Origin of the sequence: Drancourtella sp. An57 (assembly GCF_002161525.1) — a bacterium.
Lineage (GTDB): Bacteria > Bacillota > Clostridia > Lachnospirales > Lachnospiraceae > Sellimonas > Sellimonas catena.
Window position 1 is genome coordinate 57672 of record NZ_NFHY01000011.1, and the last position, 56924, is coordinate 114595.

Below are 56924 nucleotides of genomic sequence, written 5' to 3' on the forward strand. Positions count from 1 at the left end.
ATTGCCGTTGCAGGAACACCGCTTTTTGAAGACTGCCGTCCCCGCTCTCTTTCGGAGCTTCTTGATCAGAAGCTGATTGTCCGGGAGCCCGGATCCGGTACAAGGGAGATCCTTGAAAAACATCTGGAAGCCCGTAATCTTTCCATTCACGATTTTTCCGGTGTTTCCGAAATCGGGAATATTCCGGCATTGAAAGCGGTTGTCTCAGCCGGTCTTGGCATTACATTTTTGTACCGTTCCGCTGCTGAAGAAGAGCTGAAAAACGGCATACTGTTTGACGTCACGCCGGAAAATTTCTCTATCACGCATGATTTTACTCTCATATGGCAAAAGGGAAGTATGTTTGCTTCCCGCTACCGTACTATTTTTGAAGAATGGAAGAAAAAGTTATGAAACTGTCAGTTACACGTCAAAGCATAGCACGCTGTCTGAAAATCATTCTGGGCAATTTTCTGATTACCGGAGCATATGCCTTTATTACCGTACCAAACGAGATCGTAAACGGGGGCGTTACAAGTTTTTCCATGATTCTTGGCAATCTGCTTTCCATTGATCTGACTTACCTTGTAGATTTCTTTACGATCCTGCTTTTGATCTTATGCTATATCTTTCTTGGAAAGAAATTTTTCACAGGAACCGTATTCAGCTGTTTCTGTTATCTCATCCTGTTTTCCGTCCTGCACGGTCTGGGATATGCAATCCTAGTTCATCCGGTCATCGGCATGGTTCTGGCCGGATTCCTTGTCGGCACCGGATATTATTTCTGCATCAGTTCCGAATCCACTGCTGTAGGCTTTGATGTCATTGCATTGATTCTGAACAAAAAAAATCCGAAAATCAATATCGCACTTACCATGTATCTCATCAATACGTGCGTACTGCTTTTCGGACTTCTCTCTTATGGAATTACATCCGTTCTGACCGGGATCGGCTTTACTGCTCTTCAGTCGCTGACGCTGAATTGCCTTTTGAAAAGGAAAGAGTAATCGCGGTTCCTTTTCCAACCTCACTGTCAGTCCGGATTTGAATGTTATGGATGACCGCTCCATGCTTGACGATGGACAGGCCAAGTCCTGTACCTCCCGTCTCCTTGGAGTGGCTCTTATCCACACGGTAGAAGCGTTCGAAGATCCGTTCCTGTTCTTCTTTCGGAATTCCGATTCCGGTATCTTTCACAATAATCTTCGGGCCGCTTAATGTATTGCCGACCCAGACATGTACATGTCCGCCCGGCTTATTATATTTGACTGCATTTTCACACAGATTCCAGACCATCTCATCCAGAACCCGGTAAACTCCTTCATATTCCACTTTCTCCCCGCTCAGTTCCATCGAAACATGATGACGGTTGGCCATATTTTCCAGACGGATCAGAACGTCCTCGCAGATACTGTAGAGATCCACTTTTTCTTTTCCCAGTCCCACACCGCCTTCATCCAGTTTGGAAAGCTTGATGATATCCTCCACAAGCACAATCAGACGGCTTGCCTCTTTATAAATGCGTTCGGCAAATCCCGGCACATCCTCCTGCTTTACAAGCCCGCTTTTCATAATCTCCGCATAACCAGATATGGATGTCAGCGGAGTTTTCAGCTCATGGGAAACATTGGCCGAAAACTCTTTACGCATCTGCTCATTTTTCTCTTTTTCTTTCTTCTGGTTTTCCATGCTGAGCAGAAGCGGCGTCAGCTCTTCGTATACATCGTTATCGATCGGATGTTCCAGATCCAGCTCATTAATCGGCTGAACGAGCCGGTTTGCCACCCACTTGGAAAGTCTCCACGCAACAATCACAAGGATCAGACCGATGCCGAACATGTAAGGAAGAATCCTTACTGCCGTACTGCTTACGCCGTCCATGGACTTCGCGACACGAAGAACCGTCCCGTCATCGAGAAGCGTGGCATAATAAAACAGCTCCTGCCCTACCGTCTCTGAGACCCGTTTGTCCTGTCCTGTTCCATTCTCAAGTGCTTCCATGACTTCTTTTCGCCGGGCATGATTCTCGTCCTTGCTGTCAATTCCGTGGGAATCATACAGTACTTTCCCGTTCTGGTCGATCTGTGTTACCCTCGTGTCGCTATTGACATCATCCATTTCCTGCAGATAATCACTTCCCAGCAGATTGATGGCTTCCTTGATGTAGGAAGCCTCCTGCCTTGCGTCCTGCTGCATGATCCGGTATGTCTGGTTGTAGACAATCCCGATAATAAATGCATATGATGTCAGGAGCGTAAGAACAATGACAAACACCATATTTCTCTGGATCTTGTTTCTCATACTTCCTCCTGGTCCTCCGTGATCCGGTAACCGACACCGCGTACAGTCTCGATTTCCTCTCCCGCTTTTCCAAGCTTCTGGCGCAGCGTCCGGATATGTACGTCAACTGTACGTGTCTCGCCGTCGAAATCATATCCCCAGATTTCCTCAAGAAGCCGGTCCCGTGTAAGGACAATTCCTTTATTGTGCATCAGTCTCTTGAGCATCTCGTATTCTTTCAGCGTCAGGCTGACATGTGCTCCGTCTACAAGGACCTCATGCTTCTTTTCATTCAGTACAATCGGGCCTGCCTTGAGTACTTCGATCTCTTCTTTTTTCTTCGTGCGCCGCAGGACCGCCTTGATTCTGGAAACAAGTTCCATCATTCCAAACGGTTTTGTCACATAATCATCCGCACCGGCGTCAAGCCCTGAAACCTTGTCGTACTCTGTTCCTTTCGCCGTCACCATGATGACCGGAATGTCTTTCGTCTTTTTATTGTTTTTCAGCTTTTTGAGAATGGCCATGCCATCCTCTCCCGGCAGCATAATATCAAGTAAAATAAGCTCTGGCAGCCGTTCTGCCAAAGCTTTAAAAAACACTTCGCCGTCTTCAAATCCTTCCGCTTCCATGCCTGTACTTGATAATGTGTATACTACCAGTTCTCTAATATTCCTGTCGTCTTCTACACAAAAAATCATTTCGTTTCTCCTGAATTTCTGTTTTCATGAACTTCTGTGGCAATGCGGTGATTTCCGGTGATGGAAAACTCTACCCATTCTGCAATATTGGTTGCATGGTCTCCGATTCTTTCCAGATATTTTGCAACCATGATAAGATCTACTGCTGCTTCGCCTCCATCGCCGCCTTCTTTGGCAATATAATCGATGATTTCCTGTCTGATCTTGTCAAAAAGTCTGTCTACTTCATCATCCGCGGTCATAACCTTTTTGGCCAGCATCATATTCTGTTCTACGTATGCACGAACACTTTCTCTGACCATTTTAGCCGCTGCCTGTGCCATCACGCCAATGTCTTTATTGTTTTTTTCCACTTTCAGATCTGTGGAAAGCAGAATCTCTGCGATATCGGAAGCCTGATCTCCGATACGTTCCATATCCGTAATCATCTTCAGAGCCGCTGAAATCTGGCGTAGATCCTTCGCCACCGGCTGCTGCTGAAGGAGCAGTCTCAGACAAAGTCTCTCAATGTCTTTTTCCGCCTGGTCGATCTCCTCGTCAGCCTGAATGACTTCTCTTGCCTGCTCTTCTTTTCCTTCCAGAATCGCTTCTGTCGCTTTTGTGATTGCGACCTCGCAGAGCTCGCCCATTGTTGTGAGCTGCTCTTTTAATGAGTCAAGCTGCATATCGAATTTGTTTCTCATATTTAGCCGAACCTCCCTGTGATATAATCTTCTGTTCTCTTATCTGATGGTATAGAGAATAATTTTTCCGTATTATTGTACTCAATCATTTCTCCAAGCAGGAAAAATGCTGTATTATCGGAAATTCGTACTGCCTGCTGCATATTATGTGTTACCATAACAATAGTATAATCTTTTTTCAGATCTGCTGCAAGGTCTTCAATCTTGGAAGTAGAAATCGGGTCCAGCGCGGAGGTCGGTTCATCCATCAGAAGCACTTCCGGTTCTACTGCCAGCGCTCTTGCGATGCAAAGCCTCTGCTGCTGTCCTCCGGACATGCCAAGGGCGCTCTTTTTCAGTCTGTCTTTTACTTCATCCCAGATTGCCGCGTTTCTTAAAGAACGCTCTACAATCTCATCGAGTTTTGCTTTGGAACGGATTCCGTGTGTACGCGGTCCGTAAGCCACATTGTCATAGATGCTCATCGGGAACGGGTTCGGTTTCTGGAATACCATTCCAACACGTTTCCGAAGTGTGTTTACATCCATTGATTTTGCATAAATATCATCTCCGTCCAGAAGGATTTTACCATCAATCCGGCATCCTTCCACCAGATCGTTCATTCTGTTCAGTGACTTCAGGAGTGTAGATTTTCCACATCCGCTAGGTCCGATGAACGCTGTAATCTTATTCGGCTCGATCTCCAGGTTGACATTTTTCAGTGCCTGGAAAGAGCCGTAAAACAAATCCATATCTTTAATATCTATTTTGCCCATTACCGTGTCCCCTTTGTAAGTTTTCTGGCCGCAAATGCAGATAATGCATTCATTGCTACTACCACTACCAATAAGATAACTGCCGTCGCGTATGCCTGATCCATGTAAAGACCTTCACTTGACAGGTTGTACATGTGAACAGCCAGCGTACGTCCGGAAGACATCGGTGTTGCCGCAATATCCGGTACCGTTCCTGCCGTGTACATGAGCGCCGCAGTTTCTCCCATAATTCTTCCGATTGCCAGGATCACTCCTGCCATGATTCCAGGAACCGCTGCCGGAAGTACAATCCTGAAAATTGTCCGGAGCTTTCCTGCACCAAGTCCAAAGCTTCCTTCCCTGTATGTATCAGGTACTGCTTTTAATGCTTCTTCTGTCGTTCTCATAATCAAAGGCAGGATCATGATAGACATGGTAAATGCACCTGCCAGGATGGAATATCCCCATCCGAGAGCCGTAACGAAAAACAGCATACCGAAAAGTCCATATACGATGGATGGAATTCCCTGTAATGTCTCGGTTGTCAGACGGATGATTCCGACAAACCTGTTTCCTTTTTTCGCATATTCCACCAGGAAAATCGCGGAAAAGATTCCAAACGGAATCGCGATCACCAGTGACAGCAACGTCATGATGACAGTATTGATCAGGGCCGGCATCAAAGATGCATTTTCCGTATTATATTCCAGTGAAAATAAAGAAGGTTTGATATTCGGAACTCCGTTGATCAGAATATACGCAAGGAGGAACAGAAGTACCGCAAATGTAATTGCGGCTGCCGCATAAATCAGTACCCTTAAAATGATACTTTCTATTTTTCTGCCTTTAGTCATGTTCGCTCCTCCTGTTCAATAATGATACACACGCATTGATAATAAGAATGAATACAAACAGCACAACTGCTGTCGCAATCAGCGCTTCTCTGTGAAGATCTGCTGCATATCCCATCTCCATTACGATGTTTGTTGTCATCGTACGCACACCTTCCAGAATACCCTGCGGCATTCTCGGCTGGTTTCCTGCTACCATGATAACCGCCATCGTCTCACCGATCGCACGTCCGATACCGAGGACAATACCGGCGATCACACCGGATTTGGCAGCCGGGATTACGATACGGAAGATCGTTCTCTCCTTTGTTGCTCCAAGCGCGAGAGATCCCTCATAATACTGATCCGGCACACTTCTCATCGCGGATTCTGTAACCCCGATGATGGTCGGCAGAATCATAATTCCAAGAATAATGGATGCTGTCAGCATCGTCTGTCCGTTTCCGCCTATTCCCTGTGCTGCAGTATAATTTCTGATCATCGGTACGATCACAACCAGACCGAAGAAACCGTATACAACAGACGGAATTCCTGCCAGAAGCTCTGTCGCTGATTTTAAAAACGGATAAATCTTTTTCGGACAGTAATGTGCCATAAATACGGATGTAAAAATACCAATCGGCACACCAATCACGATGGCTCCCGCTGTTACATAAATACTTCCCATGATCATCGGAAGAATGCCGTAAATATTATTGCTCGGTCTCCACTCTTCCCCAAGCAGGAAGTCAAAGATTCCGATCTCTGACATGGCCGGGATACCATTTGCGAACAAGAAAATACAAATCAGTGCTACCGCTAAAACGGAAGCACAGGCAGCAAGGAAGAATACTCCCTGCATGCCTTTTTCCTTCCAATCTTTCATAATTACTCTGTTACCTCATCCCAAGAAGTGATTTCACCTGTGAAAATCTGTTTTACCTGATCTGTTGTAAGCTCATCTACGCTGTTGTCGTTGCTTACGATGACTGCGATACCATCTGTTGCGATAACTGTTGCTGTTACACCCTGAGATGTTTCAGAATCTTTCAGTTCACGGGATGCCATACCGATATCGCTGATTCCTTCTACCGCATTGGATACACCTGTTGTAGAGTCACTTGTCTGAAGTTCAACTTTAACATCTGCATTCAGTTCCTGATATGCTTCAGAAAGTTTTTCCATTACCGGAGATACGGAAGAAGATCCGGATACTGTAACTGTTCCGCTTAATCCGGAAGCTGCATACTCTGTTGTTGTATCTACCGGAATATATCCTTCATCAGCAACTACTTCCTGTCCCTGTGTGCTCATGATGAAGTTGATGAAATCCTGTGCTACATCGCTGAGTCCATCTTTTGTTACGATGTTGAACGGACGGGACACTTTGTAAGTACCGCTTTCGATGTTCTCTGCTGTTGCTTCTGCTCCATCGATCTTCACTGCTTTTACATCATCGCTCAGAGATCCGAGTGAAACATATCCGATTGCGTTTGGATCCTGTGCTACTGTGGAAAGCATAACAGATGTATTGTTTGTAACGGTTGCATCTGTTGTTGTATTATCAACTTTTTCTCCGTCTACTTCTTCTTCTACACCGAAGAGTTCTACGAAAGCTCCTCTTGTTCCGGAACCGTCCTCACGGGAAATAACGTTGATGCTTCCGCCTGAAGAAGATCCGCCGTCTCCGCCGTCGCTGCTTCCTCCGTCATTGCTGCTTCCGCATGCTGCAAGAGACATCATCATAACTGCTGCTCCAATAATTGCTGTAACTTTTCTGAATTTCATATTTTTTCTCTCCCTGATTTCATATTTTACATTTTTTCTTGTTTCCTTGTCGACAGTGCCTATCATAAAGCACGAATGTTAAATCTGTTAAAAATAAACGGTTAAATCTATGTAAAATATCTTCTCCCTTTCTTGATTTTTCATTCCAGAAACGGAAAATTAGTTTTTTATATGAAGAAATTGTAAAATCACTTTTCTTCCATCCGAGAATTTTACATGAATTTTATTGTTATATTTCAAACAATACTTGCCACTCCGATTACAGAATGATAGAATGAGTGCAAAATGTACTGAACCATTTCTTTATTATAGAAGGAATGTGGATTTTATATCAGTAGGAAGGGGAAAAGAAATGTCAGTAAAATCAGATCAGAAAAAACAGATCACAGGCCTGCTTTACTCCGTATGCGGCGGGGTGCTTTTCGCAGCCGGTGTCAATCTGTTTATTACACCGCTTGACTTGTACAACGGCGGTTTCATGGGAATTGCTCAGTTGATTCGTACCTTTTTAACTTCGGCTCTGCATCTTTCTTTCGGCCAGACCGATATCGCAGGTATCATTTATTTTATCGTAAACCTGCCTCTTCTGTATCTGGCGTGGAGCAAAATGGGACGCGGATTCTTTTTCCGTACCGTTGTCACCGTCATTGTAGAAACCGCAGCCCTTACTTTTATCCCGGTTCCGGAACGCTCTCTCATCGATGACCGTCTGACTTCCTGTGTCATCGGAGGTCTGGTGGCCGGATTTGGAACCGGGCTGGTACTGCGCGGCGGCAGTTCCGGCGGCGGCCAGGACATCCTTGGCCTTTATTTTACAAAGAAGTTTCGCAATTTCAGTGTCGGCAAGATGGCAACTATTATCAATGTCTTTGTGTACGGGATCTGTCTTCTGATGTTCAATCTGGAAACCGTGATCTATTCCCTGATCTACGGAGTCATTTCTTCCGTAGCATGTGACCGGATCCATATCCAGAACATCAATATGAGCGTCATGATCTTCACGAAAAAGCTTGGGATTTCCAAGGCGATCATGGAAGAGACGGGCCGCGGCGTCACCAACTGGGAGGGGGCCGGTGCCTACACGAACGAAACATCCTATATTCTCTTCGTCATGATTTCCAAATACGAAGTGAACCAGATCCGCCGGATTGTCCAGGGCATTGACCCGAACGCCTTTATGATCTTTACCGAAGGCTGTTCGGTGGAAGGAAACTTCGAAAAACGGTTATAAAAGGACACAAAAAACGAGCTCCGAAAAATTATTAACATTTTTCAGAGCTCTTTTTCTTTCTATCTTACGCCGGACATTCCTCCGCAAACAGCTTTTCTATTTCGTGATGAAGCCAGGATCTTTTCTGAATCTCTATGCCGCCGATCTCAATGGATCCATCGCTTCTCTGTACCGCTTTCCCGACTTCAGGAATCCAGCATGAGAGCACTCCTGTCCTTTCAATTCGGACTCTTCTTTTTCGTCCTTTTGTATCCAGGGCTTCCTGAACCAGTTCTTTAATCTGCTCTTTATTATAGTAGGAATCGTTCACGATAACGCCGTCCCCTGTCACAATAATCATATCTATCTCATCCGGATCGCGTCCGTTCGGATCCTGCTCAAAATGTTTGTGCAGTCTATCCAGTAATGCTCCAATCCCAAAACCGGCCTTCGTTCCCAGAGTTCTTTTCATAAATATCCCTCCTTCGTTCTGGTATGAGGTAATTTTAGCACTGTCCTCATATTTCTTCAACGAAAGATATTCTTTAGAAACTGAAGATATTCTGAAGGTCCGAAAGCCGGCATTCATTCTTTTTTAATATTTCCTTTTACAGAAGACTTTGCAGATCAGTATATTCCATCTGGAAGCTTTCTGCCACATTTTTACAAGTCAGTTTTCCATCATAGGTATTGACGCCGGAGATCATGACAGGATTCTTCCTGCACGCTTCTTCCAGTCCGTGCTCCGCAATGGCAAGTCCATAGCGCAGTGTTGCATTGGTCAGAGCGATGGTAGATGTTCTCGGTACCGCTCCCGGCATATTTCCGACACAGTAATGGATGATTCCGTCCACTTCATAGATCGGATCGTCATGGTATGTAACCTTCGTCGTTTCGCAGCATCCGCCCTGGTCTACCGCAACGTCCACAATCACGCTGCCCGGCTTCATCTCTTTTAAATAAGCTTTCTTCATCAGCTTCGGCGCCGCTTTCCCCGGGATCAGTACGCTTCCGATCACGAGATCCGCTTCCTTGACTGCATTTTCAATATTGGTGTCCGTGCTTACCAGTGTCTGGATCCTTGCGCCGAAAATATCATCCAGGTACGCAAGTCTTGGAAGGCTGATATCAAGAATCGTCACATTGGCGCCCATTCCGACCGCAATCTTGCAGGCGTTGGTTCCCACGGATCCGCCTCCGATAATGACGATATTGGCCTTTGGTGTTCCAGGAACACCGGATAAAAGAACTCCGGATCCTCCGAATGTCTTTTCCAGGTACTTTGCTCCCTCCTGGATGCTGAGTCTTCCGGCAATCTGGCTCATCGGCGCCAGAAGCGGAATACTTCCGTCCCGTTCGATCAGTGTCTCATAGGCAAATCCTTTCATGCCGGATGCAAGCATCGCATCAGTCAGTGGTTTGTCTGCCGCCAGATGGAGATAGGTGAATAAAACGAGATCTTTTCTGAAATAGCCGTACTCTTCCGGAAGAGGCTCTTTGACCTTAACCATCATATCCACGCCGTCCCATACTTCTTTTGCTGTATCTACAAGCTTTGCTCCGGCTTTTTCATATTCCGCATCCGTAAAACCGGATCCAAGTCCTGCTCCTTTTTCAATCCATACTTCATGTCCTGCGTTTACATAGCTTTTTGCATTGTCCGGAATAAGTCCTACACGGTACTCTCTGTTCTTGATTTCCTTCACACATCCGATTTTCATCGTTTGCCCTCCTTCATTTCATTTTGTAGAATCGCCTAATTTTTCGATTCTCTTTGTATCGTTTTCTACATTTCTCTAAATTCATGATACAACATCGGAATTGCATTTGCAATAATTGTTAATTTTTAAATTATTGCATATTTCTCCCTCATGCTTGCCTTTTGCAGATATTTGTGATTAAATCAAGCTATATCAAACAGAAAAGAGGATCTCTATGAAAGCAATCCAGAATTTCATTCAAAACCAAAAATTAACGCGGGTGCAGTCGGCCCTCGCATCATTCGTATTAGACCATGCAGTAGAGGTCTGTTTTATGAGTTCCACCAAGCTGGCGGAAAAACTTGGCATCAGTGAGCCTTCTGTGATCCGGTTCTGCCGGGCTCTTGGCTTTTCCGGCTACACCGATTTTCAAAACGCGCTGCGGAAAGAATACCACGGTGATCTCTTCCGGATCTCGGACCGGCTCCCTGTCCCTTCCGACCGTGCCGCCGCCCTTTCCCGGCTTGATCTTCCGTCCGATATTCTTGCAAATGAATATCAGAATACATTAGGCAATCTGGAGCAGGCCCTTGCCTCCAACCGTCCGGAGACGCTGGATGCAGCTGCGGATCTGATTCTTGCTTCCGGCCGGAAATACATTGTTGCTTCCCGCGGGAATGCCTGTCTTGGTGTCTATCTGAATCTGTATCTTCACCACATGACCGATCACGTCATCCATACCGCCTCCGCATCGGTCAGTCCTTTTGACCTGATGGCGGACATTTCGTCCGACGACTGCGTGATCGTTTTCAGTTTCCCGCGCTACTCCTCCATAGACGAACTGGCCCTGAAACTTGCTAAATCCGCAGGCGCAAAAGTGATTCTCTTTACCGACAAGCCAAGCGCCCTGTTAAGTGAATATGCCGACATTCTGTTTACCATTCCGGTCAACAGCACTTCTTTCTTTAATTCTCTAAGTGCCGCCCAGTTTCTGACAGAGGTGCTTTTAAATACCATCAGCAGGAAATGCAAAGGCCGATCCATCGAGCGCAAGCTCAAAAAGATCGACCTCTATCTGGACGAGTTCGGTACTTACTGAAACGTCCGTTCCTGTTCGGTTTATTCTATCTTCATCTTTGCCAGAGCTTCCGCAAACGCGTTGTTCAGCGGCTGCTCTGCTTCTTTTTGCTGCTGTTTCATGTAACGTCTGACATCCTGTCTGCTGACATCTTTTCCTTCCCGCTTTCTTCTTGCCTCAAAGGCCGCCATCTTTTCTTTATGGCCGCAGGCACAGACAAAAGTCTGGTCCTCTCCTTTTCCGACAAGCTCCATCCGTTTATGGCAGACCGGACATCTGGCATTGGTTGTCCGCGAAACCGTCTCACGATATCCGCACTCCCTGTCCTGGCAGACGAGCAGTTTACTGTTCTTTCCATTGACTGCCAGCATCCGTTTTCCGCACCGCGGACATTTCCGGTTTGTCAGATTGTCATGCCGGAAGGTCGCTTCGCTTGTACGGATGTCCTGCATCACATTGTTGGTATACTGCTCAATCTCTTTCATGAACGTCTTCTCTTTTTGCCTGCCGTCCGAAATTTTCTGCAGTTCCTTCTCCCATCTGGCTGTCAGCTCCGGCTTTTTCAGATCTGACGGAACAAGTTCCAGAAGCTGACGGCCCTTGGAGGTAATCAGAAGATCGTTCCCTTTTTTCTCCATATAAAAAGTATTGAACAGCTTTTCAATGATATCCGCCCTTGTGGCAACGGTTCCAAGCCCGCCTTTTTCCATGGAGGTAAGAAGAGTTGCCTCGGTATAGTGTGCCGGAGGTTTTGTCTTTCCTTCCGTCACTTCCAGCTTTTTGACAGGCAGGCTCTGCCCTTTCTTCAGTTCCGGCAGAATCTGATTTTTCAGACTGTCATCTTCGTCTTCTTCTTCGATATCACTGTCATATACGGCTCTCCATCCGGCTTCCCGGATCGTCTCGCCTTTTGCCGCAAAGTGTTCTCCTTTGACCGATGCCTTGACGCTGATCTGCTCAAATTCAGCCGGCGGATAGAGCACCGCCAGAAATCTGCGTACGACAAGATCATAGATCTTACGCTCCTCCGAAGTCATATGAGTCAGATCCACGTACTGTTCTGTCGGGATAATCGCGTGATGGTCACTGACTTTGCTGTCATCCACAAACCGCTTGTCCGCTGTAAACTGCTTTCCATGAAGAGCACGTGCCAGCGCCCGGTACGGCCCGGTCTGGCATGCCTCGATCCGTTCTTTTAAGGTCGGTACGATGTCTGAACTCAGATATCTGGAGTCTGTCCGCGGATAGGTCAGCACTTTGTGATGTTCATATAATCTCTGCATAATATTGAGAGTCTCTTTGGCAGAATATCCGAAACGACGGTTCGCCTCTCTTTGAAGCTCCGTCAGATCATAAAGTCCCGGTGCATACGTCTTTCTGGATTTTTTCTCCACGCTGTCCAGCACCAGCCGTTCTCCCCGGATCTCTTCGGAAATCCGACGGATCCGCTCCGGATCAAAGGATCTCGTACTGCCGGACTTTCCATCCTGCCAGGTAAAGCAGATCCCGTCCGCATAAACTTTCAGTCCATAATACGGCTTCGGCCGGAAAGAACGAATCTCATCCTCCCTGTTTGCGATCAGCGCAAGGGTCGGTGTCTGCACCCGCCCGCAGGTCAGCTTTGCGTTATATTTGCATGTCAGCGCCCGGGTCGCATTGATTCCTACAAGCCAGTCCGCCTTTGCGCGGGACCGGGCAGCATCATAGAGATTCTGATAGTCTCTTCCGTCACGGAGACGTCCAAATCCTTCCCGGATGGCCCGGTCCGTCACGGAGGAAATCCAGAGCCGCTTCACCGGTTTCTGATTTCCTGCCTTTTCAAGAATCCATCTTGCCACCAGCTCTCCTTCCCTTCCTGCGTCCGTGGCAATAATGATCTCTCCGACATCCTTTCTGTGTATCTGGCTCTTTACCGCATTGTACTGCTTTGCTGTCTGGCGGATCACGGAAAGCTTCCATGTCTTCGGCATCATCGGAAGCACATCCATCTTCCACTCTTTCCATTCCGGCTTATATTCTTCCGGATCAGCAAGTGTCACAAGATGGCCAAGCCCCCAGGTGACAATATACCGTTCTCCCTCGATGGTTCCCTGTCCGTTTTTCTTACATTTCAGTACCCTGGCAATGTCTCTTGCCACAGATGGCTTTTCTGCAATTACTAATGATTTCATAGTGTTCCTCTATTCATTCAAAATCGGATTCCCGTCCCGATCCGTTAAAAGTTCAAGCTGCCTGCTTTCCTCTTCCGCCTGCTCGAGACATTTCAGAATCGCTTCATTCAGCGAGAGCATTTTATCGTCCAGTTCTGATACCATTTTTGCACATTCTTTCAGCTCTCTGCTGATATACTCCGGCGCATTTCCTTCAAACTTATAGTAAATTTTGTGCTCCAGACTGGCCCAGAAGTCCATGGCAATCGTCCGGATCTGGATCTCTACCTTCGTGTCTACCACACTGTCCGTCAGGAAAATCGGAACCGAGATCAGCATATGATAACTTTTGTATCCGCTTTCCTTCGGATGCTTGATATAATCCTTGATGGAAAGCACTTTCAGATCACTCTGATTGCCGATCATCTCAGCCAGACGATAGATGTCCGAAGTGAACGAGCAGATCAGTCTGACTCCTGCAATGTCATTGATATACTTTACCATATTTTCAATGGAACTTTCATGTCCCTGTCTCTTCAGCTTCTTGACGATGCTCTCCGGTGTCTTGATTCTCTTTTTGATATGTTCAATCGGATTGTACCGATGTACATGCTGGAACTCATCATTTAAAATTTCCAGCTTTGTGCCTACTTCTTTTAATGCCGCGTTATATAGAAACATCATGGTTTTCCAGCTGTCTACATCTTCATAGTTTTTTACATTCATCCTTTTCCACCTTTCACGAAAAAGACTGCATTTTTATGCTTACCGCATTTACGCGCCATTTTATAGTATAACATATTTTTATATGTTTGTCATTTATTTCACATTTTCTATATTATTTTCTCTACTATATTAAAATCTGGCACATCTTCATTGTGCATAATGCCGATTCATGGCTTTCGGGTGTAACACCTGCGCAGCAGGCCGGATCAACCCGGACCGGCAGCTCCGGCACATACGCTTTTGCCAGGAGGGCATTGGACACAACACAGATATCTGTGCAAAGACCGATCATCTCCACGGCATCAAATCCACCGTCCCGGATATACTCTGCAAGCGGAACGCTTCCGAATGTCGTCTTGTCAAAGACACTGCGGCCTTCCGAATACGGACGGATCTCCGGAATCAGCTCCCATCCTTTGTTTCCTTTGATACAGTGTTCCACCGGCAGGAGACGTCCCTCCTGAGTTTCCGGATACTGCTCTGTATGTGTATCTCTTGTAAAGACAATCTCCTGCCCTTTCTTTACATATTCCTCAATCTTGTTTTTGACATTGTCCACAATCCCGCAGGCCTCTTTCGTCCCAAGGCTTCCCGTCACAAAGTCATTCTGCATATCAATCACGACCAGAAGTTCTTTCATTTTCTTCCTCCTCCCTGCATGTTTTCTGTATTGTAACACGATTTCCAAAGTGCGTAAAGGAACCCTGGACAGACTTTACATTTCTTTAATAGAATGGTATGATGATCAAACAGAGAAAGGAGTTTTCAGGATGTTTCGATTGTGGGCAAAGACATGGAAGAACAACCGCATGCTGTCAGATACGGTGATCTGTGACGACTCATCCGACACAAGAACACATAAAGTATTCCGGGCTTTGGAAGAGATCTGTTATCAGTTTGATTTAAGCCAGCCGATCTGGCTTGACAGCAATATCAATGAGTTCCGGCGTCATGCCAAAGCGCGGTTTTACCAGGACAGTTTTATTGACAGTATTGACTTTGACTTTCTGGAAATCCAGGTCATCGAAGAAGATTAAGAGCGGCTGCATTATGTAAAACGGAGGGCTTCCCTCCGTTATTTTTTCATTTTCGGTTCAAAAATCCAGGATGCAAGATATCCGAAGACCAGTGCCGCCGAGATTCCTGCCGCGCTTGCGGTAAATCCTCCTTCAAAGATCCCGATGAATCCGTCTTTCAGGACGGCCTCTTTGACTCCCTGAAACAGAGTGTTTCCAAATCCAAGAAGCGGAACGCTTGCCCCGCAGCCGACCATTTCGATCAGGGGATCATATACGCCCAGAAATCCCAGCACAGTTCCGGATGTTACAAGAAGCACCATGACTCTTCCCGGCATCAGTTTTGTCCTGTCCAGAAGGATCTGTACAAGCGCGCAGATCAGGCCTCCTGCCCAGAACGCGTTAAAATATTCCATCGTTTCTCCTCCTTTGTCAACATGCACGTTCCAGCACAATGCCATGGGCAATGCCCGGAATGCTCTCGCCTTCATTGAAGCTGACCGTTGACATCAATGCACCGGTCGGGACAAAGAGTACTTTCTTCCACTCACCTTTTATGATTTTCGGAAGAACATAAGATCCCAGTGTCACTGCCGCGCACCCGCAGCCGCTGCCTCCGGCATGGGTATCCTGTGTCTTCTGATCGAAAATTTTCATCCCGCAGTCCATGTGTCTTTCCTCAATGTCCACTCCGTTTTTCTTCAGAAGTTCCAACAGGATCGTGCTTCCAATATATCCGAGATCTCCGGTGACGATCTGATCATACTCTTCCATCTCCCTGCCAAAATCTTTTCTGTTTGCCAGAATGGTGTCACATGCCGCCGGAGCCATGCATCCTCCCATATTCTGGGAATCTTTCAGCCCGTAGTCTACGATTTTCCCAACTGTCACTCCGGATATCCGCACCTTCGATTTTTCCTTTCCGATGACAAAGGCTCCGCTTCCGGTTACCGTCCACTGTGCCGAGAGGGGCCTCTGGGAAGCGTATCCAAGCGGAAACCGGAATTCCTTTTCCGCGCTTCCAAAGTGGCTGGATGTGACCGCAAGAACGTAGTCCGCATATCCGGCTGCCACGCTCATCGCCCCAAGGGCAATGGCCTCCCCTGATGTGGAACATGCTCCAAACAGTCCGAATAAAGGAATCTGGAGGCTTTCAATTCCAAGGGAGGTGGCCGTTCCCTGCCTTAACAGGTCGCCGCCGAACAGAAAGCGGATCTTCTCCTGCGGAATCTGCGCCTTTTGTATGGCACGCAGACAGGCCCGTTTCTGCATTTCGCTTTCTGCCTCCTCCCATGTTTCTTTCCCGAAAAGATTTTCCTTGTCTTCTCCATGCTCGTCGAACAGTTTTCCAAGCGGCCCCTGGCTTTCTTTCTGCCCGACAATCGTTCCCGCGCTCAGCAAGAAGGGCGCCTCTGTAAAGCCAAGACTCTGCGCTCCTTTTGCCATTCCGCTTTTCATCTGCAATCCCACCTTTCTCTACCAGCTGATTCCCGCTTTCAGCAGGAAATAGTAAATCAGTCCAAACAGCCAGCTCGTGACGATTCCGTACAAAATGACCGGTCCGGCAATAGTAAAAATCTTACATCCGATTCCGAACACCTGGCCTTCTTTTTTATATTCGATTGCAGGCGCCGCCACAGAATTGGCAAATCCGGTGATCGGGACAAGCGCTCCCGCCCCGCCCCATTTCGCGATTTTTGGATACAGTCCCAGTCCTGTCAAAACGACACTTAACAGAACAAGAATCATGGATGTATAACAGCTTGTCATCTCCTTGTCCATGCCGGTGCCGGACACATAATTGGAAATGATCTGGCCAATCGTACAGATCGTTCCTCCTGTGATAAATGCGCGGAACATGTTTTTCCAGACATTATGCACCGGTGTCTTCTGCTTTACATATTCTTCGTAGCTTTTCTGCTTTTTCGCCTGTTGTCTGTTAATCGGTTCTTTCAAACAGATCCCTCCTTACACGCCCCATCTTCCCAGAAAATAAACAAGCGCTCCCGCTGTTTTCCCAAGAGACAGGCCGATGATAATATATGGTATGGTTTTAATGATTTTCAGCCTCCGGATAAAGATCGGAAATACATTGAGAATATCTGCAAGCGCCATGGCCCAGCAGCCCACAAAGATTCCGGAAAACAGACCGAACAGCGCCAGAAGGAAGCTGCCTGCCGGTATCTTTATCTGATAGATAAAGAACAGATTGAACAGAATTCCGCCGAGGGCAATAGCATTTTCATACATCAAAATGTGTTTCCCGGTATGGGTCCTGTCCGCAAACACTGAAATCAGCCCAAGCCCGATAAGAAAAGAAAACATTCCCCCTGCAATGACCGCGCCGGATGAAAATCCGATGATTCCAAGAACGATCTGCTCAGCCCACATCTTTTTCTTCCTTCTTCCGTGAGTATTCATCGATCAGTGTCATCTCGATTTCCTCCTCGTACGTCCGCATTTCCACTTCCATCGGCGTCGGATCCACAGTAAAACGTCTTTTCCCAAAGTGGTTGAAAAACAGCAGAATTCCCACGCTCATCCCGATACAGTATGTCAGTTCCAGAATTCCAAAGCCGTCCGACCGGTTTCCTGTCACAAGGAAATAAATCTGATTAAACAGTTTTGGTACATCCACGTCATTGTTAAACGACATGATGGAAAACCCGGCACCGATAAAGGTTACAAGAAGTACAAACACACTTTTCAGAAACGGAATCACTTTCCCGTTCTTTTTCTGATCTTCGATGGTAATAATCAGATCTGTCTCGCCCATATTTTCCACGGTGAGATTCGGATAAATCTCATGGATTCTGGAGATGACTTCCAGAATGGATACGACATACCGTTTCTTTAAAGAGCCTCGGAGAAGTTTCACTGTCTTTAACCGGCTGACAACAGTCTGATCGGTACATTCCATCGAAAGCACATCCCCAAGAAGCACTTCTGTTTTTGCCAGTTCCTTATTTTTCTCCCCTTTGATATAGAGTGTATGTCCGGATGTTCCCATCGTTTCCTCCTTCTTCCATGCTGACACTGACAAGCGTTCCGTTTTCTTCCGATACGGGCCGTTGCTGTGACATTACATAATACAGAATTCCCAGGATAACAGCTGATGTGACAACGCAGATCAGGCATATCCGGATTCTTCTTTTTGCCTGTTCCATTCTCCTTCACCTTTCCTTTCTTTCAAAGGTAGTATGTCTGTTCTGGCTTTTTTTATACCGGATATGCCTGATTCTTTTTTACGCCGGCGGACTGCCGTATTCTTTCATCCGTTTCAGTATCTTCTTTTCCAGCCGCGAGACCTGCACCTGCGACATGCCAAGCATTTTCCCGGTCTCGGACTGGGTTTTGTTTTCAAAATATCTGAGATAAATCAGCTGCCGTTCCTCTTTTCCCAGCTTTTCCAGAAGGGAATATAGAAACATCTGGTCAATAATCTTTTCTTCTGTTTTTTCCTCCTTTTCCAGTTTTTCCAGAAGCTCCACCTCGCTTCCGTCTTTCTTGTAGACCGGCCGGTGCAAAGACTCCACTTCGGCAGATGCTTCCATAGCCTCTACCAGTTCTTCCTTTCCGATTCCGGAAATCTCCGACAGTTCCCGGATTGTCGGTTCCCGGTTGTACTTTTTCGTAAATTCTTCTTTCGCCTGACATGCTTTACAGGAAATTTCCTTGAGAGAGCGGCTGACTTTGAGCATTCCGTCATCCCGGAGAAACCGTCTGATTTCCCCGGATATCATTGGTACCGCGTAGGTCGAAAAACGAACGTCGTATGTCAGATCAAACTTGTCAATCGCCTTTAACAGACCGATACTCCCGATCTGGAACAGGTCCTCTGCCTCGGTTCCCCGTCCACTGTATCTTCGAACAATGCACCAGACAAGCCCGACGTTTTCTTCTACAAGAAGTGCTCTTGCATCCGCGTCACCCTGATGTGCCTTTTCAATCAGCTCTGCGGTATGATCCATCCGTCACGTCCTTTGCCGATGATTTTCTTCATACGGACGGTTGTCCCGCATCCGGGACTTGATTCCACCGTCAGCTCATCCATAAAGGCCTCCATAAAGGCAAATCCCATCCCGGAACGGTCCAGTTCCGGCCGTGTCGTAAACATCGGCTGCATTGCTTCTTCAATATTTTCAATTCCTTTTCCTTCGTCCCGTACTTCGATTTCCAGCGCATGTCCTGCTGTCACACATCGGATGTAGATTTTATGTATTTCCTGATTGTAGCCATGAATCACCGCATTGGTGACCGCCTCGGAGACAGCGGTCTTGACATCCGCCACTTCCTCCAGTGTCGGATTGAGCTGTGTCATGAACGATGCCACTGCCACCCTGGCAAACCCTTCGTTTTCCGAGCAGCTGTCAAATATAATCTCCATTTCATTCGTATCCTGTTTCATTGTCTTTCCTCCTCGTAAATTCGAATAATCTTTGCAGCTCCTGACATTTTCAGGATCTTTTTCATCCGGTCATTCAGATTCGCCGCCCAGACTTCTCCTCCGGTCAGGCTCAGTTTTCTGTATCTTCCCATCATCACCCCGATTCCGGAGCTGTCCATAAAGCTTGTCTCCCCAAAATCAAAAATCACATATTTCACATGATTTCTTTCAATCTGCCGGTCTGCCTCCCTGCGGATTTCTTCCGTCTGATGATGGTCCAGCTCCTTTGGCAGAAAGATTGTCAGACAGTTTTCTTCTATCTGATATTTCATGCGGTCTCTCCCCTTTCCGTTGTTTCCTTTCCGGTTTTTCACGACACCGCCTTCCCGGGATGTCCGCCGGAACAAAAAGAGGATGATGCACACTGTGCACCATCCTCTTTTGTAGTATCGGATCTTTTATCCGGCTGTTATTCTCCTGTATTTCCCGAACCGGCTGCATTCAGGCTCTCAAGAGCCGACTGCGCCTCCTCCGCCAGAGATGTACCGGAGAACTGCTCCGTTACTTTCTGATAATAGTTCTTTGCATTTTCCATGTCGCCTGTCTCCTCATAAGCCTGAGCAAGAAGATACATGGCGTTTCCATCGTCATAAGTCTCGTCCATCCTGACAACTTTCGACAGATTCTCGATTGCCGCCTCGTAGTTTTCCACATCCGAGTTGGCCACTCCCCGGTTGTACTGTCTCCGGCAGGCTGACGGGTAAATGCTCTCTGTCAGTTCTGTAAACTGTTCTTTTCCCAGATCTCCAAGAGAATCCTGATTGATGGCCAGAAGCTCATCCGCCAGGTTTTCATTCGACTCCGAGCCGTTGCGGTATTTGGTCTGAATATCCATCAGAGACTCGTAGCTGCTCTTTGTGGACTCCGCGGTCTCTTTTGCCGTCTGTGCCTCATCACTCTGGGTCCGGTAGCTTTCCAGCTCCTTTTCCAGGGCGCTGATCTCAGACTCCTGGGAAGCGATCTGGTCGCTTGCCTCCACAATGCTTTCATTCATCTGTCTTGCCTGGGACTCATTGACCGCCGGCATAATCAGAAACCACATCACTGCCGCTCCGACCACAAGGCCGATGACAATATTGGCAATCGTAAACGCCATTCCTTTTTCCCGTTCTTTTGTTTCCACCGGCTGGATGATTGTTTCATTGCCGAGTTTATAGCTTACGGTCTGCTGTTCCTTCACATCCTTCTGTCCGGACGTACGTTTTCTGTGCATCCGGTTCAGCTCGTAAATATAGTTCAGCGTGATCGGATCTGTCGTATCCAGTTTCTGTGCTTTTCTGAGCACCTGTCTTGCCTTAGCATACTGCTCCGTGTGCAGATACAACAGTGCCAGAAGCTGATATGCTTTCAGAAAATCAGGGTGTTCGGTTACGATCTTTTTCAGCTGGATGACAGCCAGATCTTCCCCTCCCTGTCTGCAGTACTGCAGGCACTGGTTGTACTTCTTCGCAGTCTGATCGACTGCTTCCAGATCCCCCCTGGAAGATTTGAATTCATCGATATAGTCGGATGCGATATTGTCAGCAGGAACCAGCTTCAGGCTCACTGTCCAGACAACAAGCGCACGCGTCACATCTCCTCTGCCATAATAGACAAGTCCCAGAAGATTCCTTGCATCCTTATTATATTTATCAAATTGAATACTTTTTTTCAGTGAGTTTTCTGCTCCTGTCAGGTCCCGTATTTTCGCTTTTCTCAATCCATCATTATACCAGTACAGGGACCGGTACCTCAGTTCTCCTCTGATATCCATTTATATCTCCCCGTTCTGTTATCTCGTTGTTTCCAAGATATCTTTTAAAAGATCCGACAGATCCGTCAGATCCTCACTCAAGGCCTCTTCTTCGATCTCGTCTACTTCCAGGCTTGGCTGAAATTTCTTCAGTTCTTCTTCAAAATTTAACATCTGGCTGCCTCCCTTAGTAATGTTTCCATTTCTCCTACAAGGTACAGGGAACCAAAACAGTATACCTGATCCTGTTCCCGTTTGCAGGCAGTGACATAGCTGCACGCCTCTTTTACCGTATCTTTGACTACCACGCGGCTGTCCGTCCATTGAGCAAAATCCTTCTGAAGCTCTCCGGGATTTACTCCCCGCTCATCCGGAATCTTTGTTACAACAATCAAATCTGCCGGAATTTCACGGCAGACAAAACGGATCATTTCATGATAGTCCTTTTCCTTCACCGCGGAAAACAATACGATCAGCTTTCCATCCGGACTGCGAAATTTCTCCTGCATCCGGATACTTTTCGCAAGCGCTCTGACAGCCGGCATATTGTGTGCACCGTCCAGTACGATCCCCGGAAGCGCTTCCTCCATCCTTCCCTTCCAGGACGTCGTCTCCAGAATCTTCCTCCACGATGCCGTCGGCTCTTTGACCAGACGCTTCATTGCCTCCAGCGCGAGCACTGCATTCATCGGCTGATACGATGCTGTCGTCGGCAGTTTCCACATTGCAGTATCATCATACCGATTTGACGTTGAAAATTCAAGATCCTTTCCCGTAATTTTCATGATTTTGAACGCATTTTCCGAGATTTCTCTACATTCCGCGCCGGCATTTTCCGCCGTTTTTTTCAGGACACCAAGTGCCTTTTCATCTGTCGCGTCGCAGATCAGCGGCACACCCGGTTTGATGATTCCCGCTTTTTCCGCAGCAATCTTTTCGATCGTATCTCCCAGAATCTCCGTATGATCCATTCCGATGGACGTGATCACGGTCAGGACCGGATGTTCAATGCTGTTTGTCGCATCCAGTCTTCCTCCGAGACCGGTCTCCAGAATGATATATTCCGCCTCTTCTTCGTCAAAGAATTTCATCGCCATTCCGAATAAAAACTCAAAATAAGTCGGGTGGCCAAGTCCTTCTTTTTCCATCTCTCCGGCGGCTTTTCGAACTTCCTCAAATATCCGGACAAATTGTTCTTCGGATATCATTTCTTCGCCGATACGGATCCGCTCCCGGATCGTAACAAGATGAGGGGAAGTAAACAGTCCCGTCTTCTTCCCCTCTCCGGTCAGAAGCGCCTGCAGATATCTGCACACGCTTCCTTTCCCGTTGGTCCCTGCCACATGGATGATCTTTTTCTCGCGCTGGGGCATACCCAGATACGATAAAAATACTCTCGTATGGTCCAGGGAATGTTTTTTTGCAAACATCTGAAGCCTGTCAATATAGTTTACCGCTTCTTCATAATTCATCATATTATTCCTCATCACTTGTGCCTTCAAACGCTTCTACCCAGTTCTTTGCCGGCTCATCCTGTTCCTCTTCCGGAGCCAAGGTGAGCGTTCCGTTCTGGTAGACATATTTCTGAGAGGTGGCAAATACCGTACTGCTGGATCCCATCTGGATCACAGTGATAATATCTCCGTCCTCCAAAGCACAGTCATTTAACACCACATGGGTATTATTGAGGAACTTACTGTCCTGCTGTTCCCCGTTGACAAAGATCTTGCTGTTCCGCGTCATATTTTCTCCGTACAGACTGTAGGAATTTTCCTCTCCAGGCTGCGGCACAATATTATTCAACGTCACATCCTTGACACCCATTCTCATATGTCCTTCCGTAATCGGCGGGTCGCCATCGTACACATACTGTTCTCCGTAGAGAATGTCATACTGCAGAAGTTCCAGATCTTTCAGATAATCTTCTGTCTGCCTTCTCTGCTGATGATAGTTGAACACCGTTCCCGAATGGATTCCCAGACGTTCAAACACATCTGCCATAATCTGGTAGGACGGTATGTTTCTGTCCTCTTTCTCAAGTCCGATGTTGTCCCAGATCACGTAATTGGTATTATAGAGATACCTGCTCTTCAGATCCTTCGCTTCCAGTCCCATGGTCGGAAGATGGTCCCCGTAAAATACGATGACGCTCGGCTCATCTCTTTTTTCCACCTCTTCCACAAGGTGCCGGGCGAACTGATCCATCTCGTAGATCTGGTTTACATAGTATTCCCATGCATTCTGCTTCTCCTGGTCTTCCATTCCGGATACCGTAATTTCCGGATTCTCAATCACTTTCTCTGTCGGATAATCCCCGTGTCCCTGCACACTGATAGTAAAGACAAAATCCTGCTGTTCATCCGAATCCAGTGCGTCCATGATGTGTTCCACAAGAATATCATCCTTTGACCAGTTATTCGGTGTAGTCTGAAGGATATTCATAAATTCCTTGCTCGTAAACGTATCAAATCCGGTATTATTGTACACCCGCGCACGGCTGTAGAAATTTCCTCCGTTATTGTGTATTCCGTGAGTTCCGTATCCGAGGGCAGAAAGCGCTGTTGCCGCACTTTCGCAGACTTCCGTCTTTAATTTTGTCTTAAATGGATACTCGCCCGGTCCGAAATACCGCATGTTCATTCCGGTCAATACCTCAAACTCTGTATTTGCAGTTCCCGCACCGACAGACGGTACCTTGAAGTATCCGGTCGAATACTCATTAAACAATGACCTCAGGAACGGAATCGGGTCCTTGGAGAGCTGGTAGAATTCCACCTCCGTCGGATCAAAGAAGGATTCCAGCTGCACAAAAATAATATTTGGCATCTCGCCTTCTTTCAGACTTGTTTCACTCTTTGTCAAAGTTCCGTCCTTGTTAATCTCATCGATCGTCTCTTCACTGTATCCGTTCGGTTTATCAATTCCCGTGTTGAACAGACTGGCAGAAAAGCAGTACGGAAGTCCATAATCTTCATATGCAAAAGCAATATTTCCAAAATAAGTCGATACCACACGATGGTCAACCGCAAGATTTGTCAAAACCACATATGCTCCGCAGCAGATCCCGACACCGGCCAGCGCGAGCCACCTGTGCATCTTCCCCTGATACTGTCCGCCCCGGCGCCACATAGCGATCACCCATATGATCACCGCAACAACACCGACTGCCATAATGATCAGCTCATAGACAGCAAAATAATTGGTAAACAGGGACAGTCCTTCGGTCAGTGCCTTCAGGTCCTGTGCATTAAACGGCGTGACCCTCTTTAAAAGCATCGCTCCGTTTACAACTCCAAGCATCAGCCAGAATACACTGATCAAAATCCGAACAAACACCCTCCGCCGGAACAGATACACAATCGAAAAGGTCACAAAAATCATAAACGCATTGTAAAGAAATACAAGCGGCGTTTCCACCATATAATTCCATGCTGCAAAAACAGAATGGCGTGAAATACTTTCGATGATCAGGTTGATGACCATTGCCCAAACCGCGTGAAGCGGAAGGGAAAAAATATTCATCCACTTGTACACCGGCGCCATCTTTCTGGAAAAAGCGCTGTTTTTGCGTTCTTCCAGAATCCGCTGCCGGCGTTCTTTTCTTTTTTTCAAATGATTCTTGATATCCTCTCTGCTCAGGTGACGCAGTCTCTCTATTTTCCCTTTGATATCCGGTTTCTTAAAATGGATTTTCTTCATGATTTCCCCTTGTCTGCTATTTCATGATCGATGCAAGACGTTCCTGAACCTGTTCCATCATCTGTGTATATTTTTCCAGCTTGGCCCGCTCTTCATTGACCTTTGCCTCCGGCGCCTTACTCATGAATTTCTCATTGTTCAGCATGCCGTTTACACGGGCAAGTTCTTTTTTCAGCTTTTCTTCTTCTTTTAAGAGACGTTCCTTCTCCTGTTCAAAATCAATCAGATCCTCAAGCGGCATATACACTGCTCCATCCGGAACTACAATAGAAACCGCATCCTCAGAGATTCCCTCTTTCGTTCCCTGAATGATGAGATCGCTTGCATTCATCAATGGTTTCACTGATTCTTTTAATGTTTCAAACCCCTCACAAAGTGTCTCATTCTCACAAACAATAAATACTTTTGCCTTCCGGCTGTTTGGCACGTTCATCTCAGCACGTGCATTTCTTACACCCCTTACAATATCCTTGACATGATCAACGATATTTTCTTCCTCCGGGAAGTTCAGTGCTTCATCATATTCCGGCCAGTCAGACATCATCAGAGATTCTTCTGACGGAACAAGGGCGCTGTAGATTTCCTCTGTCACAAACGGCATATACGGATGCAGAAGTTTAAGCGCGTCCGCAAGAACCGTTTTCAAGGTCCAAAGCGCTGCATTGGCTGCCTTATAATTTTCATCGGAATGGTAAATACGGTATTTTGCCATCTCGATGTACCAGTCACAGAATTCATCCCAGATAAAGTCGTATACTTTCTGTACTGCAATTCCCAGTTCAAATTTATCCATGTTTTCCGTCACATCTTTGATCAGACGATTTGCTCTGGAAAGGATCCACCTGTCAGCTGCTGTCAGATCCTGGGCATCCGGACGGCTGATCACTTTATCTTCCATATTCATCAGGATAAACCTGGAAGCGTTCCATACTTTGTTTGCAAAGTTACGGTTTGCTTCTACTTTTTCTTTATAGAAACGCATATCGTTTCCAGGCGCGTTTCCTGTCACCACCGTAAGACGGAGCGCATCAGCACCGTACTCGTCGATGATTTCCAGCGGATCGATCCCGTTTCCAAGCGACTTGCTCATCTTTCTTCCCTGGTCATCCCGGATCAGACCGTGGAAGAATACCGTGTGGAACGGGCATTTTCCGGTCTGCTCAAATCCTGAGAATACCATACGGATTACCCAGAAGAAGATGATGTCATATCCGGTTACAAGGACATCTGTCGGATAGAAGTAATCCAGCTCCTCTGTCTGATCCGGCCATCCAAGTGTGGAGAACGGCCACAGTGCGGAGGAGAACCAGGTATCCAGTGTATCCTCATCCTGTGTAAAGTGCGTGCATCCGCATTTCGGGCATACGGCCGGAGCTCCGCCTCTTTGTACAATCATTTCGCCGCATTCGTCGCAGTAGTATGCCGGAATCCGGTGTCCCCACCAGATCTGTCTGGAAATACACCAGTCACGGATATTGTTCAGCCACTGCAGGTATATTTTGTTCATACGTTCCGGAATCAGCTTTAACTCTCCTGTTTCCAGTGCTTTGATGGCCGGCTTTGCAAGCTCTTCCATCTTGACAAACCACTGCTGCTTGATTAACGGCTCGACCGTCTGCTTACATCTCTCGTGTACACCTACATTATGTGCATAATCTTCCACTTTTACCAGATATCCCTGGTCTTTCAGATCCTGCACGATCGCTTCTCTTGCTTCGTAGCGTCCCATACCTGCGTACTTGCCGCCGTTTTCATTGATCGTCGCATCATCATTCATGATGTTGATCTCTTCCAGACCGTGTCTCTTTCCGATCTCGAAGTCGTTCGGGTCATGTGCCGGAGTCACTTTCATTGCACCGGTTCCGAATTCCTTGTCTACATAGGCATCCGCAATGATCGGGATTTCCTTATTTACAAGCGGCAGAAGCGCTTTCTTTCCAATAATATCGGTATAACGTTCATCTTCCGGATTTACTACAATCGCAGTATCTCCAAGCATCGTCTCCGGACGTGTCGTCGCGATCACAAGGCTTCTGTCCGTGCCTACGATCGGATAACGGATGTGCCAGAAATGTCCGGCCTGTTCCTCATGCTCTACTTCCGCATCGGAAAGGGATGTCTGGCATACCGGACACCAGTTGATGATCCGGGAACCTTTGTAGATATATCCTTTTTCATAAAGGCGTACGAACACTTCCTCTACAGCCCTGCTGCATCCTTCGTCCATCGTGAACCGCTCTCTGTCCCAGTCACAGGATACGCCAAGTTTCTTTAACTGGGATTCAATCGTCCCTGCATACTCCTCTTTCCACTCCCAGACACGGTCCAGAAAGCCTTCTCTTCCAAGCTCCCTCTTGTCGATGCCTTCTTCTTTTAACTGATTCGTCACCTTAACTTCGGTGGAGATCGCCGCATGGTCCGTACCCGGAATCCAGAGGGCATTGTATCCCTGCATTCTCTTATAACGGATCAGGATATCCTGAAGCGTATTGTCCAGGGCATGTCCCATGTGCAGCTTTCCTGTGATATTCGGCGGCGGCATCACCGTCGTAAACGGCTTTCTGCTCCTGTCTACTTCTGCGTGAAAATACTTGTTCTCACACCATTTTTCATAAAGCTTCGGTTCAATCTCCTTCGGATTGTACGTTTTGTCCAACTGTCTGCTCATCATTACCTCCTCATTTCAAGCGTTCCTGTGAATAACAAAACGCCCTTTACATATGTAAAGGGCGTCAAAACGCGGTACCACCTTTTTTATACACCTGTCCTCTCTGACAGATGTATATCTCTTCGTTCTATAACGGGAACTACTCCGGGATCTCCTACTGTCCTTTCTCTCAATCGGACACATTCAGACATCCGGCTCCAAAGCTACCTTCCACAACTCCTTCTTGTAATCACCTTCCAGCCAGCGGGTAATTCTCTCTGTCAAGGGCAGGTGTGTACTCCTCTTTATCAACACCTTTAAATATGAAACTATGATAATCATAGTCATCAGCCCCCGGTTTGTCAAGGAGTTCATGGAATTTTCATGGAATCTTAAGGTTCTAGGCCTCTCCCTTCAGAAACTCTTTCAATTCTTCGACCGAGTCAAAAATCATATCCGCTCCGGCCGCCTCCAGCTCCTTCCGGCTTCCGAATCCGTAGAGGACTCCGGCTGAGGCAAGTCCGAATGTCCTGGCGCCAAGTATGTCATGTTCCCTGTCCCCCACCATGATAACCGATGGATCTCCCGTTTTTTTTCCGCAAGTTTCCAGCGCATAGGCAATGACATCTTCTTTTGTCAGCCTGCTCTCATCCATGGTCGCCCCGCAGATGTAAGTGAAGTATAACTCAATCCCGGCATCTCTGGCAATGATTCCGGCATAATGTTCCGGCTTGGAGGTGGCCATGACAATGCGGAAGCCTGCTTCTTTGAGCTCCCGCAGCATGGTTTCCACCCCGTCGTACAGACGGTACTCATACACACCTTTTGTTCCGAAATTTTCCCTGTAATATTCCACCGCTTTTCTTGCCTCTGTTTCACTCAGCCCGGTGTATTTCTGGAACGAAGTGAGAAGCGGAGGCCCGATAAACGGAAGCAGTTCCTTTCGTTCCTTTTCAATTCCAAATTTTTTCAGAGCGTAGACTACTGAATTGATTATTCCCGGCTCCGAATCGATGAGCGTTCCGTCCAGATCCAGAAAGACGGTGTCAAATCCTGGTATTCCCATGTTCTTCCTCCTGTTTTCGTTTCAGTGCATTAAGCATTTCCTTGTCCTGAGCGCTGACCCGTCTCGACTCTCTGCATTTCTGGATCGCCTTGTTGTGGGTCCAGATATCCAGCTTCTTTTCTTTCAGAAGTCCAAGTACTTTTTCCGGGTACTTCACATATGCGGTTGCCACGCCCCAGGCGATCCCCATCCGGACATAATAGTCTTCTGACCTGATATCCGCATACCGGCGCAGTACTTCATCTATATACCGGTCATTCAGGAAATGGTCCATCAGTGCGATTACACCAAACCGGAGCTCAAATTCCCGGCTGCTGTTCAGCCATTTTTCCAGATAGGAAAACCAGAATTCCGGATCCTTTTCCATCCATTTATACGTGGAAGTGCTGCAATCACAGTCCGCCCAGGACAGAACTCCCGGTACCCAGATATCGAGCATGGCCGCATGTTCTTCTCTGGATGCTTTTCTGTATCCGGAAGCCATCCCAAAGAGCATGTGCTCTTCCTGATAGACGCAGCTCCCATGATCCCGGAGCATTTCATCAAGCCATCCGCCCTCCGGCTCTTTTGCCGCTTCTTTTGCAAGTTCCCGAAGCTTCGGTATCCGGATGCCAAGCGTCGGCATGGACGGTGCATTTAAAATCCGGTCGTTGAATTCCTTATAGGCTTCATCGGACAGCGTCTTCAATCTGTCCCGCATTAGTTCCCGTTTTCCCATACTCTTTTACTTATCCTCTCTGAATCCCGCGAACAGGATATCGTGATTAATCATTCTGTAGAATCGTTTTTTGATTTCCTCATAATCTTTTGCCGGCCGCGCCATCAGCCACATGAGTTTTGTAATCGTAGCCTCCAGTGTCATGTCATAGGCTTCCAGAAGATCAAAATCCTGCTTTACCTTTTTTCCGACCTCGTAGACTGTCATATTGCTTCCTTCACTTACAACCTGTGTCGTCATGACAATCAGTTTTCCTTCTTTTTTCCACTTCTTCATTCCCTCATAGACTTCCGCAGTAATGCTGTCCGGAAGTCCGCCTACGCCAAAGCTCTCGATCACGACACAGTCATACTGTTCCAGAATCTGAGTCAGCACGCCGCTTCGCATGCCCGGAACCAGTTTCAGCACATAAACACTATCTTTCATGTCATGGTAAAACCGTACTTCTCCCTTATGCCGTACCGGCGGGATGTACCGGATCACCTGACCGTCCTGAATCACAGCCGGGTACGGGAAATTAATGCTGGAAAATGCATTGTAGCTTTTTGCCCGCTCCTTTTTCGCCCTTGTTCCGATAATGACTTTGCCGTCAAACACGATGCTGACATCTTCGGAATCGTCATCCGCCGCGTAGATAAAGCTGTCCAGCAGATTGGTCTTTGCATCCGTCACGTCCATATTGATCGGCTTCTGTGCTCCGGTCACGACAATCGGCTTTGGGGAGTTCTGAATCATATAGGAAAGCGCCGCCGCTGTGTAGGCAAGGGTGTCGGTTCCATGGCAGATCACAAACCCGTCATAGGCATCGTAGTGCTTCTCCACCGCTTCCACCATCAGCTTCCAGTGCTCCGGTGTTACATTGGTACTGTCGATATTGCACACCTGCAGCGTCTCCACCCCACATACATGTTTCACCTGAGGAATGCAGGCCAGAATGTCATTCGGCGTCAGGCCCGGGGCCAGTCCGTTTTCCGTCTGCTTTGAGGCAATCGTCCCTCCGGTTCCAATCATCAATATTTTCTTCATTTGGTTTTCCTCTCTTTACATACTTCGTTCCATCAGTGAAAAGCCCCACCGGATGTCCGGATGGGGATTATTCTATGATTTTAGTATAAGGAAATTCCGGCCGGAAATCAACCGGCTTATAGGATTTTGCATCCTTTTATGATAAAATGTAGATATTCGGCCACAAGGCCTGATTGCAATAAAGCTTTTACAAATGGGGGATTACAAATGAGACAAAAGATTGATTTACTGAACGGACCGGTTTTCCCGTCACTGACCAGACTTGCTCTCCCGATTATGGCGACATCTCTTGTCCAGATGGCATACAATCTCACCGATATGATCTGGATCGGAAGAATCAGCAGTGACGCGGTCGCATCTGTCGGGGCTGCCGGCATGTACATGTGGTTTGCGAATGGAATCACTGTACTTGCAAAAATGGGCGGACAGGTCAAGGTCGGACATTCTCTTGGCGCCGGCGAACGGACCGAGGCATGCGGCTATGCCCGGAATGCGATCCAGCTTTCCCTGATTCTCGGACTTGCCTACGGCATCATCTGCCTTCTTTTTCAAAAGCCGCTGATCGGATTTTTCCGGCTGAATTCTCCGGCAGTCATTCAGAATGCAGAAATTTATCTTGCCATCACCTGCGGGCTTGTCGTTTTTTCCTTTTTAAATCAGGTTTTTACAGGAATTCTGACTGCCATGGGCAACAGCCGTACTTCCTTTCTCGCAACCGCTGCCGGTCTTATCATCAACATCGTTCTGGATCCGGTTCTGATCTTCGGCATCGGTCCGTTTCCGAAACTTGATGTGGCAGGTGCTGCAATTGCCACAGTATTTGCCCAGGCTGTGGTCACCGTCGTTTTCCTGCTTTCCGTCCGTAAAGAGCCGGATATTTTTATGAATCTTCACTTTTTTACAAAGCCTCAGCTTTCTGTGCTAAAAGAGCTGATCCGTATCGGACTGCCTTCTTCTGTCCAGAGCATGATTTTCACCGGCATTTCCATGGTAATCGCCCGGATTGTTGCCGGATTCGGAGATTCAGCCGTGGCTGTCCAGAAAGTCGGCTCTCAGATCGAGTCTATTTCCTGGATGACGTCGGATGGATTCGCCGCCGCGGTCAATTCTTTTATCGCCCAGAATTTCGGCGCAGGCAATGCTGCAAGGGCAAAGAAAGGCTACCGTTGCTCTATGGTGGTCGTCCTGCTGTGGGGTGTCTTCTGTACGATCGTCCTGATCGTCTTTCCGGCGCCGATTTTCCGGATTTTCATTCCGGAGGCGGACGTCCTCCCGATGGGAGTGGCTTACCTGCAGATCCTCGGGGTCTCACAGCTGTTCATGTGTATGGAAATCACGACCGCCGGAGCATTTTCCGGGCTTGGGCGGACACTTCCTCCGTCTGTCGTCAGCATCACGCTTACGACAGCAAGAATTCCTCTTGCCCTGCTTTTGATCTCTACGCCGCTCGGACTGAACGGAATCTGGTGGAGTATTACGATTTCCAGTATTTTCAAAGGGCTTGTCCTTACGGCAGCCTTTAAAAAGATGGCATTTCGGCCTGCAGCGCAGTAACATAACATATTCAGGGAAGAAAACAGCAGGTGCGGAAGTGAATGTCCTGCCTGGGCATCATACCACTTCTTCACCTGCTGTTTTTTGATCTATCACATTTTCTGTCAGTTCTCGCCAAAATGGCGGTCCACCAGATGGCAGTACTCTTCATACGCCGGCACTCTGGCAAATCTCTCCCGCAGTGCCTCCTGAATTCCCCTGTAATACCAGCCAATTGTTTTTTTATCCTTCATACGGAAACGGTTCCACAAGTCTTCGCCGACCACCGGATAGTCACGGTCAATATCCCGCATATTGGAAAGCTTGTCCGCAAGCCCGATCATCTGCACCTCAAAAGACGCCGTCCGGATCCGCTCGATGGTCGAACCTTTCCTCTCCATCCATGATTTGGATTTGTCCTCGCTCTCCTGGGCAACCAGCGATGCAACACGCTCCGAAAAATTCTCCGCAAGGACCTCCCGCGTCACCCCCTTGCAGTCCTCGATCGTATCGTGCAGAATCGCCGCGCTGATCACCTCTTCATCGGTTGTCATCGTCGAGACGATATCTCCCACTTCAATCGGATGAACGATATAAGGACGCCTGGTCCCTTTTCGAAACTGTCCTTCGTGTGCCTTTGTCGCAAATTCGATTGCCCGGTCTATCATCATATTTGATTTCCTTTCCATCTGTTTGCATTTACACTTTAAGGTTACCACTTTGAAAAATAAAATCAAGTTTTTTCTTTCATACATGTCACTTCTGACGTATACTGGATGATGTCAACATATATGTAATGTCAACATATATGCAAAAAATGTTCAAAAAGGGGATATCTAAGATGAAACAAAAATCAGGTGTACTGATTACCGGAGCTTCCAGAGGCATCGGACGGGCATGCGCCCTTCTCCTTGCCGGACACGGTTTTCATATTTTCTTAAACAGCGCACATCATATAGAAGCACTGGAGGAAGTCCGCCGGGAAATTCTCTCGATTCCAGGCGGCTCCTGCGAACTCTGCCCGGGGGATGTCGGCAACCCTGACCAGGTCCGTAAAATCTTCGCAACGATTGCCAGTTCCGAACATACAGACGGAGGACTCGACATCCTGATCAACAATGCAGGCATTTCCCACATCGGCCTTCTGAGCGACATGACCGATGAGGAGTGGAGCCGCCTGATCGCCACCAACCTCTCCTCCGCCTTTTACTGCTGCCGGGAAGCCATCCCTCATATGGTGTCCAAAAAATCCGGAAAAATACTCAACGTCTCCTCCATGTGGGGACGAAGCGGCGCATCCTGCGAAGCAGCCTACTCCGCATCCAAAGCCGGCATCCAGGGACTGACCCAGGCCCTCGCCAAAGAACTCGCTCCAAGCAATATCCAGGTCAACGCCATCGCTTTCGGCGTCATTGACACCGACATGAACCGGATGCTCGATGCCGAAGAACGACGCGCCCTCGCAGAGGAGATCCCGGCCGGCTACTTCGCCTCACCCGAAGAAGCAGCCCGGATGATCTGGAACACCCTCAACGCACCCGCCTACATGACCGGACAGATCATCGGGTTCGACGGCGGATTCCTGTAACCCGGACAACGGTGTGTAACACACAAACACTAAAAAAATTCCATTACGCCCAGGCGTAACAGAATCTCAACATTTACAATATTCACTTCATATTTGTCACACTTTTTCCATTGGGGACGTGTTCCGATGCATCGGAACACGTCCCCAAAAATAAAATCTATTGTTTTATGCACCATGTGAATCCGTATTCGGGCAGTGTAATTGTGCCGTTTTCCAGGATTTCGCCTGTGAAGAGTTCGTGGTAGATCCCTTCTTCCGGAAGTGTTAACTGTTTTTTACAATTGTTAAAGTTGAAAAGGCCTGTGAGACTTTTTCCGTTGTGTTTCCGGATGATTCCGAGGACTTCCTGGTCTCCGGTGTCCCAGGTGGTGACTTCTGCTTCCGGTCCGAGGATATCTTCCTGTGCTCTTATTTTTTCCATGTAGGAGAGGGTCTGGAAGATTTGTCCTTCTACGGTGTTCTGGTCATCCCTGTTTTGGGCGAGATCCCATTTGAAGGTGCCTCTGTGGATATACCGGGAGTCCGTTTTTTTCTCTTCGTCTTCTTTATAGGTGTAGTCGTTGACCTGCCCGATTTCGTCTCCGCTGTAGATCATCGGGATGCCGGCCTGCATGAACATGTAGGCGTGGAGCATGAGATCTTTGCGGACGGCTTTTTCCATTTTTTCTTTATCCTGTTCAAACCCGGCGCTTTCGATGCCGCACATGGATGCGGTTGTTCCGCAGAATCTGGCGTCTTTTGTCACGGGGTCATCGTTGTAGAGTTCTCCTCTGCTTTCGCTTCCCGGATACTTTCCGGTGAAGTAATCGTTCAGGTACTGTTTGTGTGGAATTTCCTCCATCTGCCATTGTTTCAGTGTGTCGTAATCCAGGCCCCATCCGATGTCGTCGTGGCAGCGGAGATAATTCAGGAAGGTATATTCCTTTGGAAGGCGGTTTACAATGTCAAGCTGCTTTTTCAGCAGTCTGATGTCGTGTACAGCCACGGTGTGCCAGGTGGTTGCCATGGTTGTCACATTGTAAAGCATGTGACATTCCGGTTTGTCCACAGTCCCAAAGTATGGTACGACCTTTTCCGGTTCCATGACTACTTCTCCCAGAAGTGCCACGGCCGGGCAGACGATCTCTCCGATCATTCGCATCATCCGTACAATAGTATGTACCTGTTTTAAGTTCCGGCAGGATGTTCCCATCTCTTTCCAGATATATGGAACCGCGTCAATCCGGATGATATCCATTCCCTGATTGGCAAAGAAGAGGAAATTATACATCATTTCGTTAAATACCCTTGGATTTCCGTAATTTAAATCCCACTGATATGGATAGAAGGTCGTCATCACATAGTGTCCGATCTCCGGAATCCAGGTAAAATTCCCCGGCGCCGTCGTCGGGAATACCTGCGGCACGGTCTTTTCAAACTGTTCCGGAATCCAGGCATTGTCGTAGAAGAAATACCGGCTCATATACTCGCCTTCGCCGTTTCTTGCGCGGACAGCCCATTCATGTTCCTCGGATGTATGGTTCATGACGAAATCCATGCACACATCGATTCCCATGTTATGGCATTTGGCGGCAAGTCTTGCCAGATCATCCATGGTTCCCAGATCCGGGCGGACTTTCCGGAAGTCTGCCACTGCATATCCGCCGTCGGATTTTCCTTTTACGGTATCAAGAAACGGCATCAGATGAATGAAGGAGACATTACTCTCTTTGATATAGTCGAGCTTTTTCTGCACTCCTTTCAGATTGCCGGCAAAATTGTCGATGTAGAGCATCATGCCAAGCATATCCTTCCTGCGGTACCAGTCCGGATGTACTTCCCGCTCGCGATCCCGCTTTTTCAACGCTGCTTTTCTTTCTGTATAATATTGATACATCCGGCTGCACAGTTCCGCATACATGTCTTCATTCTGATACAGCTCCATATAAAGCCATTTCAGTTCGTCCTGATGCTTCTCCATGCGTGCCTGAAATTCTTTATCACTTTTTTTTGCTCTTCCCACTATTCTTAAACCCCTTTATTGTTCTACACGTCTTAAATATCTCTGGTAGGCAAGGTACTCTCCGCTCTCAATCGGCACCGGAAGCCCTGCCTGCATCAATGCAGCCCCGCTGTAGATCCGGTCATGTCCTTCAATCTGATAGAATGCATCCGGAATCAGGCCGCGCATTTTTACATAGTTGACAGTCATATTGCCATGCTGTTTTAACATTACGACACTGATGAGCGCCTCACTTTGATCCTCCGATACGAAAGCCCAGGCGCCAAACTCATCCTTCTGCGGGCTGGACAGACGGTAGTAGTCTCCTCTCTGGATGAGTGGAGCGTATTGTTTGAATTTCTTTACCTGTTCTTTGACTTCTTCCTTTTCTTCCCCGCTTAAGAGTCCAAGATTCAGTTCATATCCAAATGTTCCTGCCATGGCAACAACGCCTCTTGTATTGAGAGATGTGATCCGGCCGGTCTGATGATTTGGGACCGCGGATACATGAGAACCGACGCAGGATGCCGGATAGATAAAGGATGTTCCGTACTGGATTTCCAGCCGGTCGATCGCATCGGTATTATCACTGCACCAGATCTGCGGCGTGTAATAAAGCATTCCGGCGTCAAACCGTCCGCCACCGCCACTGCACCCCTCAATCAACATATCCGGGTACCGCTCGATCAGACGTTCCAGGAAGTCGTATACCCCGAGCATATAATCATAAAGCACCTTTCCCTGTTCCTTCGTCTCAGAGGAATAAATATCAGAAAGGCTTCGGTTCATATCCCATTTGATATATTCTACATTTCCCTGGTCCAGAACCGCGCAGATCTGGTCAAAGACATGATCCCGGATCTCTTTTCTGGAGAAGTCCAGCACCAGCTGATTTCTTCCCCGCACCGGATTTCTCTTTGGAATCTGAAGTGCCCAGTCCGGATGTGTCCGGTACAGATCGCTGTCTTCGGAAACCATCTCCGGTTCAATCCAGAGTCCGAACTTCAGTCCCAGATCATGAATCCGGTCGATCAGTTCTCCCATGGTACATCCCAGCTTCTTTTCATTGACCACCCAGTCTCCAAGGCTGGTATTATCATCATTTCTCTCGCCAAACCATCCGTCATCCAGAACAAGCATTTCGATTCCAAGTTCTGCCGCGTGTTTTCCAAGTCTCAGGAGGCTTTCCCCGGTAAAATTAAAGTAATCCGCTTCCCAGCTGTTTACAAGAACCGGGCGGACCTGATCTTTCCATCTGCCCCTGCACAGGTTGTTTCTAAAACAACGGTGCAGATTGTGTGACAGGACGGACAGTCCTTCTGCAGAATACGTCATTACCGTCTCCGGAATCACGAAACTATCTCCCGTTCCAAGCGGATAGGAAAATATCTCGGACGCAAGCCCCATCAGCGCTCTCGTCTGGTTGAACTGATCCTTCTCCGCCTCGGCCTTGAAGCAGCCGCTGTATACAAAAACCATGGCATAGCAGTCTCCTGCTTCCTCTGTCGTATCTTTTCCCGCCAGAATCATGGCCGGATTGTACTGATGGCTGGATGTTCCTCTCCGGCTTCGTAAAATCTGTTTTCCGTGGCTTACCGGTACTCTCTGGAAATTACGCTCCATGGCATGGCGTCCATAGAAGCTGATCAGGTCATAGTCTCCTGAAACGAAATCCAGACAAGCGGAAGCCGCCTTACTGATATGAATCGTATCTTCCCCCTGATTGATGATTCTGACACTTCTCGTAATGATGTCATATTTCGGAAGCACTCCGTACAAAAGCACTGCCTGTACCTTTGTGACAGCATCCTCCATCAGAATTTCCAGCGTCTCCGCCTCTTCCTCGTCCGCATAGACCGCCGGAAGCCCCGGAAGTCCGTATTTGCCTTTTGTGATCCGATGGCTTTGATAGCGCAGGTCGCAGCTGTAAGTGCCATCGCTGTTTTTGATCGTAAGAGCCGGACTCCGGAAATCCCCCGTCCCGCTTGTCGGGAACTCCTGCGGCAGAGCGTCCATGGAATAGGTTCGATCCTGGTCGGCGTCATACGGATTGGCGGAAAATCCTCTGTCGTAATAGGTCAGAAGATAATCCATTCCGCCGTAAATTGTCTTTCCATAATACAGGTGAAGCAGAAATCCGTATGCGTCTACCTGAAACTGATATGTTGTATGGTCTGTCTGTAATGTAAAAATTCTGTTCTCTTTCTCAAATCCAATACCCATTTTGCTCTCCTTGTACAGTTATATTTATTTTACTGCACCGTTCACAACACCATTTAAAATCTGTTTCTGGCAGATCACATAGAAAATCACGATCGGGATCAATGCCAGAAGATAGGATGCAAATGCCAGGTTGTAGTTGGTTCCGAACTGAGTCTGGAAGTTCAGCTGTGCCAGCGGCAGTGTATTCTGCCCTGTACCTGCCATGATAACAAGCGGCGTCATCACGTCATTCCATACAGAAAGTGCTGTAATAACAGCTACCGTCGCATGCATCGGCTTCATAATCGGGAAAATGACTTTCCAGTACGTTCTCCATGTGCTCGCGCCGTCCACACGCGCCGCCTCTTCCAGTGCAATCGGAATGTTGGTGAGGTATCCGGAATACAGTAAAACATTCATCGGCATATAGAATACCACATATAAGATAATTACGCCAACCCAATTTCCAAGTCCCATCTCTGCTGTCTGTTTTGCAAGAGGCATCATCAGGATTGCAAACGGAACAAACATACCGCTTACGATAAACAGATAGACAAAATTGTAAAATTTACTGTGTGCTTTATTTCTTCCCACGGCATATCCCATCAGGGAATGAATGATAATGGAAAGTCCCACTGTCAGGACAGAAATAATCAGGCTGTTTTTCAAAGAATTCCAGAAATCCGTTACCCGCATTGCCTCTCTGAAGTTATCCAGGCTCCAGCTGGAAGGCAGAGATAAGATCCCGGAAATACTGTTTGTCATCTCGCTTGGCTGTTTAAATGCAATAATAATTGTCATATAAAGCGGAAACGCAATTGTAATTAATCCAAGAATTAACAGAATCATTACTGTCCAGTTTGTTTTGTGCTCTGCTTTTGCTTTCATTATAACTGCTCCTCCTTCCGTGCTGAAAAGCTCATCTGTGCTACTGAGATTGCCACGATCACGATGAAGAAGATAACCGCGTTCGCACTCTGGAATCCGAACTGTCCGCCTGACATACCGTTATTGTAAATCAGGTAGGAGATGGATTCCGTGCTCTGCGCAGGACCTCCCTTTGTCAAAGCCATGATCTGGTCGAACACCATGAGGAAGTTCTTCACACAGAGAACCATATTGATGGTGAAGAACGGAATAATCAGCGGGAATGTCAGATGTTTGAATTTCTTCCATCCCGTTGCTCCGTCCAGGGATCCTGCCTCGTACACATCCTCCGGCACAGTCTGAAGTCCGGAAATATAAATGATGGTATTCATGGCAATGGACTGCCATGCACAGACAATCACCACCGCGATCCATGCGGTCTTTTCATTGGACAGCATACTGCCGCTCATTGCTTCGCTTCCGATCATCTTTCCGAATTCCGGAAGAATATATGTAAAGAAATAGTTGAAAATGTAGCCGACTACCAGTGCTCCCAGTACGTTTGGAAGGAAGTAGGCAGCTCTGAAAAAGCTTTTCCCCCGGATTTTACTGTTCAGTCCCAGGGCCAGAATCAGGCTGATCACATTTGTGATGATAGTTGCGCAGACTGCAAGCCGGAAGGTAAACCAGTAAGATCTTCCCACACGGGAATCGGTAAACAGATCCATGTAGTTTCGAAGTCCTACCATATCATAGTCTCCAAATCCTTTAAAGTTTGTAAAACTGTAGTACACACCTCTGATCAGCGGAACCGTGTTAAAGCAGATAAACAATGCCAGAATCGGTATCGTGATCAACAGAAAGGTACGGTTTCTATCGTTCATTTTTCTCATCTTTTTGCTCTCCTTTCCCCTATCTAGTCATTCCCGTTTTCTTCCTCATACTCCTGTACTTCCCGGATGATATCCCGGTTGTATCTTGTCCAGTCGCTGTCGAACTTCTTCAGGAACGCATCCACATCTTTATTGATCAGGAAAGTCTGGATCTGTGCATCCACTGCCATCTCGGAAGGATAATAATGATCCTGATAGTCTGTCATATTGCCGGATTCGATGTACTCTGTCATGCCGTCCAGCTGGGAAGCAAGCTCAAAGTCTCCCTCCTTGCACGGAATGGCATTCTGGTCGTCGATATATGCCTGAATATTTTCATCTTCATATAGGAATTCCAGCACTTTATAGGCTGCTTCCTTGTTTTCACAGGCCTCGGTCACCGCAAACATCAAATCGACACCGGAGTTCAGTGTGTTGCCCTCTTTTGTGTCGCTTGCCGGAGTCACAAAGGAATCAATATTCATATCCGGATTCACCTGCTGAATCTGCGGTACCGCATAGCTTCCAATCGGGTACATTGCGGATTCCCCGTTTGCAAACGCCGTACATGCGTCATTGTATCCATACGCGAACGGATCTTCCGGTCCGTACTCCAGAAGTTCCAGATATTTCTCTGCCACTTCTCTGTATTCGTCAGTGAAGTTCGCCTCGCCTCTGTTGACCTGTTTACACAGATCCGCCGGTGCCAGCGCAACTGCCATGGAATTCCACGGTGCCAGACAGGTCCATGTGTCTTTAAATCCAAAATAAAACGGAAGAATGCCTTCAGACTGAATATCATTACAGAGTGTCATCAGTTCATTCCATGTTGTCGGAATCTCCCATCCATGTTCCTCAAACATATCCCGGTTGTAGAGGATTCCTGCCGCGTTTGCCACATACGGGATACCGTAGGTGCCGTCGGTCGGAACAATCTCAAGCGCCTCCAGAATATCCTTGTAGGACTGTTTGATATTGCTCATGACATCACTGTCGGAAACATCCGCAAGAATACCCGCATCCACATAATAGGAATAATTGATATCCCCTCCGATACCGATAATATCCGGATAGTCCTCCCGGATAAACCGTGTCCTCATGATAGTCGAAGCATCGTTCGGTGAATCAATGGTCAGATGAATGTCATCATGTGTGGCATTGAATTCTTCTTCCACCTGATCAAAGTAGGTTGCCGCTTCCGGTTTGTACTGCAGGATCTCGATTTCTGTTTTCCCACTGTTTTCATTTCCATCTCCGCACGCAGTGAGAAACATGGACGCTGTCATACATCCTGCCAGGGCAGCACCAATCACTTTTTTCCCCTTTCTCATAATTTTGTCTCCTTTCTTGTCTTTGTCTCTAAGATATTTTTATTATAACATAGCAATATGCTTGCAAAAATACCTTGATAATCCTGGTTTTATACCCAAATGCTTGATTTTCTAAATATAATTGAAGTCATCTTGCATTTTGGTATATAATACAAAAAAGAGAGGTATTGCTTTTATGGATAACTACTTATTTTCCGTCTTTCCGCTTGAAAATTTTATCGATCTTGCGCTATATCAATCCGGGTGGGAGCAATGCTTTCCGGCACATACTTTTGGTCCTGTAGCGAAAGATCATTATCTATTTCATTATGTCATTTCAGGTACCGGAGTATTCTCTGCCCAAAACGCAAAAGGCAGCTCCACCGAGTATCATATTAAAAGCGGAGAAGGCTTTATGATGTTTCCCCAGCAAGTCTGCTCCTACTGGGCTGACATGGAACTCCCTTGGGAATATGTCTGGATTGAATTTGACGGACTAAGAGTCAAAGAGTCCGTCGAGCTTGCAGGCCTTTCCCCCGAGCATCCGGTCTACCACTCTCGCTCTAAAGAATTAAGAGAAAAGATGATGGAAGAAATGCTCTACATCGTCCACCATCCCAAGGAATCCCCTCTGCATATTTTAGGGCACGGATTTCTCTTCCTTGATTATCTCACCCGCTCCATGGCACCGTTTCGGGTCGGAAAGAACGGGAAAATTCAGGATTTCTATATGCGAGAGGCGCTGGCGTTCATCGAGCAAAACTTTCAGAACGATATCTCTGTAGAGGACATTGCCGCACAGTGCGGCCTTAACCGTAGTTACTTCGGCACTATTTTCCGTCAGGCATTGGGTCAGACACCCCAGGAATTCCTCATCCACTACCGGATGATCAAGGCGGCAGAGCTTTTGAAGATGACCCAATTTTCCATCCAGGATATCGCAAATGCCGTTGGCTACAGCAATCCGCTGCACTTTTCCCGGGCATTTAAGAAGGTATACGGACTTTCACCCCGTACCTGGCGCAACGAAAACCAGATTGCCAGAAATTAAACGCGAAAAATCGCCTGAAAAAAGACGTAGGAGCTCCTCCCACGTCTTTTTATCTTTCCAATCTTCCATTACTTTTCTTTTATTTCATCCTGCTTCCCTCGTGTTTATTCGATGACAAGCCCTTCCCGACTCATCACATCCACGACTTCTTTCACGTATTTCACACATAGCTCGTCGTCAGACGCCTCTACCATCACGCGGATCACTGGCTCAGTACCGCTCTCCCGTACGAGAATCCGTCCGTCCTCGCCAAGCTCTTCCGCAACATGTTCGATGGCTTTCACGACCTTTGGATTCTCTCTGGCTGTCTTTTTGTCCGCCACCCTTACATTCTGCAGAAGCTGCGGATAAATCCTCACTTCCTCCGCAAGCTTTCCAAGGCTCATCTTCTTCTCCAGAATGACTTCCATCAGCATCAAGGAGGTCAGGATACCGTCCCCGGTTTTTGCGTACTTGCTGAAAATGATGTGGCCGGACTGCTCTCCCCCGAGCACATAACCATTGTTCATCATATTTTCAAAGACGTATTTATCTCCGACTTTCGTCTTCTCATAGTTCATTCCGATCTTATCACACGCCTTATACAGCCCCAGATTGGACATGATCGTCGTCACGATGGTATTTCCATTTAATCTGCCCTGTTCCATCAGGTACTTACCGCAGATGTACAAAATCAAGTCGCCGTCAATGAGATTGCCGTTCTCGTCTACTGCCAGACACCGATCCGCATCTCCGTCAAAAGCAAATCCCACATCCAAGTGTTTCTCCTTGACGTGAGCCATCAGTCCTTCCATATGGGTGGAACCGCAGGCCGTATTGATATTCGTCCCGTCCGGATTGTTATTGATTACATAGGTCTTCGCACCAAGTGCGTCAAAGACACTCTTTGCAATGGCAAATGCGCTTCCGTTGGCACAGTCCAGGCCGATCTTCATATCTTTAAAAGAACGGGTAGCTACCGAAATCAGGTGTCCGATGTAACGGTTTCTTCCGGCCGCATAGTCGATCGTACGTCCGATCCCGTCTCTTGTTGCCAGCGGAATCTCTTTTGTCTCACCATCGATATAGGCTTCGATCTGGTTTTCCACTTCTGCTTCCATCTTATATCCCTTGCCGTTGATCAGCTTGATACCGTTGTCATAGAACGGGTTGTGGCTGGCTGAAATCATAATTCCGCAGTCAAAATCTTCTGTACTCGTCACATAGGAAACACTCGGCGTCGTCGTCACATGAAGCAGATAGGCATCCGCACCGGAAGCTGTTAGTCCTGCTGCCAGCGCATACTCAAACATATAACTGCTTCTTCTCGTATCTTTTCCGATGACAATCCGTGCCTTGTGCTCCTGCCCGAAATACCATCCGAGATATCTTCCCACTTTAAAAGCATGTTCTACTGTCAGCCCGATGTTGGCTTCTCCCCTAAATCCGTCCGTTCCAAAATATTTACCCATATTTTTCATACTCCTTTATTAAATTTGTTTTATCTGCCGATTTTTTTGCACAATCGTTTCGTCTGTTCTATTATATCCGTCCTGATCTGGTTTTGCAACTATTTTATGTGTTCCTTCCAAACTCATATTCTCATTCTTGGGATTTTACGTTACTTATCAAATTTGTAGCTATTCAGCTATAAAGCTCAGATTCAAGACTTACGACAGGGATTCGCGATTTCAGGACGAATGGCTGAATAGTAAAAAAATTTTTAAATAAGTATTGACAAACTCTCTATAGCATGATATTCTGTCATCAGTTAGTTAATACTAACCAAAACAAACGGGTAGTTATACCTAATCCGTTTCTTTTTTTCTTCCTTAGTTAGCTTTTACTAACTTCCGTTGAAAGGAGGCCTTATATGTTTGATCAAAAATTAGTCGAACATTGTTCCGCTGTCCTGGCTGGTTTAAAGACAGCGAACCTGTTTTCCTATACGGTTGATCCGGGCGACGACGTCCGGCAGTTGGTCACTGACCGGAACCGGACTTTAAACCCGAAAGGAATTACTCTTTTCATTCTCAAAGAAACGAATCAAAACGCGCTTATTTATGTCTGCCGTCCCGGCAGACTACAGGCCGATTTTCAGCGGGAGTGTGTAAAAGGCTTTTTAAAGAACTATGGTTACAGAGAATTTACTGCCGAAAAGGCAATCGATACATTAAAGAAAAGGCTTGCAAATTCTGACAGATTTCCACATGAAATTGGACTTTTCCTCGGATATCCGTACTGCGATGTGAAAGGTTTCATTGATAATAATGGAAAGAACTGCCGCGCCTGCGGATTCTGGAAAGTCTACGAAAACGAAACTGAGACGCTGAAGCTGTTTCAGAAATTCATCAAATGTCGTGAAGTCTATACAAGGCTGTTTCACTACCGACAACGGTCTATCCAGCAGCTCACGGTTGCTGCTTGTGAATAGAACATTCATTTAAACGTATTAAGAAACTGACTGATGACAGGAGGTAAACGCACATGAGTCATATTGCTGTAGTATACTGGAGCGGTACCGGGCATACCGAAGCCATGGCGCAGAAAGTCGCTGAGGGCATCATTTCTGCCGGCGGAGAAGCCACGGTACTGACTGCCTCTGAATTTAACGTTTCCATGATGGATTCCTACGACGCTGTCGCTTTTGGATGTCCGTCCATGGGTGCCGAGCAGCTTGAGGAATCGGAATTTGAACCGATGTTCCAGGAGTGTACATCCAAACTGAACGGCAAAAAAATCGCCCTCTTCGGCTCCTACGGATGGGGAGACGGTGAATGGATGCGTACTTGGGAAGAGGACTGTAAAGGCTATGGAGCCATTCTCTCTTCTGATCCCGTGATCTGTAATGAAGATCCGGATGCAGACGCCCAAAACGCCTGCATAGAACTTGGAAAAACTCTTGTATAAGATTTTATATAAAAGTTTTTTAATTAATGTGTATCTCTCAAAATGTTTCCTAAACAGAACGAAGGAACCGGCAGACAACCGGTTCCTTTTTCTGTGCGCTTTGCATCAGTTCACTTTGTGTTATTTAAGCTTCTTTCTCTTTCAACCATGCTGAGGCATACTCCGCAATCTGACGAATACACCCGTCTTCCATCGGGGAAGTCAGCCCCGCTCCTTCCACCAGCCCGAGGAAGGTATCTGTGCCGCCCCGCTTTACAAAGTGTTTGTATTTCTCCCACGCCTTCTTCCAGTCTTTCTCGAGTTCCAGCCAGAACTGAAGTGCCACTGTCTGTGCGAGACAGTAGTCAATATAATAAAATGGGGTGGCGAAGATATGGTTCTGTCTCTGCCATCCTGCTCCTCTTTCATAGAATGGGATGCCTTCCAGGTGCAGATAAGGACGGTACATCTTCTCAAGCTTCAGCCATGCTTCATTTCTCTCCTGCGGAGTCATTTCCGGGTGCTCATATACAACCTGCTGGAAATGATCGACCAAACAGCCATATGGGATAAAATTCAGTGTTCCTTCAAGATGGGACACTTCATACTTCTTCGTCTGGTGTTTGAAAAACAGCCCATACCACGGCGTCGCGAAAAACTCCATAGACATGGAATGAGTCTCTGCCGCTTCCATAGACGGGAGATGTGTAGCAATCAGGTCGATATTCTTCTCCGCCATATACGCCGCGAATGCATGTCCTGCTTCATGGGTTAATACGTCCACATCTCCTGCCGTTCCGTTGAAATTGGAGAATATAAACGGACATCCGTAGCCTGGGATATCGCAACAGTATCCTCCTGTCGCCTTTCCCGGCTTTGCCACCACATCAAAGAGCTCCCGGTCAAACATCATCTTAATGAAATCCGCTGTCTCCGGAGACATTTCCGTATACATCTTTCGTCCGGCTTCCATGATTTCTTCGTATGATCCCTGCGGTACCGCATTCCCGTCCGGATACCGGAAGGAATCATCATAGATATGCAGTTTCTCCACACCAATACACTCTGCCTGGTGCTTCTTAATTTCACATACGACCGGCACCAGATCTCTTACCACCTGTTCCCGGAATCCGGCGATTGCTTCCGGTGCGTAACAGTTTCTCTGGCGGCGCACATAGCCAAGCTCCACAAAGCTCTTCATACCAAGGCGGTGTGCCTGCTCGGTACGGTTTTTGACAAGCTTATCGAAGATCTCGTCAAGTTCTCCCTGATTGTCATCGAAAAATTTGCCGGACGCCTCATAGGCCGCTCTTCTTACTTCCTGGTTCGTACTCTGCATATATGGTCCGAGCTGGGAAAGATTGTACGTCTTTCCCTGAAATTCGATCTGCGCCCCGGCAAGCAGAGTCTGATACTGGGTCTGTAACCGGCTCTCTTCCTGGAGAAGTTCTGTGATCTCCGGGGAAAACCCTTTCATGGCAAGCTCCAGATTGAGAAAGAGTACCTTGCCAAATTTCTCCTCCAGTTCCCTGCGGAACCTCGACTGCAAAAGCACTTCATTGTATTTCTGGAACTCCTCTTCCAGCATCGGGGAGATCCGGTCATTGTACTCCCGTTCTTTTGCATAGAATTCGTTTTTTGTGTTGATCGTATAGCGGATGTAGACAAGGGAGTCCGCTGTGGAAATCTCCTTTTCCACCTCGTTCATCTTATATACCGCCTGAATCTGCTCCTCCAGTGAAGACGCGTGTTTTAGCTCCTCGGTGATCTCCCGGATCCGGTTTCTCACCTCGTCCACATCCGTCCTTTTGTACACAAACTCACTAAACTTCATATTCCTCTCCTTCCTTACCTGAAAAAGAAGAGTACAACGCACAGTACCACACCGGCGACGATGGCAAGTACTGGCCACAGCGCCCAGAACGCACCGAGAACCATCGCCAGATAGTCATTTCTCTCAAGCGGGACTTCCTGGATCTCTTCTTTGAAGCGTCTGAGCTTTTCCTCCTGTTCCCTGCGCCTTTTCGCTCTTTTGCTGTTCTTACCAAATCCAAACATTGTACTCGTTTCCTTTCCTGCTGATTATACTTCTTCCTGCTTTTTCTCCAGTGGGAAATGACATGCCACATAATGTCCTTCCTCAAGCTCTCTTAATTCCGGCGTCACATGTTTGCAGATTTCCTGACAGTATTTGCATCTCGTATGGAATTTACATCCTTCCGGCGGGTGTACCGGGCTTGGAATATCTCCTTCCAGCGGCACGATTTCCTTCTTGTGATCCGGGTCTGTGGTCGGGATTGCGGAGAGCAGCGCTTCTGTGTACGGATGCATCGGATGATCGAACATTCCTTTGGACGTCGCAAGCTCCACAATATTTCCAAGATACATGACACCGATCCGGTCACTAATATATTTTACCACACTCAGACCGTGAGAGATAAACAGATATGCCAGATTTTCCTTTCCCCCCAGATCTTTTAAAAGGTTGACAATCTGTGATTGGATGGAAACGTCCAGGGCGGATACAGCCTCGTCGCACACAACGAACTTCGGTTTCAGCGCCAGTGACCGGGCGATCCCGATACGCTGTCTTTGACCACCTGAGAACTGATGCGGATAACGGTGGATCATATACGGCGCAAGACCACATTCTTCCATGATCTTCATGACATAATCCTGCATCTTGTCGTCATTCTTCTCAAAGAATCCATGAGCCAGCAGTCCTTCCCCAATGATCTGTCCGACCGTCATACGTGGATTCAGCGAGGAATACGGATCCTGGAAAATCATCTGCATGTCTTTTCTGAGGACGCGCATCTCGTTGGCTTTGAGTCTTGCCAGATCCACGCCGTCATCACGGTATTCTTCATACTTCTGGAACGCATCATCCTTGCTGTATGCTTTTCTGAGCGTATCCATTTTTTCCATGGCGTCCCTTAGTTGTCTCTCCTTTTCCCCAATCTCTTTCTCCCTGCCCTTTTTCTCGTGATCCTCTTTTAATTCCCGGAGCTCTTTTGCAATTTTGAATTGATTCAGGATCATGTGCTCCGCTTCCTGAGTAGACTCAATCGCGTAGAATCCACCGATGATCTGTACCAAATCCAGGAATTCCCGGTTACACTCTTTGCGTACTTTCTCGCAGGTTTCCTGCTTCTTGAACTTCTCTGCTCCATCCGCCATCTTCTCGTATTCTGCTCTCATCTCCCTGGTCTTCTGCTCCAGTTCCCGGATCTTTTTCTTTCTGGAGACAATATTTTTCACCGTGTGTTCCACATAGTCCGGGGCCATCTCCCAAAGAGTCCGGCCATAATACATCGTTTTTCCTTCCGTCTGTGGATAAAGCTGAAGCAGTGTCCTTCCAAATGTCGATTTTCCGCATCCGGATTCTCCTACCAGGCCCACCGTCTCCCCCTCATAGATATCAAGGGTAATACCGTCGTTAGCCCGCACATAGAGCTGTTCTTTCTGGAACAGTTTCGTTTTCTTAATCGGAAACCACTGTTTCAGATCGGTAATTTTAAGCAGTACTTTTTTGCTTTGATTATTTTGTTGCATGGCGCCCCTCCTTCTCCGGATAAAAGCATCTTACAGAATGATTTCCCTCTACCTCTTCCAGCTTTGGCTCTTCTTCCATACATTTTGCCGTCGCATATTTGCAGCGCGGCGCAAACTTGCATCCCTTCGGAAGATCCAAAGGATGGGGAACGGAACCTGGAATCGCATCCAGCCTTGTTCCCACCGGCGTATCCAAACGCGGAATGGATGTCATCAGTCCTTCCGTGTACGGATGGGAGTACTCATTATCCCTTGCAAAGATCGTATGGGCGTCGCACATCTCCACAACCTGTCCGCAGTACATGACCGCCACACTGTCTGCCATCTCGTTGATAACTCCCAGATCATGGGTGATAAAAAGGATGGATGTTCCTTTTTCCCGTTTCAGCTCATTCATCAAATGCAGGATCTGTGCCTGGATCGTTACATCCAGCGCCGTCGTCGGCTCATCCGCAATCAAAAGGCTTGGCTCACAGGCAAGCGCCATGGCGATCATAACCCTCTGCCTCATTCCTCCGGAAAGCTGGTGAGGATACTGCTTCATAATGGACTTTGCATTCGGAATCTTCACCGCGTTCAGCATCTCCAGTGATTTCTTACTTGCCTCTTCCTTGGAGATCTTCTGATGAGTCAGGTATACTTCGTTAAGCTGCTTTTCAATGGTGTACACCGGGTTTAAGCTCGTCATCGGCTCCTGAAAGATGACGGAGATTTCATTTCCACGAATCTGGTACATATCATTCTGGGAACACTCTACCAGATTTCTTCCTTTGAATTTGATTTCACCGCTGTCAATATAGCCGTTGCCATCCAGAAGCTTTAAGATACTCATAGCTGACACGCTCTTCCCACTTCCGGATTCTCCGACAATTCCGAGTGTCTTTCCGGCTTCCACTCGGTAGGAAACGCCGTTTACCGCCTTTACAGTTCCTTTTTTCGTTTTAAAATATGTATGTAGATCGTCTATTTCTAATAAGTAATCCATGACACACCCTACCTTTCACTGGATTTTGGATCGACTGCTTTACGCAGGCCGTCACCAAAAAGGTTGATACTGATGGTACACAGAGCAAGTGCAATGGACGGGAATATCCATCTCCACCAGAACTGGGAGATGACTTCCGAGGATCGGCAGTCATTCAGCATATTTCCCCAGGACGGAATCGGTTCGCTGACGCCAAATCCCAGGAAAGAAAGTCCGGACTCTGTGAGCATACAGGTTGCAAAAGAAAGGGTCGCGTTTACAATGATAATTGTCATAACATTCGGCACAATATGACGGAAAATAATATTCCGCTCACGTACGCCGAGCGCTTTCGCCGCAGTGACGAATTCCTTCTGGCGTTCCGCAAGTACCTGGGCACGTACCATGTAAGCCACACCAGGCCAGCTTAAAATACCGAGGATCACCATAATCATAATAATTCGCCCGACCTCCGAGACCTTGTTCCCTATGAGAGCCGATAAAATCAGTGCCAGAGGAATGAACGGCAGAGATCCTACAACTTCTGCCACACGCATAAGAAGAATATCTACCTTGCCTGCATAATATCCGGCTATACCTCCGACAATGATACCAATAATTAGGGAAATGATAACGGAAACAAAGCCGACAGTCATCGTCATCTGTCCTCCCTTGAGCATACGAAGAGCAACGCTTCTTCCCATGTTATCTGTACCAAAGAGGTACCCTTTCAGTCCCCACGTTGTCACATTTCCGTCTTCGTCAATGGCATAGTTCTGATAGTATCTGCTGGATACCCTCTGGATATTTTTCACTCCGGAAGGAACCTTGCACTGCTTATTATTGTTTCCGCCCCAGGATGCCACTGTTCCGTCGTCCAGAAGAGCCGTCACATGATTTCTTCCTGCGGAAATACTCACTACGTGGCCGTCCACACCTTCCGGAATCTTCTGGATATTGTAATCATTGCCGCCCCAGGATGCCAATGTACCATCATCCAGAAGAGCAAACACAGTCTTATCTGTCATAGCAAAATCCTGTATTCTTCCCTGAATTTCGTCTGGTACCGCGTCAAACGCTGTCTCTCTCTTTGCAAGAGGGATCAGTCTTCCATCTTCTGTCAATGCAAGTCCGGTAGAGATGTTTGTTCGTACCAGTTTGACATTCTCATCTTTTGCCTTGGACGCCACGATATCTACCGCATTTTCATTTCCCCAGGTCACAAGGCTTCCATCCTCCAGTACGACGATGGACACCTGATATCCTGCCGCGATGGATTTCACTTTCTTACCCTGGACTTCCGAAGGAATCCGGTTCAGGTTCATCCGGTTGTAACCCCATGTAAAGAGTTCCCCTTCTTCGTTCATGGCCAGTACATGGTCCTGTCCGACCGCAATATCTACTACTTTTCCCATGTCAGCAGGAATTTGTTTCAACCGGTCTGTAAGAGTTCCCCACTCGTACACAACCCCATCGTTGTCAATCCCAATGCCGAATGTCGGACCCGCTTCAATCTCCTTTGCGTTATTTTTCAGTTCCTTCGGAACACTCAGGAAAGAAAATCCCGGTGCGATATTCTTCTGCGTCGGATCCTGGAAGTTCAGGTCCTGCTTCATCCAGATTGGCAGAATAAAGCACATCAGAAAGATTACAATGAAGATAATGGCGGATCCCATGGCAACTTTATTTTCACAAAGATGCTGGATAATTGTCCGGAAAGGACTTTGCATCTGTTCTTCTTCAAGAATAGACTTTGGTTTTGTGTCTTTTTTGCCTTTTCTTAACATGTTTTTCCTCCATTACTCTAATTTGATTCTCGGATCTACGAGGCAGTAACACAAATCGGTAATCAGATTTGCCGCCAGCGCCAGAAGAATATAGAACATCTGCATAGCCAGCGCAACCGTGTAATCCTGTTGGTTCAAAGAATCAATCAAAAGCTTTCCTACTCCTTTCCAGGAGAACAGTGTTTCAATAATAATGGAACCGCCGAAAATCGCCACGATGGATCCAACCACATATCCGGTGATCGGGATCAGCGCATTCCGAAAGGCATGTTTGTAGATCACCGTCTTCTCTCTAAGTCCCTTAGCTCTTGCCGTACGCACATAGTCCATAGAGAGCGCATCCAGAAGAGCACCCCGCACATATCTTGTCAGACCTCCAAGTCCCGCAAAGACCATAACGATCACCGGCAGGCACAGATGATAAAGATAATCGATGACCGCCCTCAGTCCTGTGTACCCGGCTCCGGTCGTCACCATACCACTGATCGGAAAGATCGGGAGAGTAATGGCGAAAAGGAAGATGAATATCAGGGCCGTGATAAAGGACGGGATACTGATTCCGATAATCGTTGTCACCTGAACAGTTGTGTCAAACGGTGAGTTCTGCTTCACGGCCGCCTTAATTCCAAGCGGAATCGTGATGAGGAAAAGGATCACATAATATACCAGGTTCAGGCAGACGGTATTACGCATTGGCGGCCCTACCAAATCCAGTACCGGAATCCGGTACACCGAGGAGTAGCCAAAGTCGCCTCTGAGCATGTTGCCAAACCAGCTAAAATACTGGATCACCAGAGGCTTATCAAGTCCCAGACGGGCTCTCGCCTCCTGGTAGAGCATCTCATATTTCTCAGGTGATACACTCATTTTCTGTCCTTCTACCATCATACGTGCCGGATCACCCGGAACCATCTTAAACAGGCAGAACAGTAAGACGGACAAAATCAGGAAGACAATCACCATGTAGGCAAGTCTTTTTAAAATGTATTTTACCATACCTAATTAACCCCACTTTTTCTACAAAAAGGAGACAGAAGAAGCCTGTCTCCTTTTTGCTTGTATTACATTCCGATACTTACTCTTCGATATATGCATCCAGAATGAAGAACCACCAGTTGTCGTAGGAACGTGGAACGAAATTCTTTAACTTCGGATTGTAAAACCAGTACTGGGTACCCGTGGAAAGAACCACCCCCGGCATCTTCTTGTTGATTTCTTTTTCAAATTCTACAAAAAGCTCACGGTATTTTTCTGTGTCGCCCGGTTCTACTTTCTGCATGGAAGCTGTGATGCTCTTCAGTTCCGGATCGCTGATACGGTAGTAGTTCCAAAGTCCCATTCTCTCCGGTGCGTCGTCGAAGAAATACCACCAGGAGCTGAACTCCGGCAAAACAACGCCGCAGGAAAATACGTTGTATGTGGCGTCAACGCCTTCTCTGTTCAGATGATTGACCATCTGTGCGAAGTCCATCTTTGTTCCCTCAAATTTCATACCGATCTTCTCAGCTTCCGGCGGAATGATCGTGTTGCAAAGATCTGTAAGGTCATCTTCAGAATAAGCCCATTTCAGTTCCAGAGGCATCAGTTTCCCGTCCACTTCTTTGTAACGTACTTTATCAGTACCTTCTTTAAATTCTTCACCCTTTTCATTGAGTGTCCAGCCGCCATCAATGAGTTCCTGTTTTGCCTTATCGATGTCGTATGTATAATGTGTCAGTTCCCCTTCCAGCTCGTCCTTTGTTTCCTGGTAGTCTTCCATCGCTTCTGTAGCAAGGCAGTCTACAACGCTTGCGTATCCGCCGGAAATCTGCTTGTTCACTTCATCACGGTCAATAATGTAAGCAAAAGCACGGCGTACTTCCGGGAACTGGCTTGCTCCGAAATCACATGCGAAACGGAACTCGCTTACACTGTCCTGCGGTACAATACCGTAGTTAGCTTTGATCTCTCCGTCTTCTACTTTTGTCAAAGTGGAGTCGATGGTCTCACCCTTGGAAGAATAGAAGTAATCTACCGTTCCTTTTTCAAACTCATCTCTCCATGTTTCGGTAGCGATCGGTTTCGAAATGATCGTCTCAACATGAGGTTTGGTTCCATCATATCTACCCAGATACTCTTTGTTGATCTCAAGTTCCACCGTCTCGGATCCGATATCCACATTCTTTAACTGATAAGGTCCGCAGACAACCGGTCTCTTATAACGGAATCCTGTGTTCGGATCCAGAAGCGTCTCTCTTAAGACTTCTGCTGTATACTGATCATTAAAGTAGCATCCGTTTCCATCGTCCAGGACATCTGTTCCAGGAGCAATAGCTGCCATCGGTTCCGGTGAAAATCCGATGTCGCCAAGTACATAGTAGTTTGGCAGGTTTTCAGCATCAACTGTAATAGAGAACTTGTAGTCTCCAAGCAGTCTTAGGCCGGTGAACTCTTTCTTCTCGCCATTACGGAACTCATTGTATCCGACCAATACACTTCCTGTCGTCGCATCGCCTTCACACTCCGCAAATTCCTGGGAAGAACGGTACATGATGCCAAAAAGATAATCCTTTGCCGTAATACCGGATCCGTCGTTCCATTTCAGGTTATCATTAATCTCCACAGTAAATGTTGTGGACCCGTCCTCATTTTCCGTTTCTTCATGGGACTTGACTACAACCGGATCCCAGTCAATGGTTCTGTCTCTGGTCGTATCCGTCAGATAGTAACCATTCATCAACCTGATAAATCCGGTGTTAGTAGCGTTTGCAGACCATCCATCCATCATATCCGGTGAGAGGGTACCCGGTGTGATCTGAACGACAAACTTTCCTCCAACCGGCGCGTCTTCCGGAGGCGCCTGGGGCTTTGCTGTCTGCTCTACGCCGACTTCGGTATCAGCGCTGCTTTTTCCGCTGTCTTTGGAAGCGTCATTGCTGCTGACCCCACCGCCGCTGCAAGCCGCAAGCGATACGGTCATAATCCCTGCAAGCAGACAGGAAATTACTTTCTTTCTCATAGTTCGTTTCTCCTTTCTCCTGTTCCGAAACAAAAAGAGCGAAAAGTTCTCCCACTCCGTCTCACCCTCCGCATAACAGACGGCACAAAAAAAGTCAGTCTGATCTTCCTTATGATATGACCTGATTGATGATAAACGACCCTACATGACTATGGTTTTCTCTCTTTCTATTTCTATGTCTTTTCTAACGCTTCTATTTTACTCCCCCCCGTAATATTTTGTCAAGTTTTATTATAAAAAACTTGTATTTTTTATATTTTTTATATGTTTTGACTTATTCTTTATGAAATTTTTGACAGTATTTACAGTGTTGGCCAGAAAATCCCAAATCCAGGTATGACAAAAAGAGTCTGATAGCGTGACTTTCACCGAACGCTGCCGCTTCTTTTCATATCTATCGTATTGGTTTTATTGTATAATAGAAAGAGACTTGACCCAGTCAGGGACCTAAGGAGGTTTAGAAATGCAAATTGAAATACCAGGTTATCAGACCCTTACCATCAACCATCTGCTTTTGGACTATAATGGCACCATTGCTGAAGACGGCAGGATCCGAGATCGTGTAAGGGAACTTCTTATCCAACTCTCTGAATCCTTGACCATCCACGTCCTGACCGCCGACACCCATGGAACCGCTGCCGCAGAATGCCAGAGCATCCCCCTTCTTCTGGACACCTTCCCAACGTCTGATGCTGCTTCCTATAAACTTCAGAAACTCCAAGAAACCGGAGCGTCCTGCTGTGCCTGTATCGGGAACGGACGCAATGACCTTTTCATGCTGAAAGAAGCCGCCCTTTCCATCGCGGTCATAGACCGGGAGGGTATGTATCCGCCCCTCCTGCCTTACTGCGATCTGTGTGTGCACTCCTCCGAGGAAGCGCTGGAGCTCTTTCTTCATCCGAAACGGATCATCGCAGGACTACGTGGATAAGACAACCTCGGGGATAGGACCAAAAGTCCTATCCCCGTTTTCTTTTCTGTATTTAGCTGATTCTTAGTGGTGGAACAGACGGAGTCCGGTAAAGGACATTACCATTCCATATTTATTGCATGTCTCAATGACATTATCATCTCTTACAGATCCACCCGGCTGCGCAATATATTTCACACCGCTCTTGTGGGCACGTTCGATATTGTCTCCAAACGGGAAGAATGCGTCGGATCCAAGGGTTACATCGGTCATCTGATCCAGCCATGCTCTCTTTTCCTCAGCTGTGAAGACTTCCGGTTTTACCTTGAATGTCTTTTCCCATACGCCGTCCGCGAGAACATCCATGTATTCATCCCCGATATAAAGGTCGATGGCATTGTCTCTGTCCGCACGTCCGATGCCGTCCACAAACTGAAGTCCGAGTACCTTCGGAGACTGACGTAAGAACCAGTTGTCTGCCTTGTTTCCTGCAAGTCTTGTACAGTGGATACGTGACTGCTGTCCTGCACCGATTCCGATGGCCTGTCCGTCTTTGACATAGCATACGGAATTGGACTGTGTATATTTCAATGTAATCATGGAGATTGCCATATCGATCTTCGCCTGATCAGTCAGCTCTTTATTTTCTGTTACCACATTGGAGAAAAAGTCGTCATCAATCTTTAACTCATTGCGTCCCTGCTCAAAAGTAATACCGAATACATCCTTGTGCTCGATCGGAGCCGGCACATATTCCGGATCAATCTCGATGATGTTGTAGTTTCCTTTCTTTTTCTGCTTCAGGATCTCAAGCGCTTCCGGTTCATATCCAGGAGCAATGATTCCATCGGATACTTCTCTTTTGATAATCTTTGCAGTAGATACGTCACACACATCGGAAAGGGAGATGAAATCACCGAAAGAAGACATTCTGTCCGCTCCTCTTGCTCTTGCGTATGCACATGCAAGCGGGGAAAGCTCTCCTAAATCATCCACCCAGTAAATCTTCTTTAATGTATCGGAAAGCGGAAGTCCTACCGCTGCTCCTGCCGGTGATACGTGCTTAAAAGAAGTTGCCGCCGGAAGTCCGGTCGCCTCTTTTAACTCCTTTACCAGCTGCCATCCGTTGAACGCATCCAGAAAGTTGATATATCCCGGTCTGCCGCTCAGTACTTTGATCGGGAGCTCTTTTTCGTCTTTCATGAAGATTTTAGCCGGTTTCTGATTCGGGTTACATCCGTATTTTAATTCTAATTCTTTCATTCTCGATCCGCTCCTATTTGTTCTTATTTACGATCTTTGTCTCATAGTTTCCTGTTTCAATATCAATATAACGTACAAAAAGAGATACTTTGTTCTCCTCGTTGAGGCTCTCCCAGAGAAGATTTGTGAAACTTTCGATGTCATCCGGAACAGCAATCCGTTTCGGCTCTCCCTCAAAACTTGGAAGCGGATTTCCGTCACATTTATATGTATGGATAAAGTGTCCCTCTCCGGCTGCCGGGTTATTGTATGCAAACGTAAATCTCTGGCAGCTCTCCGGTCTTCCGTTATCGCTCTTTAAGATTGACATCGCATAATTGTAGTTTCCGTTTTCAATGTGCATGATTCCGGAAATACGAGGGGTGTAGTTCGGAGCGTCCGGCTCAAACTCTCTGCTTCTTAAAGACTGCTCAAATGTAAGCTGCCTGTCCATTCCCTCATAAATCGTATCGGTCTGATCTCCGTTTGTCACAATAGTCTTATTTCCAAGCACACGCACCGGTGCATAGATAATCAGGCTTGGGTCTGTAAGCTTTGATTCATCAAAAGCCTGGGTGCGGATTCCCTGTCCATCTTCTACAAAGATCCGGTTGCGGCTGTTTTCGCTGCGTCCCATAATAAAATAGGCTGTCACTGCCTTTTTACCGTCCGGTGTCTTACCAATGATAATTCCACGTCCCGGATAAGAATTTCCCTTCAGTTCCTGTTCGATTGATAACATTTCCATGAATTTTCTCCTTTGCCGTTTGTTTTTCATCGTTCCTATTCATTATAACGCAAACTGCCTTTGTTATTCCAGTGTAATCGCCCATCTTTATGTAAGTATTTCTAATGAACATTATGCGCTTTCTCTTATCAACAGCTGTTTTTCACAAAACAAAACACCCTGCCGTCCGTATAGCAGAGTGTTGTTTTCCTCTTTTTCTACAAGAATGCCTTGTAGGTTTCCACATTTTTCTCTTCAA

56 protein-coding genes, 2 pseudogenes and 1 other annotated feature (2 of these 59 cut by a window edge) are annotated in these 56924 nt (G+C 47.1%); of the genes and pseudogenes, 11 read left to right on the forward strand and 47 right to left on the reverse strand.

Annotation, left to right across the window (positions count from 1 at the left end):
- Positions 1-393, forward strand: partial view of a LysR family transcriptional regulator gene (locus B5G11_RS10440; RefSeq protein ID WP_087253416.1) — the end only. 492 nt of this gene lie to the left of the window's left edge; 393 of the gene's 885 nt are visible here — the last part of the coding sequence; the start codon falls outside the window, past its left edge; its stop codon occupies positions 391-393.
- Positions 390-986, forward strand: coding sequence for a YitT family protein (locus B5G11_RS10445; protein WP_242959033.1), 597 nt, complete (start codon positions 390-392; stop codon positions 984-986). The genes B5G11_RS10440 and B5G11_RS10445 overlap by 4 nt, the downstream gene beginning before the upstream one ends.
- Here B5G11_RS10445 and B5G11_RS10450 read toward each other — a convergent pair.
- From B5G11_RS10450 to B5G11_RS10480, 7 genes are read right to left on the reverse strand one after another with little or no spacing between them, the layout of a single operon-like run.
- Complete coding sequence (locus tag B5G11_RS10450; protein WP_087253419.1) at positions 934-2280, reverse strand: ATP-binding protein; 1347 nt, start codon at positions 2278-2280, stop codon at positions 934-936. The two genes, B5G11_RS10445 and B5G11_RS10450, sit on opposite strands and share 53 nt — an antisense overlap.
- A complete protein-coding gene (locus tag B5G11_RS10455; RefSeq protein WP_087253422.1) occupies positions 2277-2960 on the reverse strand; it encodes a response regulator transcription factor in 684 nt (227 codons plus the stop codon). The genes B5G11_RS10450 and B5G11_RS10455 overlap by 4 nt, the downstream gene beginning before the upstream one ends.
- Complete coding sequence (gene phoU, locus B5G11_RS10460; RefSeq protein WP_087167696.1) at positions 2957-3643, reverse strand: phosphate signaling complex protein PhoU; 687 nt, start codon at positions 3641-3643, stop codon at positions 2957-2959. Before phoU ends, B5G11_RS10455 begins: the two co-directional genes overlap by 4 nt.
- Before the next feature lie 2 nt (positions 3644-3645).
- On the reverse strand, positions 3646-4398 hold the full coding sequence (gene pstB, locus B5G11_RS10465; RefSeq protein ID WP_087253424.1) for a phosphate ABC transporter ATP-binding protein PstB: 753 nt from the start codon (positions 4396-4398) through the stop codon (positions 3646-3648).
- The gene (gene pstA, locus B5G11_RS10470) at positions 4398-5231 is read right to left on the reverse strand and encodes a phosphate ABC transporter permease PstA (RefSeq protein ID WP_087253427.1); all 834 of its coding nucleotides are present in this window, start codon (positions 5229-5231) and stop codon (positions 4398-4400) included. Before pstA ends, pstB begins: the two co-directional genes overlap by 1 nt.
- Positions 5224-6093 carry a phosphate ABC transporter permease subunit PstC gene (gene pstC / locus B5G11_RS10475; RefSeq protein WP_087253429.1) on the reverse strand — a complete coding sequence of 290 codons (870 nt, stop codon included), beginning with the start codon at positions 6091-6093 and terminating at the stop codon, positions 5224-5226. The genes pstA and pstC overlap by 8 nt, the downstream gene beginning before the upstream one ends.
- A gap of 2 nt (positions 6094-6095) precedes the next feature.
- Positions 6096-6995: a substrate-binding domain-containing protein gene (locus B5G11_RS10480; protein WP_087167743.1), complete on the reverse strand. Its 900-nt coding sequence runs from the start codon at positions 6993-6995 to the stop codon at positions 6096-6098.
- A gap of 352 nt (positions 6996-7347) precedes the next feature.
- On the opposite strand from B5G11_RS10480, the gene B5G11_RS10485 reads away from it, so the two are divergent.
- The gene (locus tag B5G11_RS10485) at positions 7348-8226 is read left to right on the forward strand and encodes a YitT family protein (protein WP_087253431.1); all 879 of its coding nucleotides are present in this window, start codon (positions 7348-7350) and stop codon (positions 8224-8226) included.
- A 64-nt stretch (positions 8227-8290) separates the two neighbouring features.
- Here the strand turns inward: B5G11_RS10485 and B5G11_RS10490 are convergent, their stop codons facing one another.
- Together B5G11_RS10490 and ald are read right to left on the reverse strand one after the other, a co-directional pair.
- Positions 8291-8677 (reverse strand): hypothetical protein, encoded by a 387-nt coding sequence (locus tag B5G11_RS10490; RefSeq protein ID WP_087253433.1) that lies wholly within the window; start codon positions 8675-8677, stop codon positions 8291-8293.
- A 136-nt stretch (positions 8678-8813) separates the two neighbouring features.
- The gene (gene ald / locus B5G11_RS10495; RefSeq protein ID WP_087167702.1) at positions 8814-9926 is read right to left on the reverse strand and encodes an alanine dehydrogenase; all 1113 of its coding nucleotides are present in this window, start codon (positions 9924-9926) and stop codon (positions 8814-8816) included.
- A gap of 214 nt (positions 9927-10140) precedes the next feature.
- On the opposite strand from ald, the gene B5G11_RS10500 reads away from it, so the two are divergent.
- Positions 10141-11004: a MurR/RpiR family transcriptional regulator gene (locus tag B5G11_RS10500; protein ID WP_087167703.1), complete on the forward strand. Its 864-nt coding sequence runs from the start codon at positions 10141-10143 to the stop codon at positions 11002-11004.
- A gap of 20 nt (positions 11005-11024) precedes the next feature.
- Here B5G11_RS10500 and B5G11_RS10505 read toward each other — a convergent pair whose 3' ends face one another.
- The 3 genes from B5G11_RS10505 to B5G11_RS10515 form a co-directional block, all read right to left on the reverse strand.
- Positions 11025-13154, reverse strand: a complete 2130-nt coding sequence (locus B5G11_RS10505) for a DNA topoisomerase III (RefSeq protein WP_087167704.1) — start codon at positions 13152-13154, stop codon at positions 11025-11027.
- A gap of 9 nt (positions 13155-13163) precedes the next feature.
- Positions 13164-13859, reverse strand: a complete 696-nt coding sequence (locus B5G11_RS10510; RefSeq protein WP_087167705.1) for a GTP pyrophosphokinase family protein — start codon at positions 13857-13859, stop codon at positions 13164-13166.
- Between the two features lie 124 nt (positions 13860-13983).
- Positions 13984-14499: an isochorismatase family cysteine hydrolase gene (locus B5G11_RS10515; RefSeq protein ID WP_087167706.1), complete on the reverse strand. Its 516-nt coding sequence runs from the start codon at positions 14497-14499 to the stop codon at positions 13984-13986.
- 130 nt (positions 14500-14629) lie between these two features.
- Between B5G11_RS10515 and B5G11_RS10520 the strand changes: the two genes are divergently transcribed.
- Positions 14630-14896 (forward strand): hypothetical protein, encoded by a 267-nt coding sequence (locus B5G11_RS10520; RefSeq protein ID WP_087167707.1) that lies wholly within the window; start codon positions 14630-14632, stop codon positions 14894-14896.
- 38 nt (positions 14897-14934) lie between these two features.
- Here B5G11_RS10520 and B5G11_RS10525 read toward each other — a convergent pair whose 3' ends face one another.
- The 17 genes from B5G11_RS10525 to B5G11_RS10600 all read right to left on the reverse strand — a co-directional run bounded on the left by B5G11_RS10525 (position 14935) and on the right by B5G11_RS10600 (position 30210).
- On the reverse strand, positions 14935-15291 hold the full coding sequence (locus tag B5G11_RS10525; protein WP_087253435.1) for a SpoVA/SpoVAEb family sporulation membrane protein: 357 nt from the start codon (positions 15289-15291) through the stop codon (positions 14935-14937).
- 16 nt (positions 15292-15307) lie between these two features.
- Positions 15308-16333 (reverse strand): stage V sporulation protein AD, encoded by a 1026-nt coding sequence (locus B5G11_RS10530; protein ID WP_343215501.1) that lies wholly within the window; start codon positions 16331-16333, stop codon positions 15308-15310.
- Positions 16334-16351: 18 nt separating this feature from the next.
- Positions 16352-16831: a stage V sporulation protein AC gene (gene spoVAC, locus B5G11_RS10535; protein WP_207753146.1), complete on the reverse strand. Its 480-nt coding sequence runs from the start codon at positions 16829-16831 to the stop codon at positions 16352-16354.
- A 12-nt stretch (positions 16832-16843) separates the two neighbouring features.
- On the reverse strand, positions 16844-17266 hold the full coding sequence (locus B5G11_RS10540; protein ID WP_087167709.1) for a stage V sporulation protein AB: 423 nt from the start codon (positions 17264-17266) through the stop codon (positions 16844-16846).
- Positions 17256-17885 (reverse strand): stage V sporulation protein AA, encoded by a 630-nt coding sequence (locus tag B5G11_RS10545; RefSeq protein ID WP_087167710.1) that lies wholly within the window; start codon positions 17883-17885, stop codon positions 17256-17258. The genes B5G11_RS10540 and B5G11_RS10545 overlap by 11 nt, the downstream gene beginning before the upstream one ends.
- Positions 17839-18042, reverse strand: coding sequence for a hypothetical protein (locus B5G11_RS10550; RefSeq protein WP_087167711.1), 204 nt, complete (start codon positions 18040-18042; stop codon positions 17839-17841). Before B5G11_RS10550 ends, B5G11_RS10545 begins: the two co-directional genes overlap by 47 nt.
- 78 nt (positions 18043-18120) lie before the next feature.
- Positions 18121-18846, reverse strand: coding sequence for a SigF/SigG family RNA polymerase sporulation sigma factor (locus B5G11_RS10555; RefSeq protein ID WP_087167712.1), 726 nt, complete (start codon positions 18844-18846; stop codon positions 18121-18123).
- Entirely contained in the window at positions 18825-19283 is a 459-nt protein-coding gene (spoIIAB, locus tag B5G11_RS10560; RefSeq protein WP_087167713.1) for an anti-sigma F factor, read from the reverse strand. Before spoIIAB ends, B5G11_RS10555 begins: the two co-directional genes overlap by 22 nt.
- On the reverse strand, positions 19280-19594 hold the full coding sequence (locus B5G11_RS10565; RefSeq protein ID WP_087167746.1) for an anti-sigma factor antagonist: 315 nt from the start codon (positions 19592-19594) through the stop codon (positions 19280-19282). Before B5G11_RS10565 ends, spoIIAB begins: the two co-directional genes overlap by 4 nt.
- Before the next feature lie 137 nt (positions 19595-19731).
- Positions 19732-21075, reverse strand: a complete 1344-nt coding sequence (locus B5G11_RS10570; protein WP_087167714.1) for a tetratricopeptide repeat protein — start codon at positions 21073-21075, stop codon at positions 19732-19734.
- A gap of 18 nt (positions 21076-21093) precedes the next feature.
- Complete coding sequence (locus B5G11_RS16895; RefSeq protein WP_255396431.1) at positions 21094-21228, reverse strand: hypothetical protein; 135 nt, start codon at positions 21226-21228, stop codon at positions 21094-21096.
- Positions 21222-22529 (reverse strand): folylpolyglutamate synthase/dihydrofolate synthase family protein, encoded by a 1308-nt coding sequence (locus tag B5G11_RS10575; protein ID WP_330680297.1) that lies wholly within the window; start codon positions 22527-22529, stop codon positions 21222-21224. Before B5G11_RS10575 ends, B5G11_RS16895 begins: the two co-directional genes overlap by 7 nt.
- Before the next feature lies 1 nt (position 22530).
- On the reverse strand, positions 22531-24753 hold the full coding sequence (locus B5G11_RS10580) for an LTA synthase family protein (protein WP_087253437.1): 2223 nt from the start codon (positions 24751-24753) through the stop codon (positions 22531-22533).
- Between the two features lie 16 nt (positions 24754-24769).
- The gene (locus B5G11_RS10585) at positions 24770-27421 is read right to left on the reverse strand and encodes a valine--tRNA ligase (RefSeq protein ID WP_087253439.1); all 2652 of its coding nucleotides are present in this window, start codon (positions 27419-27421) and stop codon (positions 24770-24772) included.
- A 54-nt stretch (positions 27422-27475) separates the two neighbouring features.
- Positions 27476-27721: a binding site (T-box leader), on the reverse strand.
- A 79-nt stretch (positions 27722-27800) separates the two neighbouring features.
- Positions 27801-28466 (reverse strand): HAD hydrolase-like protein, encoded by a 666-nt coding sequence (locus B5G11_RS10590; protein WP_087253441.1) that lies wholly within the window; start codon positions 28464-28466, stop codon positions 27801-27803.
- The gene (locus tag B5G11_RS10595) at positions 28447-29166 is read right to left on the reverse strand and encodes a DNA alkylation repair protein (protein WP_158099261.1); all 720 of its coding nucleotides are present in this window, start codon (positions 29164-29166) and stop codon (positions 28447-28449) included. Before B5G11_RS10595 ends, B5G11_RS10590 begins: the two co-directional genes overlap by 20 nt.
- 24 nt (positions 29167-29190) lie before the next feature.
- Positions 29191-30210 (reverse strand): asparaginase, encoded by a 1020-nt coding sequence (locus tag B5G11_RS10600; RefSeq protein ID WP_087253445.1) that lies wholly within the window; start codon positions 30208-30210, stop codon positions 29191-29193.
- Positions 30211-30417: 207 nt separating this feature from the next.
- Here B5G11_RS10600 and B5G11_RS10605 point away from each other — a divergent pair, with 207 nt between their 5' ends.
- Positions 30418-31764, forward strand: coding sequence for an MATE family efflux transporter (locus tag B5G11_RS10605; RefSeq protein WP_087167720.1), 1347 nt, complete (start codon positions 30418-30420; stop codon positions 31762-31764).
- Between the two features lie 104 nt (positions 31765-31868).
- Here B5G11_RS10605 and B5G11_RS10610 read toward each other — a convergent pair whose 3' ends face one another.
- Positions 31869-32432, reverse strand: a complete 564-nt coding sequence (locus tag B5G11_RS10610; RefSeq protein WP_343215502.1) for an HD domain-containing protein — start codon at positions 32430-32432, stop codon at positions 31869-31871.
- A gap of 152 nt (positions 32433-32584) precedes the next feature.
- Between B5G11_RS10610 and B5G11_RS10615 the strand changes: the two genes are divergently transcribed.
- A complete protein-coding gene (locus tag B5G11_RS10615) occupies positions 32585-33331 on the forward strand; it encodes an SDR family NAD(P)-dependent oxidoreductase (protein ID WP_087253447.1) in 747 nt (248 codons plus the stop codon).
- A 157-nt stretch (positions 33332-33488) separates the two neighbouring features.
- Here B5G11_RS10615 and B5G11_RS10620 read toward each other — a convergent pair whose 3' ends face one another.
- Genes B5G11_RS10620 through B5G11_RS10640 form a run of 5 tightly spaced genes read right to left on the reverse strand, consistent with a single transcriptional unit; the run spans position 33489 to position 40584 of the window.
- Complete coding sequence (locus tag B5G11_RS10620) at positions 33489-35291, reverse strand: alpha-amylase family protein (protein WP_087253519.1); 1803 nt, start codon at positions 35289-35291, stop codon at positions 33489-33491.
- A 57-nt stretch (positions 35292-35348) separates the two neighbouring features.
- Complete coding sequence (locus tag B5G11_RS10625) at positions 35349-37535, reverse strand: alpha-galactosidase (protein WP_087253449.1); 2187 nt, start codon at positions 37533-37535, stop codon at positions 35349-35351.
- A gap of 24 nt (positions 37536-37559) precedes the next feature.
- Positions 37560-38402, reverse strand: a complete 843-nt coding sequence (locus B5G11_RS10630) for a carbohydrate ABC transporter permease (RefSeq protein ID WP_087253451.1) — start codon at positions 38400-38402, stop codon at positions 37560-37562.
- Positions 38402-39265, reverse strand: a complete 864-nt coding sequence (locus B5G11_RS10635) for a sugar ABC transporter permease (RefSeq protein WP_343215503.1) — start codon at positions 39263-39265, stop codon at positions 38402-38404. The genes B5G11_RS10630 and B5G11_RS10635 overlap by 1 nt, the downstream gene beginning before the upstream one ends.
- Before the next feature lie 32 nt (positions 39266-39297).
- Positions 39298-40584 (reverse strand): extracellular solute-binding protein, encoded by a 1287-nt coding sequence (locus tag B5G11_RS10640; RefSeq protein ID WP_087253455.1) that lies wholly within the window; start codon positions 40582-40584, stop codon positions 39298-39300.
- Between the two features lie 175 nt (positions 40585-40759).
- Between B5G11_RS10640 and B5G11_RS10645 the strand changes: the two genes are divergently transcribed.
- Complete coding sequence (locus tag B5G11_RS10645) at positions 40760-41614, forward strand: AraC family transcriptional regulator (protein ID WP_087253457.1); 855 nt, start codon at positions 40760-40762, stop codon at positions 41612-41614.
- Positions 41615-41718: 104 nt separating this feature from the next.
- Here the strand turns inward: B5G11_RS10645 and glmM are convergent, their stop codons facing one another.
- The gene (glmM, locus tag B5G11_RS10650) at positions 41719-43065 is read right to left on the reverse strand and encodes a phosphoglucosamine mutase (protein ID WP_048620438.1); all 1347 of its coding nucleotides are present in this window, start codon (positions 43063-43065) and stop codon (positions 41719-41721) included.
- 401 nt (positions 43066-43466) lie between these two features.
- Between glmM and B5G11_RS10655 the strand changes: the two genes are divergently transcribed.
- Positions 43467-44027: a DUF3793 family protein gene (locus B5G11_RS10655; protein ID WP_087167728.1), complete on the forward strand. Its 561-nt coding sequence runs from the start codon at positions 43467-43469 to the stop codon at positions 44025-44027.
- Positions 44028-44080: 53 nt separating this feature from the next.
- Positions 44081-44503, forward strand: a complete 423-nt coding sequence (locus B5G11_RS10660) for a flavodoxin (RefSeq protein ID WP_048620440.1) — start codon at positions 44081-44083, stop codon at positions 44501-44503.
- 124 nt (positions 44504-44627) lie between these two features.
- Here B5G11_RS10660 and B5G11_RS10665 read toward each other — a convergent pair whose 3' ends face one another.
- The 8 genes and pseudogenes from B5G11_RS10665 to B5G11_RS10695 all read right to left on the reverse strand — a co-directional run bounded on the left by B5G11_RS10665 (position 44628) and on the right by B5G11_RS10695 (position 53786).
- Positions 44628-46316 (reverse strand): M3 family oligoendopeptidase, encoded by a 1689-nt coding sequence (locus B5G11_RS10665; RefSeq protein WP_087167729.1) that lies wholly within the window; start codon positions 46314-46316, stop codon positions 44628-44630.
- A gap of 14 nt (positions 46317-46330) precedes the next feature.
- On the reverse strand, positions 46331-46540 hold the full coding sequence (locus B5G11_RS10670) for a hypothetical protein (protein ID WP_024733399.1): 210 nt from the start codon (positions 46538-46540) through the stop codon (positions 46331-46333).
- Between the two features lie 24 nt (positions 46541-46564).
- Positions 46565-47332 (reverse strand): annotated as a pseudogene (locus tag B5G11_RS16755) (oligopeptide/dipeptide ABC transporter ATP-binding protein); the annotation flags it as partial.
- Between the two features lie 276 nt (positions 47333-47608).
- A pseudogene (locus tag B5G11_RS16760) lies at positions 47609-48037 on the reverse strand (ATP-binding cassette domain-containing protein); the annotation flags it as partial.
- A complete protein-coding gene (locus B5G11_RS10680; RefSeq protein WP_024733401.1) occupies positions 48024-49022 on the reverse strand; it encodes an ABC transporter ATP-binding protein in 999 nt (332 codons plus the stop codon). The gene B5G11_RS10680 and the pseudogene B5G11_RS16760, both read right to left, overlap by 14 nt.
- 8 nt (positions 49023-49030) lie before the next feature.
- The gene (locus B5G11_RS10685; protein ID WP_048620442.1) at positions 49031-50788 is read right to left on the reverse strand and encodes an ABC transporter permease subunit; all 1758 of its coding nucleotides are present in this window, start codon (positions 50786-50788) and stop codon (positions 49031-49033) included.
- Positions 50789-50800: 12 nt separating this feature from the next.
- A complete protein-coding gene (locus B5G11_RS10690) occupies positions 50801-51784 on the reverse strand; it encodes an ABC transporter permease (RefSeq protein WP_024733403.1) in 984 nt (327 codons plus the stop codon).
- Between the two features lie 79 nt (positions 51785-51863).
- On the reverse strand, positions 51864-53786 hold the full coding sequence (locus tag B5G11_RS10695) for an ABC transporter substrate-binding protein (RefSeq protein WP_087167730.1): 1923 nt from the start codon (positions 53784-53786) through the stop codon (positions 51864-51866).
- Positions 53787-54249: 463 nt separating this feature from the next.
- On the opposite strand from B5G11_RS10695, the gene B5G11_RS10700 reads away from it, so the two are divergent.
- Positions 54250-54717 (forward strand): HAD family hydrolase, encoded by a 468-nt coding sequence (locus tag B5G11_RS10700; RefSeq protein ID WP_048620444.1) that lies wholly within the window; start codon positions 54250-54252, stop codon positions 54715-54717.
- A 63-nt stretch (positions 54718-54780) separates the two neighbouring features.
- On the opposite strand, the gene B5G11_RS10705 is transcribed toward B5G11_RS10700, so the two are convergent.
- From B5G11_RS10705 to B5G11_RS10715, 3 genes are all read right to left on the reverse strand, one after another.
- Positions 54781-55959 (reverse strand): phosphoribosylaminoimidazolecarboxamide formyltransferase, encoded by a 1179-nt coding sequence (locus B5G11_RS10705; protein WP_087169612.1) that lies wholly within the window; start codon positions 55957-55959, stop codon positions 54781-54783.
- A gap of 13 nt (positions 55960-55972) precedes the next feature.
- Positions 55973-56686 (reverse strand): IMP cyclohydrolase, encoded by a 714-nt coding sequence (locus tag B5G11_RS10710; RefSeq protein WP_087169611.1) that lies wholly within the window; start codon positions 56684-56686, stop codon positions 55973-55975.
- Positions 56687-56883: 197 nt separating this feature from the next.
- Positions 56884-56924, reverse strand: partial view of a hypothetical protein gene (locus B5G11_RS10715; RefSeq protein WP_087253522.1) — the final stretch only. 388 nt of this gene lie beyond the right edge of the window; the window shows 41 of its 429 coding nt (coding positions 389-429); the start codon falls outside the window, past its right edge; it ends in the stop codon at positions 56884-56886.

What these genes read in the sequence shown, in the direction of transcription:
- B5G11_RS10445 (WP_242959033.1), top strand. Translation starts at nt 390, where the DNA reads ATGAAACTGTCAGTTACACGTCAAAGCATAGCACGCTGTCTGAAAATC.
- B5G11_RS10450 (WP_087253419.1), bottom strand. Translation starts at nt 2,280, where the DNA reads ATGAGAAACAAGATCCAGAGAAATATGGTGTTTGTCATTGTTCTTACG.
- B5G11_RS10455 (WP_087253422.1), bottom strand. Translation starts at nt 2,960, where the DNA reads ATGATTTTTTGTGTAGAAGACGACAGGAATATTAGAGAACTGGTAGTA.
- phoU (WP_087167696.1), bottom strand. Translation starts at nt 3,643, where the DNA reads ATGAGAAACAAATTCGATATGCAGCTTGACTCATTAAAAGAGCAGCTC.
- pstB (WP_087253424.1), bottom strand. Translation starts at nt 4,398, where the DNA reads ATGGGCAAAATAGATATTAAAGATATGGATTTGTTTTACGGCTCTTTC.
- pstA (WP_087253427.1), bottom strand. Translation starts at nt 5,231, where the DNA reads ATGACTAAAGGCAGAAAAATAGAAAGTATCATTTTAAGGGTACTGATT.
- pstC (WP_087253429.1), bottom strand. Translation starts at nt 6,093, where the DNA reads ATGAAAGATTGGAAGGAAAAAGGCATGCAGGGAGTATTCTTCCTTGCT.
- B5G11_RS10480 (WP_087167743.1), bottom strand. Translation starts at nt 6,995, where the DNA reads ATGAAATTCAGAAAAGTTACAGCAATTATTGGAGCAGCAGTTATGATG.
- B5G11_RS10485 (WP_087253431.1), top strand. Translation starts at nt 7,348, where the DNA reads ATGTCAGTAAAATCAGATCAGAAAAAACAGATCACAGGCCTGCTTTAC.
- B5G11_RS10490 (WP_087253433.1), bottom strand. Translation starts at nt 8,677, where the DNA reads ATGAAAAGAACTCTGGGAACGAAGGCCGGTTTTGGGATTGGAGCATTA.
- ald (WP_087167702.1), bottom strand. Translation starts at nt 9,926, where the DNA reads ATGAAAATCGGATGTGTGAAGGAAATCAAGAACAGAGAGTACCGTGTA.
- B5G11_RS10500 (WP_087167703.1), top strand. Translation starts at nt 10,141, where the DNA reads ATGAAAGCAATCCAGAATTTCATTCAAAACCAAAAATTAACGCGGGTG.
- B5G11_RS10505 (WP_087167704.1), bottom strand. Translation starts at nt 13,154, where the DNA reads ATGAAATCATTAGTAATTGCAGAAAAGCCATCTGTGGCAAGAGACATT.
- B5G11_RS10510 (WP_087167705.1), bottom strand. Translation starts at nt 13,859, where the DNA reads ATGAATGTAAAAAACTATGAAGATGTAGACAGCTGGAAAACCATGATG.
- B5G11_RS10515 (WP_087167706.1), bottom strand. Translation starts at nt 14,499, where the DNA reads ATGAAAGAACTTCTGGTCGTGATTGATATGCAGAATGACTTTGTGACG.
- B5G11_RS10520 (WP_087167707.1), top strand. Translation starts at nt 14,630, where the DNA reads ATGTTTCGATTGTGGGCAAAGACATGGAAGAACAACCGCATGCTGTCA.
- B5G11_RS10525 (WP_087253435.1), bottom strand. Translation starts at nt 15,291, where the DNA reads ATGGAATATTTTAACGCGTTCTGGGCAGGAGGCCTGATCTGCGCGCTT.
- B5G11_RS10530 (WP_343215501.1), bottom strand. Translation starts at nt 16,333, where the DNA reads ATGAAAAGCGGAATGGCAAAAGGAGCGCAGAGTCTTGGCTTTACAGAG.
- B5G11_RS10540 (WP_087167709.1), bottom strand. Translation starts at nt 17,266, where the DNA reads ATGTGGGCTGAGCAGATCGTTCTTGGAATCATCGGATTTTCATCCGGC.
- B5G11_RS10545 (WP_087167710.1), bottom strand. Translation starts at nt 17,885, where the DNA reads ATGGGAACATCCGGACATACACTCTATATCAAAGGGGAGAAAAATAAG.
- B5G11_RS10550 (WP_087167711.1), bottom strand. Translation starts at nt 18,042, where the DNA reads ATGGAACAGGCAAAAAGAAGAATCCGGATATGCCTGATCTGCGTTGTC.
- B5G11_RS10555 (WP_087167712.1), bottom strand. Translation starts at nt 18,846, where the DNA reads ATGGATCATACCGCAGAGCTGATTGAAAAGGCACATCAGGGTGACGCG.
- spoIIAB (WP_087167713.1), bottom strand. Translation starts at nt 19,283, where the DNA reads ATGAAACAGGATACGAATGAAATGGAGATTATATTTGACAGCTGCTCG.
- B5G11_RS10565 (WP_087167746.1), bottom strand. Translation starts at nt 19,594, where the DNA reads ATGAAATATCAGATAGAAGAAAACTGTCTGACAATCTTTCTGCCAAAG.
- B5G11_RS10570 (WP_087167714.1), bottom strand. Translation starts at nt 21,075, where the DNA reads ATGGATATCAGAGGAGAACTGAGGTACCGGTCCCTGTACTGGTATAAT.
- B5G11_RS16895 (WP_255396431.1), bottom strand. Translation starts at nt 21,228, where the DNA reads ATGTTAAATTTTGAAGAAGAACTGAAGAAATTTCAGCCAAGCCTGGAA.
- B5G11_RS10575 (WP_330680297.1), bottom strand. Translation starts at nt 22,529, where the DNA reads ATGATGAATTATGAAGAAGCGGTAAACTATATTGACAGGCTTCAGATG.
- B5G11_RS10580 (WP_087253437.1), bottom strand. Translation starts at nt 24,753, where the DNA reads ATGAAGAAAATCCATTTTAAGAAACCGGATATCAAAGGGAAAATAGAG.
- B5G11_RS10585 (WP_087253439.1), bottom strand. Translation starts at nt 27,421, where the DNA reads ATGAGCAGACAGTTGGACAAAACGTACAATCCGAAGGAGATTGAACCG.
- B5G11_RS10590 (WP_087253441.1), bottom strand. Translation starts at nt 28,466, where the DNA reads ATGGGAATACCAGGATTTGACACCGTCTTTCTGGATCTGGACGGAACG.
- B5G11_RS10595 (WP_158099261.1), bottom strand. Translation starts at nt 29,166, where the DNA reads ATGCGGGACAGATTGAAGACGCTGTCCGATGAAGCCTATAAGGAATTC.
- B5G11_RS10600 (WP_087253445.1), bottom strand. Translation starts at nt 30,210, where the DNA reads ATGAAGAAAATATTGATGATTGGAACCGGAGGGACGATTGCCTCAAAG.
- B5G11_RS10605 (WP_087167720.1), top strand. Translation starts at nt 30,418, where the DNA reads ATGAGACAAAAGATTGATTTACTGAACGGACCGGTTTTCCCGTCACTG.
- B5G11_RS10610 (WP_343215502.1), bottom strand. Translation starts at nt 32,432, where the DNA reads ATGGAAAGGAAATCAAATATGATGATAGACCGGGCAATCGAATTTGCG.
- B5G11_RS10615 (WP_087253447.1), top strand. Translation starts at nt 32,585, where the DNA reads ATGAAACAAAAATCAGGTGTACTGATTACCGGAGCTTCCAGAGGCATC.
- B5G11_RS10620 (WP_087253519.1), bottom strand. Translation starts at nt 35,291, where the DNA reads ATGGAGAAGCATCAGGACGAACTGAAATGGCTTTATATGGAGCTGTAT.
- B5G11_RS10625 (WP_087253449.1), bottom strand. Translation starts at nt 37,535, where the DNA reads ATGGGTATTGGATTTGAGAAAGAGAACAGAATTTTTACATTACAGACA.
- B5G11_RS10630 (WP_087253451.1), bottom strand. Translation starts at nt 38,402, where the DNA reads ATGAAAGCAAAAGCAGAGCACAAAACAAACTGGACAGTAATGATTCTG.
- B5G11_RS10635 (WP_343215503.1), bottom strand. Translation starts at nt 39,265, where the DNA reads ATGAACGATAGAAACCGTACCTTTCTGTTGATCACGATACCGATTCTG.
- B5G11_RS10640 (WP_087253455.1), bottom strand. Translation starts at nt 40,584, where the DNA reads ATGAGAAAGGGGAAAAAAGTGATTGGTGCTGCCCTGGCAGGATGTATG.
- B5G11_RS10645 (WP_087253457.1), top strand. Translation starts at nt 40,760, where the DNA reads ATGGATAACTACTTATTTTCCGTCTTTCCGCTTGAAAATTTTATCGAT.
- glmM (WP_048620438.1), bottom strand. Translation starts at nt 43,065, where the DNA reads ATGGGTAAATATTTTGGAACGGACGGATTTAGGGGAGAAGCCAACATC.
- B5G11_RS10655 (WP_087167728.1), top strand. Translation starts at nt 43,467, where the DNA reads ATGTTTGATCAAAAATTAGTCGAACATTGTTCCGCTGTCCTGGCTGGT.
- B5G11_RS10660 (WP_048620440.1), top strand. Translation starts at nt 44,081, where the DNA reads ATGAGTCATATTGCTGTAGTATACTGGAGCGGTACCGGGCATACCGAA.
- B5G11_RS10665 (WP_087167729.1), bottom strand. Translation starts at nt 46,316, where the DNA reads ATGAAGTTTAGTGAGTTTGTGTACAAAAGGACGGATGTGGACGAGGTG.
- B5G11_RS10670 (WP_024733399.1), bottom strand. Translation starts at nt 46,540, where the DNA reads ATGTTTGGATTTGGTAAGAACAGCAAAAGAGCGAAAAGGCGCAGGGAA.
- B5G11_RS10680 (WP_024733401.1), bottom strand. Translation starts at nt 49,022, where the DNA reads ATGGATTACTTATTAGAAATAGACGATCTACATACATATTTTAAAACG.
- B5G11_RS10685 (WP_048620442.1), bottom strand. Translation starts at nt 50,788, where the DNA reads ATGTTAAGAAAAGGCAAAAAAGACACAAAACCAAAGTCTATTCTTGAA.
- B5G11_RS10690 (WP_024733403.1), bottom strand. Translation starts at nt 51,784, where the DNA reads ATGGTAAAATACATTTTAAAAAGACTTGCCTACATGGTGATTGTCTTC.
- B5G11_RS10695 (WP_087167730.1), bottom strand. Translation starts at nt 53,786, where the DNA reads ATGAGAAAGAAAGTAATTTCCTGTCTGCTTGCAGGGATTATGACCGTA.
- B5G11_RS10700 (WP_048620444.1), top strand. Translation starts at nt 54,250, where the DNA reads ATGCAAATTGAAATACCAGGTTATCAGACCCTTACCATCAACCATCTG.
- B5G11_RS10705 (WP_087169612.1), bottom strand. Translation starts at nt 55,959, where the DNA reads ATGAAAGAATTAGAATTAAAATACGGATGTAACCCGAATCAGAAACCG.
- B5G11_RS10710 (WP_087169611.1), bottom strand. Translation starts at nt 56,686, where the DNA reads ATGGAAATGTTATCAATCGAACAGGAACTGAAGGGAAATTCTTATCCG.